The organism is Sphingobacterium thalpophilum, from assembly GCF_038396785.1.
In the GTDB taxonomy this organism is placed as follows: Bacteria; Bacteroidota; Bacteroidia; order Sphingobacteriales; family Sphingobacteriaceae; genus Sphingobacterium; species Sphingobacterium thalpophilum_A.
On sequence record NZ_CP151087.1, the window covers coordinates 5,651,803 to 5,709,473 of the forward strand.

At 40.4% G+C, this 57,671-nt stretch carries 49 protein-coding genes (1 of these 49 running past the window's edge); 30 read left to right on the forward strand and 19 right to left on the reverse strand.

Features of this window, described 5'->3' with window-relative positions; translation table 11 throughout:
* On the forward strand, window positions 1-1,893 hold the 3' portion of the coding sequence (locus AACH28_RS25005; RefSeq protein ID WP_341831837.1) for a glycosyltransferase family 4 protein. The gene continues 321 nt to the left of window position 1, outside the view; the window shows 1,893 of its 2,214 coding nt (coding positions 322-2,214); its start codon lies beyond the left edge, outside the window; its stop codon occupies window positions 1,891-1,893.
* Here the strand turns inward: AACH28_RS25005 and AACH28_RS25010 are convergent.
* A complete protein-coding gene (locus AACH28_RS25010; protein ID WP_341831838.1) occupies window positions 1,865-3,349 on the reverse strand; it encodes a glycoside hydrolase family 130 protein in 1,485 nt (494 codons plus the stop codon). The genes AACH28_RS25005 and AACH28_RS25010 overlap by 29 nt on opposite strands.
* A 128-nt stretch (window positions 3,350-3,477) precedes the next feature.
* On the opposite strand from AACH28_RS25010, the gene AACH28_RS25015 reads away from it, so the two are divergent.
* Window positions 3,478-4,935, forward strand: a complete 1,458-nt coding sequence (locus AACH28_RS25015; protein ID WP_341831839.1) for an aminoacyl-histidine dipeptidase — start codon at window positions 3,478-3,480, stop codon at window positions 4,933-4,935.
* A 212-nt stretch (window positions 4,936-5,147) separates the two neighbouring features.
* Here AACH28_RS25015 and AACH28_RS25020 read toward each other — a convergent pair whose 3' ends face one another.
* Window positions 5,148-6,323 carry an IS4 family transposase gene (locus AACH28_RS25020; protein WP_341831840.1) on the reverse strand — a complete coding sequence of 392 codons (1,176 nt, stop codon included), beginning with the start codon at window positions 6,321-6,323 and terminating at the stop codon, window positions 5,148-5,150.
* Window positions 6,324-6,490: 167 nt separating this feature from the next.
* Between AACH28_RS25020 and AACH28_RS25025 the strand changes: the two genes are divergently transcribed.
* The 5 genes from AACH28_RS25025 (at window position 6,491) to AACH28_RS25045 (ending at window position 11,985) form a co-directional block, all read left to right on the forward strand.
* The gene (locus tag AACH28_RS25025) at window positions 6,491-7,819 is read left to right on the forward strand and encodes a gluconate:H+ symporter (protein WP_341831841.1); all 1,329 of its coding nucleotides are present in this window, start codon (window positions 6,491-6,493) and stop codon (window positions 7,817-7,819) included.
* A 30-nt stretch (window positions 7,820-7,849) separates the two neighbouring features.
* Window positions 7,850-8,314 carry a RidA family protein gene (locus AACH28_RS25030; RefSeq protein ID WP_075993294.1) on the forward strand — a complete coding sequence of 155 codons (465 nt, stop codon included), beginning with the start codon at window positions 7,850-7,852 and terminating at the stop codon, window positions 8,312-8,314.
* 10 nt (window positions 8,315-8,324) lie between these two features.
* Window positions 8,325-9,434 (forward strand): D-TA family PLP-dependent enzyme, encoded by a 1,110-nt coding sequence (locus AACH28_RS25035; protein ID WP_341831842.1) that lies wholly within the window; start codon window positions 8,325-8,327, stop codon window positions 9,432-9,434.
* 1 nt (window position 9,435) lies between these two features.
* Window positions 9,436-10,530, forward strand: a complete 1,095-nt coding sequence (locus tag AACH28_RS25040; RefSeq protein WP_341831843.1) for a membrane dipeptidase — start codon at window positions 9,436-9,438, stop codon at window positions 10,528-10,530.
* Between the two features lie 213 nt (window positions 10,531-10,743).
* On the forward strand, window positions 10,744-11,985 hold the full coding sequence (locus AACH28_RS25045) for an MFS transporter (protein ID WP_341831844.1): 1,242 nt from the start codon (window positions 10,744-10,746) through the stop codon (window positions 11,983-11,985).
* 96 nt (window positions 11,986-12,081) lie between these two features.
* On the opposite strand, the gene AACH28_RS25050 is transcribed toward AACH28_RS25045, so the two are convergent.
* Window positions 12,082-12,426 (reverse strand): hypothetical protein, encoded by a 345-nt coding sequence (locus AACH28_RS25050; RefSeq protein WP_317665661.1) that lies wholly within the window; start codon window positions 12,424-12,426, stop codon window positions 12,082-12,084.
* Between the two features lie 94 nt (window positions 12,427-12,520).
* Entirely contained in the window at window positions 12,521-14,302 is a 1,782-nt protein-coding gene (locus AACH28_RS25055; RefSeq protein WP_341831845.1) for an ABC transporter ATP-binding protein, read from the reverse strand.
* Between the two features lie 181 nt (window positions 14,303-14,483).
* On the opposite strand from AACH28_RS25055, the gene AACH28_RS25060 reads away from it, so the two are divergent.
* The 4 genes from AACH28_RS25060 to yajC are packed head-to-tail and all read left to right on the forward strand — an operon-like array spanning window position 14,484 to window position 17,406.
* Window positions 14,484-15,563: a Glu/Leu/Phe/Val dehydrogenase gene (locus AACH28_RS25060; RefSeq protein WP_294182569.1), complete on the forward strand. Its 1,080-nt coding sequence runs from the start codon at window positions 14,484-14,486 to the stop codon at window positions 15,561-15,563.
* 60 nt (window positions 15,564-15,623) lie between these two features.
* Window positions 15,624-16,571: a transcription antitermination factor NusB gene (gene nusB / locus AACH28_RS25065; protein WP_341831846.1), complete on the forward strand. Its 948-nt coding sequence runs from the start codon at window positions 15,624-15,626 to the stop codon at window positions 16,569-16,571.
* A 29-nt stretch (window positions 16,572-16,600) separates the two neighbouring features.
* The gene (locus AACH28_RS25070) at window positions 16,601-17,062 is read left to right on the forward strand and encodes a DUF1573 domain-containing protein (RefSeq protein ID WP_336835965.1); all 462 of its coding nucleotides are present in this window, start codon (window positions 16,601-16,603) and stop codon (window positions 17,060-17,062) included.
* Window positions 17,063-17,088: 26 nt separating this feature from the next.
* On the forward strand, window positions 17,089-17,406 hold the full coding sequence (gene yajC / locus AACH28_RS25075) for a preprotein translocase subunit YajC (protein WP_293954907.1): 318 nt from the start codon (window positions 17,089-17,091) through the stop codon (window positions 17,404-17,406).
* 111 nt (window positions 17,407-17,517) lie between these two features.
* Here yajC and AACH28_RS25080 read toward each other — a convergent pair whose 3' ends face one another.
* Entirely contained in the window at window positions 17,518-18,153 is a 636-nt protein-coding gene (locus AACH28_RS25080) for a hypothetical protein (RefSeq protein WP_341831847.1), read from the reverse strand.
* 318 nt (window positions 18,154-18,471) lie between these two features.
* Between AACH28_RS25080 and AACH28_RS25085 the strand changes: the two genes are divergently transcribed.
* From AACH28_RS25085 to AACH28_RS25100, 4 genes are read left to right on the forward strand one after another with little or no spacing between them, the layout of a single operon-like run.
* Complete coding sequence (locus tag AACH28_RS25085; RefSeq protein WP_341831848.1) at window positions 18,472-19,449, forward strand: BtrH N-terminal domain-containing protein; 978 nt, start codon at window positions 18,472-18,474, stop codon at window positions 19,447-19,449.
* A gap of 49 nt (window positions 19,450-19,498) precedes the next feature.
* Window positions 19,499-20,449 carry a hypothetical protein gene (locus AACH28_RS25090; RefSeq protein ID WP_075993280.1) on the forward strand — a complete coding sequence of 317 codons (951 nt, stop codon included), beginning with the start codon at window positions 19,499-19,501 and terminating at the stop codon, window positions 20,447-20,449.
* A gap of 10 nt (window positions 20,450-20,459) precedes the next feature.
* Window positions 20,460-21,035 (forward strand): dephospho-CoA kinase, encoded by a 576-nt coding sequence (gene coaE, locus AACH28_RS25095; protein ID WP_172840709.1) that lies wholly within the window; start codon window positions 20,460-20,462, stop codon window positions 21,033-21,035.
* Window position 21,036: 1 nt separating this feature from the next.
* Complete coding sequence (locus AACH28_RS25100) at window positions 21,037-21,993, forward strand: exonuclease (protein WP_341831849.1); 957 nt, start codon at window positions 21,037-21,039, stop codon at window positions 21,991-21,993.
* A gap of 152 nt (window positions 21,994-22,145) precedes the next feature.
* Here the strand turns inward: AACH28_RS25100 and AACH28_RS25105 are convergent, their stop codons facing one another.
* Complete coding sequence (locus AACH28_RS25105; RefSeq protein ID WP_075993279.1) at window positions 22,146-22,553, reverse strand: hypothetical protein; 408 nt, start codon at window positions 22,551-22,553, stop codon at window positions 22,146-22,148.
* Window positions 22,554-22,791: 238 nt separating this feature from the next.
* Between AACH28_RS25105 and dinB the strand changes: the two genes are divergently transcribed.
* The 7 genes from dinB (at window position 22,792) to AACH28_RS25140 (ending at window position 30,739) form a co-directional block, all read left to right on the forward strand.
* Window positions 22,792-23,889 (forward strand): DNA polymerase IV, encoded by a 1,098-nt coding sequence (gene dinB / locus AACH28_RS25110; RefSeq protein ID WP_145327044.1) that lies wholly within the window; start codon window positions 22,792-22,794, stop codon window positions 23,887-23,889.
* A 144-nt stretch (window positions 23,890-24,033) separates the two neighbouring features.
* Window positions 24,034-26,160 carry a DPP IV N-terminal domain-containing protein gene (locus AACH28_RS25115; RefSeq protein ID WP_333625461.1) on the forward strand — a complete coding sequence of 709 codons (2,127 nt, stop codon included), beginning with the start codon at window positions 24,034-24,036 and terminating at the stop codon, window positions 26,158-26,160.
* A 154-nt stretch (window positions 26,161-26,314) separates the two neighbouring features.
* A complete protein-coding gene (locus AACH28_RS25120) occupies window positions 26,315-27,121 on the forward strand; it encodes a beta-carotene 15,15'-monooxygenase (protein ID WP_145327046.1) in 807 nt (268 codons plus the stop codon).
* Between the two features lie 15 nt (window positions 27,122-27,136).
* The gene (locus AACH28_RS25125; RefSeq protein ID WP_153846360.1) at window positions 27,137-28,294 is read left to right on the forward strand and encodes a 1-deoxy-D-xylulose-5-phosphate reductoisomerase; all 1,158 of its coding nucleotides are present in this window, start codon (window positions 27,137-27,139) and stop codon (window positions 28,292-28,294) included.
* A 16-nt stretch (window positions 28,295-28,310) separates the two neighbouring features.
* On the forward strand, window positions 28,311-29,636 hold the full coding sequence (gene rseP / locus AACH28_RS25130; protein ID WP_088162129.1) for an RIP metalloprotease RseP: 1,326 nt from the start codon (window positions 28,311-28,313) through the stop codon (window positions 29,634-29,636).
* A 270-nt stretch (window positions 29,637-29,906) separates the two neighbouring features.
* Window positions 29,907-30,110: a YwbE family protein gene (locus AACH28_RS25135; protein WP_046674525.1), complete on the forward strand. Its 204-nt coding sequence runs from the start codon at window positions 29,907-29,909 to the stop codon at window positions 30,108-30,110.
* Window positions 30,111-30,361: 251 nt separating this feature from the next.
* Complete coding sequence (locus AACH28_RS25140; protein WP_088162127.1) at window positions 30,362-30,739, forward strand: response regulator; 378 nt, start codon at window positions 30,362-30,364, stop codon at window positions 30,737-30,739.
* Between the two features lie 29 nt (window positions 30,740-30,768).
* Here the strand turns inward: AACH28_RS25140 and AACH28_RS25145 are convergent, their stop codons facing one another.
* The 8 genes from AACH28_RS25145 to AACH28_RS25180 form a co-directional block, all read right to left on the reverse strand.
* Window positions 30,769-30,981: a DUF6965 family protein gene (locus tag AACH28_RS25145; protein ID WP_120332699.1), complete on the reverse strand. Its 213-nt coding sequence runs from the start codon at window positions 30,979-30,981 to the stop codon at window positions 30,769-30,771.
* A gap of 25 nt (window positions 30,982-31,006) precedes the next feature.
* Window positions 31,007-32,473, reverse strand: a complete 1,467-nt coding sequence (locus AACH28_RS25150) for an efflux transporter outer membrane subunit (RefSeq protein ID WP_341831850.1) — start codon at window positions 32,471-32,473, stop codon at window positions 31,007-31,009.
* The gene (locus AACH28_RS25155) at window positions 32,473-35,625 is read right to left on the reverse strand and encodes an efflux RND transporter permease subunit (RefSeq protein ID WP_341831851.1); all 3,153 of its coding nucleotides are present in this window, start codon (window positions 35,623-35,625) and stop codon (window positions 32,473-32,475) included. The genes AACH28_RS25150 and AACH28_RS25155 overlap by 1 nt, the downstream gene beginning before the upstream one ends.
* A 77-nt stretch (window positions 35,626-35,702) precedes the next feature.
* Window positions 35,703-36,866, reverse strand: coding sequence for an efflux RND transporter periplasmic adaptor subunit (locus tag AACH28_RS25160; RefSeq protein WP_232475553.1), 1,164 nt, complete (start codon window positions 36,864-36,866; stop codon window positions 35,703-35,705).
* A 245-nt stretch (window positions 36,867-37,111) separates the two neighbouring features.
* Window positions 37,112-37,945, reverse strand: coding sequence for an AMP nucleosidase (locus tag AACH28_RS25165; protein ID WP_198385934.1), 834 nt, complete (start codon window positions 37,943-37,945; stop codon window positions 37,112-37,114).
* Between the two features lie 123 nt (window positions 37,946-38,068).
* On the reverse strand, window positions 38,069-39,319 hold the full coding sequence (clpX, locus tag AACH28_RS25170; RefSeq protein ID WP_286736140.1) for an ATP-dependent Clp protease ATP-binding subunit ClpX: 1,251 nt from the start codon (window positions 39,317-39,319) through the stop codon (window positions 38,069-38,071).
* Window positions 39,320-39,321: 2 nt separating this feature from the next.
* Entirely contained in the window at window positions 39,322-40,023 is a 702-nt protein-coding gene (gene clpP / locus AACH28_RS25175) for an ATP-dependent Clp endopeptidase proteolytic subunit ClpP (protein ID WP_046674530.1), read from the reverse strand.
* A 169-nt stretch (window positions 40,024-40,192) separates the two neighbouring features.
* Window positions 40,193-40,654: a type I restriction enzyme HsdR N-terminal domain-containing protein gene (locus AACH28_RS25180; protein WP_075993269.1), complete on the reverse strand. Its 462-nt coding sequence runs from the start codon at window positions 40,652-40,654 to the stop codon at window positions 40,193-40,195.
* 412 nt (window positions 40,655-41,066) lie between these two features.
* Between AACH28_RS25180 and holA the strand changes: the two genes are divergently transcribed.
* Window positions 41,067-42,074, forward strand: coding sequence for a DNA polymerase III subunit delta (holA, locus tag AACH28_RS25185; protein WP_088162120.1), 1,008 nt, complete (start codon window positions 41,067-41,069; stop codon window positions 42,072-42,074).
* Between the two features lie 68 nt (window positions 42,075-42,142).
* Here the strand turns inward: holA and AACH28_RS25190 are convergent, their stop codons facing one another.
* Complete coding sequence (locus AACH28_RS25190; RefSeq protein ID WP_341831852.1) at window positions 42,143-43,489, reverse strand: IS5 family transposase; 1,347 nt, start codon at window positions 43,487-43,489, stop codon at window positions 42,143-42,145.
* Window positions 43,490-43,714: 225 nt separating this feature from the next.
* Here AACH28_RS25190 and AACH28_RS25195 point away from each other — a divergent pair, with 225 nt between their 5' ends.
* The 5 genes from AACH28_RS25195 to AACH28_RS25215 all read left to right on the forward strand — a co-directional run bounded on the left by AACH28_RS25195 (window position 43,715) and on the right by AACH28_RS25215 (window position 49,907).
* Window positions 43,715-44,332, forward strand: coding sequence for a TetR/AcrR family transcriptional regulator (locus AACH28_RS25195; protein ID WP_075993267.1), 618 nt, complete (start codon window positions 43,715-43,717; stop codon window positions 44,330-44,332).
* A complete protein-coding gene (locus AACH28_RS25200) occupies window positions 44,322-45,632 on the forward strand; it encodes a TolC family protein (protein ID WP_120332703.1) in 1,311 nt (436 codons plus the stop codon). Before AACH28_RS25195 ends, AACH28_RS25200 begins: the two co-directional genes overlap by 11 nt.
* 14 nt (window positions 45,633-45,646) lie before the next feature.
* Window positions 45,647-46,750 carry an HlyD family secretion protein gene (locus AACH28_RS25205; protein WP_088162118.1) on the forward strand — a complete coding sequence of 368 codons (1,104 nt, stop codon included), beginning with the start codon at window positions 45,647-45,649 and terminating at the stop codon, window positions 46,748-46,750.
* Between the two features lie 2 nt (window positions 46,751-46,752).
* Entirely contained in the window at window positions 46,753-48,336 is a 1,584-nt protein-coding gene (locus tag AACH28_RS25210) for an MDR family MFS transporter (protein ID WP_120332704.1), read from the forward strand.
* Between the two features lie 341 nt (window positions 48,337-48,677).
* On the forward strand, window positions 48,678-49,907 hold the full coding sequence (locus AACH28_RS25215) for a sterol desaturase family protein (protein WP_286736141.1): 1,230 nt from the start codon (window positions 48,678-48,680) through the stop codon (window positions 49,905-49,907).
* A 70-nt stretch (window positions 49,908-49,977) separates the two neighbouring features.
* On the opposite strand, the gene AACH28_RS25220 is transcribed toward AACH28_RS25215, so the two are convergent.
* Genes AACH28_RS25220 through AACH28_RS25230 form a run of 3 tightly spaced genes read right to left on the reverse strand, consistent with a single transcriptional unit; the run spans window position 49,978 to window position 53,283 of the window.
* The gene (locus AACH28_RS25220; protein ID WP_286736142.1) at window positions 49,978-51,069 is read right to left on the reverse strand and encodes a glycosyltransferase family 4 protein; all 1,092 of its coding nucleotides are present in this window, start codon (window positions 51,067-51,069) and stop codon (window positions 49,978-49,980) included.
* Window positions 51,070-51,118: 49 nt separating this feature from the next.
* Complete coding sequence (locus AACH28_RS25225; protein WP_341831853.1) at window positions 51,119-52,120, reverse strand: lysylphosphatidylglycerol synthase transmembrane domain-containing protein; 1,002 nt, start codon at window positions 52,118-52,120, stop codon at window positions 51,119-51,121.
* Window positions 52,108-53,283 carry a glycosyltransferase family 1 protein gene (locus AACH28_RS25230; RefSeq protein ID WP_120332706.1) on the reverse strand — a complete coding sequence of 392 codons (1,176 nt, stop codon included), beginning with the start codon at window positions 53,281-53,283 and terminating at the stop codon, window positions 52,108-52,110. The genes AACH28_RS25225 and AACH28_RS25230 overlap by 13 nt, the downstream gene beginning before the upstream one ends.
* Window positions 53,284-53,486: 203 nt before the next feature.
* Here AACH28_RS25230 and AACH28_RS25235 point away from each other — a divergent pair, with 203 nt between their 5' ends.
* Window positions 53,487-54,473: an endonuclease/exonuclease/phosphatase family protein gene (locus AACH28_RS25235; RefSeq protein ID WP_088162113.1), complete on the forward strand. Its 987-nt coding sequence runs from the start codon at window positions 53,487-53,489 to the stop codon at window positions 54,471-54,473.
* 129 nt (window positions 54,474-54,602) lie between these two features.
* Here the strand turns inward: AACH28_RS25235 and AACH28_RS25240 are convergent, their stop codons facing one another.
* Entirely contained in the window at window positions 54,603-56,228 is a 1,626-nt protein-coding gene (locus AACH28_RS25240) for an ABC-F family ATP-binding cassette domain-containing protein (protein WP_088162112.1), read from the reverse strand.
* A 272-nt stretch (window positions 56,229-56,500) separates the two neighbouring features.
* Between AACH28_RS25240 and AACH28_RS25245 the strand changes: the two genes are divergently transcribed.
* Window positions 56,501-57,481: a hypothetical protein gene (locus AACH28_RS25245; RefSeq protein WP_145327053.1), complete on the forward strand. Its 981-nt coding sequence runs from the start codon at window positions 56,501-56,503 to the stop codon at window positions 57,479-57,481.
* Window positions 57,482-57,671: the final 190 nt, after the last annotated feature.

Sequence of the window (57,671 nt, forward strand, 5' to 3'; positions counted from 1 at the left end):
CTGGTAAATTTTCACACCATTCTTGAGAAACCCAATGTTGATGAAAAGGCTATTCTTATTGAAATTGTTAAGCGAGCATCCATTGTGATCGTTATGAGCAATTATGCAATCACTTTACTCAAATCGATTTATCGGGTAAATACCTCTAAAGTGAGATTGATTCAGCACGGGGTTCTAGAGTTTACTTTGGATCATGAGCTTGCAAAACTAAAGAAGGGTCTTTCTGGAAAGAAAGTTTTATTGACTTTCGGTTTTTTGGGGCGAAACAAGGGAATTGAAATGGTGATCGAAGCTCTCCCCGAGGTCGTCAAGGATGAACCGGACCTGTTGTACCTCGTTGTTGGTAAAACGCATCCTAATGTATTGGCGCATTCCGGGGAGGAGTACCGGGAATACCTGGGCAGTCTAGTCGAAGCTTATCAGTTGCAGGAACACGTACAATTTGTGAATTCCTTTGTGAGCCAGGCCGATCTTGTGGATTATCTAAGCGCCTGCGACGTTTATGTTACACCTTATGTTAATGAGGCACAGATCACAAGTGGAACATTATCTTACGCCATCGGTGCCGGAGCTGCGGTGGTTTCCACTCCTTATTGGCATGCCAAGGAATTGCTAGCTGATGGAAGGGGTGTACTCGTAGAATTTAAAAATTCCAGCAAGATGGCCGAGGTGCTCAAAAATTTGTTTTCAAATTTGGACTATCGAACAACATTGCGGGACAATGCCAGCGCATTTGGGAAAGAGATGACCTGGAAAAATATAGGCCTCCGGTACACGCGAATTTTAAATAAAATTATTCCTACCTACGATAGCCTCAAAGAAAATGTCGGATTTAGCAAAGAGGAAATGCCTAAATTCAGCTGGAAGCATATCGACAGACTGACCAATCAGGTCGGTATCGTACAGCATGCAACCTATTCTCTCCCGAACTACAAAGAGGGCTATTGTCTTGACGATAATGCAAGAGCGCTTTTAGTTACTTTATTGGCGCAGCAAGATTTTGCCGACAAAAGGCTTGACCGTCGTATTTCGACCTACCTGAGCTATATCTATTATCATCAGCGCGAAGACGGCCTTTTTCACAATTTTATGAATTTCCAACATAGTTTCCTCGATGAAGTCGGTTCAGAAGATTCCTTTGGACGGACGATATGGGCATTGGGGCTGCTTCTTCGGGAAACAAAACTAACAAGTTATTATCAATTGGGACATGAGCTTTTCTTTCGTGCTGTTCCAAATTTTGGCAAGTTGCGTTCCAACCGGGCGATTGCATACACTGTATTGGGAATTGCGGAATATTTGCATCATCAATCCAATGACGAGCTGATGATAGAGTTGATGCGGACACTTATCGGCAAACTGGTAAAGGAATACGAGGCAAGTTCAGATGAACATTGGCAATGGTTTGAAGGGGTGCTGAGTTATGATAACGCAATTTTACCTTATGCCTTATTGATGGCTTATCCTTTTTTGAACGATGAAACAATAAAACAGTTGGGACTATCGACTTTAAAGTTTCTCGAAAGTATCACTGTCCAAAACGGTGCTCTCTCATTGGTCGGAAACCAAGAATGGGCCAAGCAAGGAAAGCATATCAGCAAGTTTGGTCAGCAGCCACTTGATGTCACGGCAATGGTATTTATGTATCGTGAAGCTTTTCGACTCACGAATAAAAAGGTCTATTTTACCCGTATGATTGCTTCCTTTCGCTGGTTTTTGGGCGAGAATGACCTTCGGCTCGCTTTGTATGACGAGGAAACCAAAGGTTGCTGTGATGGGCTCGAGTCCTATGGCATCAATAGAAACCAAGGGGCGGAGAGCACCCTTTGTTTCTATTTGGCTTATATCGTAGTTTATCGTGCTTTTATTGATAACGATCAGGATTCAAGATAGCGAGCAACAAATCTTCGAGCTTGATGGTTGCATAAGTTGATGCATAATCGGACATCGCATAAGGTAAAATCAGGTGTTCGTTGTGTACAATGGCTCCGCAGGAATAAATGACATTTGGTACATAGCCTTCTCGCTCTTCGTCATTGGGTGTCATCAGTGGGCTGTGTAGACGTCCAATTTCGACATGCGGGTTGTCCAAGTCCAAAAGCGCTGCACCTAGGACATATTCACGCATTGGTCCAACGGCATGGGTTAAAATCAGCCAGCCGTATTGTGTTTCTATCGGCGAACCGCAATTGCCAATCTGAACAAATTCATACGGATATTCCGGCTGCTGAATCCGGATTGCCGTTTCCTGCCATATATTGATTTTATTGGAGTAGGCGATGTAGTTGTTCTCACCATCAATCCGGCAGAGCATGGCATAACGTCCATTTATCTTACGTGGAAATAGTGCCGCCCCCTTATTGGCAATTTCACCATAAATAGGTTTCACTTTGAAGTGGTAAAAATCTTTTGTGGTGAGTAATTTCGGGAGGATGCTGAATCCATCGTACGCAGTGTAAGTTGCATAGTAGGTATTTTCCCCTTTTTCGTTTTTGAACTGAACAAAACGCGCATCTTCAATCCCCCTTTTTTCGGTATCGGCAATTGGAAATATCACGCGTTCTGAAATGGAAGTATCCAGTGAGAAGGTCATTTCATAATGCGAGGAAGCGAGCCAGAGCGCCTGTTGGAGAAAGGTGACATTTTCTAGATTTTCGTCACTATCCTTTCGAACTTCATCGATGTACCGTTTGAGTTCTTCGTAAGTAAATGTTTCCGTTAGTTTTTCCTCCAATTTGGACTTGACTTCCGTTGGCTCGGCATGTAGCTCATTCATCTTCTTTAAGAATGACTCCTTGTGATAACGGTGATTTTTGACTTGCATAGGTTTGTCCAATAAACTGCCGACGTAATCGATATGTATATTGTTGTCGACATCCAATGTGCCGGACCGAAAAACGATCGAAGAGACATGGCCTTCTCCTGTAGCCCTGAAACTCAAAATAACACGTTTTTCACCCCGAAATAATTCTGTTTGATCCGGATGTTCGATAATGGAAGGATTAAACAATGCCGCCGATTCTATGGAATATTCCATCGTGAAATAAGAGCCGATCAGCAGCTTGTCGATATGACTTAGCTTATCTTTTGAAAATGGAATCTTCTCCAATAGGTGGCTAACCCGGTCAAAGTTCCGTTCAAAGATATGGACAATGCTGCGATGTCTTTTCGTATAACTTCGTAAGACCTGTCCAAAAACTTCTTTTCGTTGCGCCTCGTTAAGGGATAAAATGCGTTTAATAACTTTTATCGTGCGATCATCTCCCAACGAAAAAAAACGTGCTAGCACTCTCTTTTTATCAGGTTTAAAATAAATATCCTTTCGTTCAACTTGTACTGGTTTATGCATATTAATTTGTTCATGTTTATACCCTTTATTAGAACGAACAGCGATTGGCTTTTGTTTTTATTCTAAACCAATAATCACCGAATATCTAATAAAAATGGAGTAACTTTGACCAAGGAAAAATTTTAGATATGATTGAAAATAGTTTAGAACCAAAAGCAATTTGGAAAAATTTCTCTGCATTGAATGCGGTCCCGAGAGCTTCTAAAAAAGAAGAGCGCGTGATCGCCTTTATGGTAGACTTTGGTAAATCCTTGGGTTTAGAAACAAGCGTTGATGAGATTGGCAACGTGCTCATCAAAAAATCCGCTACTCCGGGAATGGAGGACCGTAAAACGATTGTATTGCAGTCGCATTTGGATATGGTGCACCAAAAAAATAACGATACTGTTTTTGACTTCGATAATGAAGGTATTAAGATGTATGTTGATGGGGATTGGGTGAAAGCTGAGGGCACCACCTTGGGGGCAGATAATGGTCTTGGTGTTGCGACAATCATGTCGATTTTGGAATCATTCATTATTGAACACCCTGCTATTGAAGCCTTGTTTACCATTGATGAAGAGACAGGCATGACGGGAGCTTTAGGTTTAAAAGGCGGTGTGCTTTCGGGTGAAATCCTGTTGAATCTGGATACAGAGAATGATACTGAAATTGATATTGGTTGTGCTGGGGGCATTGATGTAACGGCAACGCAGTCCTACGTTGCAGAGCCTTGTCCTTTTGATACGTTATCTTTTGAAATTACCGTAAAAGGACTACATGGCGGGCATTCTGGTATGGACATTCATAAAGGTTTTGCCAATGCTAATAAAGTGATGAACCGTTTGCTCTTTGGCGCCAATGCACATTATGGATTGCGTATTGCCTCTTTGTTGGGCGGAAGTCTACGCAATGCCATTCCGAGAGAAAGTGTTGCAAAGGTGGTTATCGCGAAGGATAAAGCAACTGACTTTGTTCAGAATTTGACACAATTGGCTCAGGATATTAAATTGGAGTTTGCAACGACAGAACCAGCTATGGAAATTGTCGTAAAGCAAACTGATGCTGCTTATGCAACAGTAGTTCCAGTAAACGTGCAGGAAAACCTGATCAACAGTGTTTATGCGGCCTTAAATGGTGTGTATCGTGTGAGCGCCGATTTTGAAGACTTGGTAGAAACCTCCAATAATATTGCTAAAGTAGAAGTAGGTGGGGAAAAGGTTTCCATCAAATGTCTAACCAGATCTTCTGTTGAAACGTCTAAATTTGATTTAGCCCAATCTTTAAAAGCCGCATTTGAACTAGGTGGTTTTACTGTCAATTTTTCGGGCAATTATCCAGGATGGGCACCTAATCCGAATTCTGAAATTTTAGAAGTGCTCAAATCAATTTATACGAGACAACATGGTGAAGCTCCAGAAGTCGTCGCTTGCCATGCCGGACTTGAGTGCGGTATCCTGGGAACAAACTATCCCGAAATGGATATGATTTCTTTTGGACCTACAATCTTGGGTGCACACTCGCCTGCAGAGCGTGTCTCCATTTCTTCGGTACAGAAGTTTTGGAGTTTTGTGCTCGAAATTCTCAAAGAGATCCCTAAAAAATAAATTTTCAACAAGGGCCTATTGCTGGTTTTTTTTGACGATAGGTCATGAAAGCAAAAAGAGATAGGGCAAGGAAACAGAAAGGTATGGTGTAAGCCATACCTTTTTTATTTTCATTAATTTTTCAGGCATATGTGTCCTAAATAAATTTTAGGATTCGATTTCTGTGGTACAAGCATAGCTTTTTTCATCATTTCGATATTGACCCCTATTTTTCAATCTGCGAAGATCTTTAGCTGTCCCTTTTTTCCTTTTATAGGCGGCCTGAAAAAGGGATCATCTATCCATTGCCAGATGTTTATTTTCACGAAGATATTCATTCTGATGAATGCGACCAGATTGGACAGGTTCCAGTCATATTTGGCTTTTTTTTGTAAGTATTTTAACAGTAATATGCCAATGAGTGAAGTCCAGATCTGGATCATCACTGCATTTTCAGAAGTCCCTATGAATGTCGATACTTTTAAGCGCTGCTTTAGATGCTTGAAGAAGACTTCGATATGCCAGCGTTGTTTATAGATGTTTGCCACCAAAGAAGCCTTCCACTTCGTATTATTGGTCAAAAAGTGGTACTCATTGCCAGTGGTGCTGTCCCAAAAGTGGACTAGGCGTAGCGGCTTGCCGTTGTATTTATTGCAGGCAGCACCGGATAGCTCAATGAGCTCATCCTTAAGGATCCCCTTTTCCATGAGTGCTTCACTCTGATAGGACTTGATAACCTTGTACTTCATATTAACTTTACTCCTGGTAACGAAATAACACCCCCTGCTGTCCAAATCCCCAAGCCAGCTGTAATCCACGTAGCCACGGTCCACTACCACCACGCTTCCCTTGGAAAAACTGTAACTACCGGCTCGCTGGCTCTCATGTACTTTTCCATCGGTAATCTGCATAAAAACAGGTAGGCAGCCATCATAATCCAAGACAGTGTGCAGCTTTACGGCACCTTTGGTGCTGCGAAACTTTGCCCAGTCAAATACAGATAGACATAAGGGGATGATGCTTGCATCCATCAGATATACTTTACGCTTTAGCTGAACAAGCTCTTTGCGAAAATGGGTGTCCTTTTGCCAAAGCCTATCCAAAACAGAATAGTAAAGATCTTTGAAAAGTTCATGGGTACGGTGTGTGTTGATATAGGATATATTAGACTTACTTGGAGCTCTTACTACACCTAAGTGGTTCAGGTTACCAGTGGTACTGCGTAGGCCGTTACTAATATCACGAACCGAATCTGCCGAGGAAAAATGACAGAAAAGCATACTGACTAGATGCGTCCAGCTGTTGATCCCTTTCTGGTGTTTATCACTTTTGTGCTTTGCAACCAAATCCCTGAATAATTCACGGTCGATAAGAGATAAAATCTGACTAAAAACATTTAAATTTATCATGGCGGTGTGTTATAATTTTGCAATTTAAATATAGCAACTTTGCTATATCCAAACACCGCCACTTTTTAAACGTTTAGGAGGCAAGTGACTTTCAGGATGAAAAAATGATTTAATAGACCAAATTTTATACAAGCTCTCAAATTGAGGGAAAACCTAATAGTGATATAATGACTATACTCCTCATTGTAATCAGCATTTGTTTGCTTATCCTTTGCATAACTTATTTTAAGATCAATGCCTTTCTCGCTTTTTTAGTTGTTTCCTTACTCAGCGGACTTTGTTTGGGTATTCCACCGGCACAGTTGGTGGGTACAGTTGAAAAAGGTGTTGCAGGCGTCATGGGAAGCCTAACTTTAATTATTGTTTTGGGCGCAATGTTGGGGAAAATTGTTGCTGAAAGTGGGGCCGCTGAGATAATTGCTGAGCAAATGGTCCGCCTGATGGGAGAGCGATACCTGCAGTGGGGGCTTATGTTGACGGGTTTTATCGTTGGAATACCGCTATTTTATGGAATCGGATTTGTCTTATTAGTCCCCTTGATATTTTCGATTTCCTACCGCTATAAGTTGCCGACAGTATATATTGGATTACCGATGCTGGCTGCCCTGTCTGTGACACATGGCTTTATTCCGCCGCATCCTTCCCCGGTTGCATTAGTTGCCCTGTTTCGCGCTGATATGGGACTGACACTTATCTATGGTCTTTTGATCGCCATACCCGCTATTATTTTGGGTGGGCCAATTTTTGGAAGAAGCCTCAAAAATATACGGGCAAGTCAGGAATCAATTTTCCGCGAGAAAGATCACTCGGAATCAGCGCAGTATCTGCGCCCCACAGTGGCGGTGAGTTTGGTTGTAGCCTTGCTGCCGGTATTGCTCATTGTCTTATTTACATTGCTTCCTTATTGCTATCATACAAGCAATATAGCGCTGCAGCAGGGAGTTAAATTTATCGGCAACCCCACCGTTGTTATGGTTATTGCGGTCAGTGTAGCAACCTATTTATTAGGATTGAAATTGGGGCGATCGATGGCCAATGTGATGAAAATCTATGAATTTGCAGTGAAAGATATTGCCATGATCCTACTGATTATTGCTGGCTCGGGAATCTTTAAACAGGTGATGGAGGATAGTGGTGTGAGTCTATTATTGGCCAATACCCTGCAGCAGCTGTCGATTTCACCGCTACTATTGGCTTGGTTAATTACAGCTGTTATCAGAGGTTGTGTCGGCTCGGCCACAGTAGCCGCTTTAACGGCGGCTGGTGTGTTGCTACCGATTGTTACAGGGGGTAAAGTGGATCCCAACCTTATGGTGTTGGCGATAGGAGCCGGCAGTTTGATGTTTTCCCATGTTAATGATGCCGGATTTTGGCTATTTAAAGAGTACTTTGGACTTAGCATAAAGGATACCTTATTTTCCTGGTCCATCATGGAGGCGATTGTTTCCATTGTTGGGCTGCTTGCTGTTTTACTATTGCAATTAATTTTATATTAGCTATTATTTTAAACTTTAAAATCGTTAAAGATGTACAACGCAGATGAACAATTCGAAAAATTAGGTTTGACATTACCACCAGCACCGGCACCTAAAGGTGTCTATAAACCATACGTCATTGACGGCAAGTACCTGTATCTTTCTGGTCATGGTCCTGTACAAGATGATGCTGCATTAATTATCGGTCGAATTGGAAGTGATATCAGTCCTGAAGAAGGCAAACTTGCGGCGAGACAAGTTGGTCTAACCATGTTGTCGACCATTAAAACCAACTTGGGCTCATTGAACAAAATCAAGCGTGTGATCAAGGTATTGGGTATGGTCAACTGTACCTCGGATTTTCTTTATCATCCAGGCGTAATTAACGGCTGTAGTGAGCTATTCGCTGCGGTTTGGGGAGAAGAGAATGGTATTGGAACACGTAGTGCAGTTGGATTTGGTTCTTTGCCCGATAATATTCCCGTAGAAATCGAAGCATTATTTGAGTTATACTAATCGGAATTGTATGGAAACTTGGTGCCATATACATGATGTCGATCAGGTCGATTCGCCAGCTTTACTGGTCTACCCTGATCGCATTGTCAAGAACATAGATCGCGCTTTACATATTGTGCATGGGCGGGCTGATCGATTGCGGCCGCATATCAAAACGAACAAGTGTCGGGAAGTATGCCAACTGATGATGATGGATAGGGGGATTACAAAGTTTAAGTGTGCAACCATTGCAGAAGCTGAACTATTGGGTGTTATCGGTGCAAAAGATGTTTTGCTGGCATACCAGCCCGTAGGGCCAAAGATAGATCGTTTTTTGAATCTTGTAACCGCCTTTCCGGAGACACATTTTGCATGTCTTGTGGATCATGTCGATGCAGCACAGGAGATTTCAAAGCGTAGTCTGTCGAAAGGCTTACGCAGCGCTGTTTATCTCGATGTTAATATTGGCATGGGCCGTACAGGAGTATCTTTAGAAGGGATTGAGCGTCTCGTTATGGATATCCATCTTTTGGAAGGTATTCAGTTGGTAGGTGTGCATGGTTATGACGGTCATATTCATGACAAGGATTATAAACTTCGCGAAAAGCAATCCCAACATTCATATGGTATACTCGAAACCGCCTACCTTATGGCGCAGGTGTCCACCTCTAAACCGTTGACTAAAGTTATTGGCGGTTCGCCAAGTTTCCCTTTTCATGCCGAACGCAGCGATGTAGAATGCAGTCCCGGAACGTTTGTGTTTTGGGATTTTGGCTATGCCGAAAATTACGCGGAACAGGATTTTATGCTTGCGGCGGTACTTCTGACGCGTGTCGTCTCGATTGTTGATCACAAGCACCTTTGTTTGGATCTGGGGTATAAATCAGTTGCATGTGAATCGCCGCAACCCCGCGTCAAGTTTTTCGATCCGCGTATTGGCGAAATAAAAATGCAGAGTGAAGAACACTTGGTAGTTGAAGTTTCCAATACTGCACAATTTAATATCGGCGATGCCCTTTATGCCGTGCCAAGGCACATCTGCCCAACAGTAGCTTGTTATGGCGAACTTCAAGTTGTCAATGAACGGCAGGTAGATCAAATTTGGACTGTTTATGCGCGAAATAAAAAAATAAATTATTGATATGTACGAATTTGAAATGCCATTTTTGGTCGATGCACATTTGGATTTGAGTATGAACGCCATAGAATGGAATCGGGATCTTCGATTGTCGATTACCGAACTGAACCGTAGGGAAAAGGGGATGGATGACAAGCCCGATCGGGCTAAGGCAACCGTCACTTTTGACGAATTGCGTCGTGGTCATATTGGTTTGGTTGTTGCTACACAAATCGCCCGTTTCGTAAAACCCGAGAGCTCTTTACCAGGCTGGTACTCACCGGAACAGGCATGGGCACAAACACAGGGGCAGCTTGCATGGTATAAAGCAATGGAAGCCGATGGACAAATGAAAATGATCTGTACAAAAACTGATTTGGACCAGCATTTGGCGCTTTGGTCGGATGGCAGCGATCATGCCGATAAGCCAATCGGATATCTGCTGAGTCTGGAAGGTGCCGATTCCATTGTAGATATCAGCTATCTCGAAACAGCCTATAACTATGGTTTAAGAGCGATTGGGCCAGCACATTACGGACCGGGGCGATATGCCAATGGAACAGACTCGTCGGGTAAGCTTAATGAGCAGGGAATAAGGTTATTGGAAGAAATGGAGCGATTGGGGATGATATTGGACGCGACACATCTGAATGATGATGCTTTTTGGGATGCTGTCCAACGCTATCAGGGTGCGATTTGGGCCAGCCATAATAACTGTCGCAAGTTTGTGGACCATAACAGGCAGTTCAGTGATGAAATGATCAAGGCTCTTGTAAAGAAAAAAGCAGTGATCGGGGTAGCGCTCGATGCTTGGATGATGGTACCGAATTGGGTACGAGGTGTATCCGATCCTAAAACAAGCAATTGCTCCATGGATATCATGGCCAACAATATTGATCATATTTGTCAATTGGCAGGAAATGTCGATCATGTTGGCGTGGGGAGCGACTTAGACGGCGCATTTGGCCGTGAGCAGTGTCCTTATGATCTGGAAACGATTGCTGATATCCAAAAACTATTTGGCATCCTGTCAAAAAGGGGGTATAATAACACCGATCTTGAAAAGATTGCCAGCAAGAACTGGCTTAATTTTATGCGAAATGCATTGCCCGAATCATAAGAATAAAATAGAGCTCTATTTGAGCTTGTATAGAGCAATGACAACCGAAGACAATAGCCTGTTTAAGCGATGGTCACTCGAGGACAACGAGCGCGTTATTTCAGCAATCGTGTCGCTCGCTGTCGTTGTGTGTATCAATAACATAAGGCTTCTACGTGGTCATTGAAACCGATGAAATAAATCAAAACAAACACCTCCAACACGAATTAATCGATGAAACCAGTATTACGCGTCCAATTGTCCCTGATGATGTTTTTAGAATATTTTATCAAAGGGGCCTGGTTTGTTACTTTGGGAACATACCTTATTAAATCGCTCAATGCCTCGGGTATGGAGGTCGCGAATATTTTTGCAACACAATCCCTTGGTGCTGTATTTGCTCCTTTTTTTGTGGGTTTTGTCGCCGACAGATACTTTAATGCCGAGCGGGTACTTTCAGCATTACATCTCATTGGAGCTGGACTACTTTACGGGATGTCGCAGGCACCGGATGCGACACATTTTTATCCCTATGTATTTGTCTATTTTATGGCTTACATGTCTTCGCTATCCTTATCCAATGGAATCGCATTCCGGCATATTGAAGACGCGAAGAAGTATTTTCCGGGGGTACGCGTGTGGGGGACGATCGGTTGGATCTGTTCGGGACTTGTGATCAGTTATTTGTTCCGTTGGGATGCGCCCGAATCGATACAGGCAGGTGCCCTGCATAATACCTTTATTATGGGCGCGGTTTGTTCGTTATTATTGGCGGTCTTCAGTCTAGCATTGCCAAAAACACCACCACAGGTGAAGCTTAGAGATGAAAAGTTTGATTTTGGAAAGGCAATTGGTTTGGATGCATTGAAGCTTTTAAAACAGCGGAGTTTTCTGATTTTTTTTGTAACAGCAATTGTCATCTGTATTCCCATTTCGTTCTATTATCAAAATGCGAACCCATTTTTGGTCAACGCCGGAATACCGAACCCCACAGCAAAAATGGCATTGGGGCAATTTTCCGAAGCCATCTGCTTGTTGTTGATTCCATTTTTCTTTAGACGCTTGGGGTATAAAAAGATGATTTTACTGGGCATTGCGGCCTGGGCACTTCGCTATTTGTTTTTTGCCTACGGCGACGGACAGGAACGGTCATTCTTATTGCTATCCGGAATTTTATTGCATGGCATCTGCTATGATTTTATGTTCGTAGTGGGGCAGATCTATACCGATCGAATTGCTGGTGAAAAATACAAGGCTTCTGCACAGGGGCTTATTACCATCGCGATGTATGGTGTAGGGATGCTGATCGGATTTTGGGTTGCCGGTGCTGTTTCAGATTACCTGAAAACAGCTTATGCTGCTCAATTTTGGGAATATCTTTGGTTTATTCCGGCAGGTATTTCTGGTTTTTGTCTTTTGCTATTTGCCCTGTTTTTTAAAGAGGAGAAAACGATGCCGGATATGAAAGCCAGTTAAAGATGCGCTATGTTCAATTAAAGGCAGAACGTCCGTAAAAAACGATAACATGGAGCATCTATGATGGGAAGGTGCTCCATGTCTTTAAAATGCCTATTAGATCATATTGAACCATTCCTGGTATTTTTCACCAATGAAGGGGAGTGGTTTCCGCTCTCCGGAAAATGCGGACATTAATCCTAGTATAAGAGCAATAAGTAGGAGCAATCCAACAATACTAATGGCGATTCCGCCAATACCCGGAATAAAACGTAACAATCCCAAAGCCATTCCTGTTACTGAAATGCCTATACTTTGTCGGATATGGAATTGCGCTAAAGCAGTCTTTTCCTTGTTGTTCATGATGATGGCTGCAACAAGGCCGATGATGGTTAAGTAAGAAATAATAGCAATTGTTTTTCCGTCATTTGACGTAGCCTTCTGAATAGGGGTTCTCTCCATGATCCTTTATTGTAAAATGTTTGACTTAAATATTTAAGACAAATTTAGGAGAGATATCCCTTCTATCCTTTAGCTGAATTCAGGGATATTTTATTTATCCTTCGACACTTTCCAGTAATTGCTTTTCATGGAGTTCAAAATATTCACCTCTTTTCTCCATCAATTCAGCATGTGTACCCTGTTCTACAATTTCGCCTTGATCCATCACCAATATATGGTCTGCATTCTTGATCGTCGAGATGCGATGGGCAATAAAAATACAGGTCTTGCCTTTCATGATGCGGCTTAGCGAACGGAGAATTGTTTCTTCTGTTTTTGTATCCACGGCGGAAAGACAGTCATCAAAAATCAATACTTTGGGTTCCTTAATTAAAGCGCGTGCGATGGATACCCGTTGTTTTTGTCCACCGGAGAGGGTAACACCACGTTCCCCAACGGCAGTTTCAAATCCATCTTCAAAAGCTATAATATTGTCGTATACAGCGGCATCTTTGGCGGCCTGTTCCACTTGTTCCTGTGTAAAGTGGTCTAAACCAAAGCCTATATTATTGGCAATGGTATCTGAAAATAGGAAAACATCTTGTGGGACAAATCCAACTTGTTGGCGCAAGCTTTTGAAATCAAGGTTTTTAATTTCTAGACTATCATAATGAATACTTCCTTTGTCGATATCATACATCCGAAGGAGTAAGTTGGCCAGCGTTGATTTTCCGGAGCCTGTTTTTCCGATAATAGCAAGTGTTTTGCCGATCGGAATTTGGAACGATATATTTTTAATCGCCTGAATACCTGTTTCGGGATAGGTAAAGGAGATTCCATCAACCCTGATCTCACCCGCGAGTTCTTTGGTAGCTGTTCCGTTAACAATAGGAGATTCCGTTTGAAGGAATTCGTTGATGCGTTTTTGTGAGGCCGCAGCACGTTGTACCAATGAGGTAACCCAAGCCAAAGACATGGCCGGGAAAGTCAACTGGTTGACATAGATGATAAACTCAGCGATGTTTCCGGCAGTTACTGTTCCTTTGGCAACTTCAATTCCACCGATATAAATGGTGATTACCGTACTGAGCCCAATAAGCAATAGAATAAGCGGAAAGAAAACAGCCTGTACTTTGACGAGATCAAGAGCCGTGTTGCGGTAAATGGTACTTTCCTTCTCAAATTCCTGCATTTTATTTTGTTCTCTGGTATAGGTCTTGATGACGCGGATACCTGCAAAAGTTTCCTGCACGAAAGAAGAAAGCTTCGCCAGTTGTTTCTGTATTTTTAAGCTACGCTTGTTAATAATCTTGTTGACAAATAAAATAATAACCGATAGGACCGGTATTGGTGCCAATGCATAAGTAGCCAAGCGTCCATTGACGCTATACATCGCATAGATGACCATGATCGATAAAACTACCGTATTGATCGCATACATGATGGCGGGGCCTAAGTAGTTACGTACCTGATTGACATCTTCGGTGGCTCGGCTCATGAGATCTCCGGTATTGTTCTTCCGAAAGAAACCGAAGTTTAAATCTTGGTAGTGATTATAGATCTCATTTTTGAGGTCGTATTCAATATAACGCGAGGTTAAAATAATCGTCTGACGCATAAAGAATAAAAATATGCCCCTCAAGAGCGACAGTAGGAGGACGACGAAACCAAAAAACAGGAGGCTGGTGCCAAATACCTTGTAGATGAGTTCCTGTCTGTCGAAACCATCAAATAGACGGTATAGATAGATGTTTTCCTGTACCAAATCAAATGCTTCGCGAATTACCTTTGCCGGCAATACCCCGAAATAGTTGGAGATGATAACAAAAATAACCCCTGGAACCAGTTTCCAGCGGTATTTATAAAAGTACTTATTTAAGTAGGCGAGATCCTTCATATTACGAATACAAAAGTAGGACTAATTCATCAAAATGCTTTACGATTTGAGTGAATTTACTGTCATTCGGAAATCAAATGTTAAGTCTTGGATAAAAAAAGTTGTTATGCACAACGAATAATTTTCCTACTTTTGCATCAAGTACCTTAAAAAATTAAAACAAATTAGAGTAGTACATTTTATGTCAACATCTCAAAATTCTATTTTTGAATTGATGAGCCAGTCTGGCCATCAAAACTTATTTTTCTGTAATGATGAATTGGTGGGCTTGAAAGCTATCGTTGCGATCCATGATACAACCTTAGGGCCAGCGATAGGAGGGGTTCGTATGTTACCTTACGAAAGTACAGAAGAAGCTATTGAGGATGCTTTACGTTTATCCAAGGCCATTACGTATAAATCAGCCATCACTGGATTGAATTTAGGCGGTGGTAGTGCTGTTATTATTGGGAATAGCCGTTTGGACAAATCTGAGGTTTTATTGCGCCGTTTGGGCCAGTTTATTGAAGGATTGAATGGAAATTTCATTGCTTCTTTGGATGTAGGTACCACACAACGCGATTTAGAACATATTTATACCGAAACTGACCATGTTGCTGGTTTACCAAAAGCAATTCATGGCAGTGGTGTCGGTGATCCTTCGATCTTTGCAGCTCAGGGTGTTTATTTTGGTATAAAAGCCTGTTTAAAGGAATTGTACGGATCGGAAAATGTTGCTGGTAAAAAAGTTATTGTGCATGGCGTCGGTGGAGTTGGTGAGCGTTTAATTGCAATGTTACGTGAAGAGAATGCGCGTGTATATGTCAGCGATATTACGGAAGAAAAAATGTTGAAAGTAGCGGCCAAGTACAAAGCTGAGCCAATACCTTACGGTGAAGTATTTGATCACGAATTTGACGTATATTCTCCCTGTGCATTAGGTGGTACGGTAAATCCAGAATCCGCGCAGAAAATGCAATGTAAAATTATTGCCGGTTCGGCGAATAATCAATTGAAAGACGAACATGTTACAAGTTCTATCCTTCATGAAAGAGGTATATTATACGCCCCTGACTATTTGATCAACGCCGGTGCATTAATTGGCTGTTATTCGGAAATTCAAAATTATGGCGTAGATCACACTGAATTTGTGATCAAAAATATTTATAATGCGACTAGAGACGTATTGAAAAAATCAAAAGAAGAGAATATTTCTACTTTTGAAGCGGCTAATCGCATCGCGGAGAAGCGTATCCAGGATATTAAAAAAATCAAGAGATAGTCTTCATCCCAAAATCGTTCTTATTTATTATTTTATAAAAAAATCGTTCTTTAAATTACTATGTTAAACAGGAGACACCTGAGGGTAAAAGTAGTGCAAACGCTTTATGCGTACAGTCTTTCAGAAGATAAAGACATCAAAACATTTGAGAAAGCACTATTAAAAAATGTGGATGAAGTTTATGAGATGTATATGTGGACACTGAATCTTTTAGATGAGGTATCTGATTATGTCTTAATAGATGCAGAGGGTAGGGCTAATAAGTTTTTACCAACTGAAAAAGACTTGTCTTTAACGACCAAGTTAAGTACAAACACTTTTATTGAGTCATTGAGACAAAATCCACAATATGGAGAAGGTGTCAAAAAATATAAGATTTCCTGGAGCTTTGATCCGGAGATCGTGCGTACTGTATTTTTGCAGTTAAAGGATTCTGAAGCTTATTTGGAGTACTTGCAACAAGAAGATCGCTCGATCGGTACGGAAAAGGATATCATCAAGCATATCTTTAAAAAGATCATCTTAAAATCGCCGGTTATTGAGCAGGTTTTTGAAGAAAAATTCATCAACTGGCCGGTAGATAAAGAAGTATTGCAAGCTTTGATCGCGAAGACTTTTAAGAATTTTAGTTCTGAAGATCCACGTAAAAATAAACTTGCAGAAATTACGCAAAACTGGAATGATGATAGCGACTATATTATTGCATTGTTGGGTAAAACAATCCGCAATACAAATGAGTATCAAAAGCTTATCTCGGAGAAAACCAAGAATTGGGAATCAGATCGTATTGCTTTAATGGATACATTATTGATGCGTATGGCAATATGTGAGTTGGTTAATTTTCCATCAATTCCTGTGAAAGTAACAATAAATGAGTATATTGAAATTTCTAAGGTATTCAGTACATTGAAAAGTAATACATTTATTAATGGTATCTTAGATAAAATATTGAACGATCTGAATCAAAAGGGACGAATCCAGAAGGCAGGTCGGGGGTTAAAAGATTAAAACCAAACGCGCATAAATAATTTATACGAATGAAAAACTTTGGCAAATATTCAGTTTTAGCGTTGTCGACAGTACTTTTATTTTCTTGCGGAAATGCACAAAAGGGAAAGGAAGAAGGGACCAAGACAGCGACTGAAACAGCAGCTGCAGATAGCCTTTCTAAGGCAGCAGCACAATTGGGAAAAGTAGAATTTGAAGAGTCTGCATTTGATTTCGGTCAGGTAAAGGAAGGCGCACAGGTAAAACATACCTTTGTGTTGAAAAATTCGGGTGATGCACCTGTTATTATCTCGAAAGTGACTGCTTCATGTGGTTGTACACAGCCTGAGTTTTCGAAAAGTCCTATTTTGCCAGGTGGAAAATCTGAGATCCATGTAACTTTCAATAGTGAAGGACAAGTTGGTAAACAGCAGAAGATCATTACGATTCAATCGAATGCTTCCAATGGCTTAACAACGGTTCAGCTCAAAGGCGAAGTATTAGCAAAATAACACATTATTAAACGATATAATAGAAGATGAACACAGTATTATTACAAGCAGCGGGAGGCAATTTGATGAGTTTTTTACCAATGGTTTTGATTATCGTGGTATTTTATTTCTTCATGATCAGACCGCAAATGAAGAAGCAAAAAGATCACAAAAAATATATTGAAGAACTTGGTGTGAACTCTAAAGTTGTTACGACAGCTGGTATTCATGGCCGTATTGTAGAAGTATCAGACACGACTTTCTTAGTAGACGTAGGTTCGGGTGTAAAAATCCGTTTTGATAAATCAGCAATTGCTTTAGATGCTTCTAAAGCTGTTAACAACACGGAGAAGAGCGCTTCTTAAGCTTTTTCCTAAAAGAAATGAAAGCCAGTTTTCGTAGAAAACTGGCTTTTTTATGCTGTTAATAGAAAGCCCAGGCGGAGCGTTCATATAAATTGCTAGCATAACAATGCTCTAGATTACTCCACAATAAATGGAATTCGAAAAACCGCCATCTAAGGTATCCCATATTCCGACATACACATGGAAATCAGTGGTTTTTCGCTTTAACCGGTCAAATTGGACTGAACAAGAACCTTCACTTACGCTTGCGATAGAAGTTCTTAAATGGGATTCATTAAACGGGTCCAATAATACCAGGTTGATTTTATATACGCTATCACTATATTGATCATCTGCTTCCCAGTTCAGGTCGATTACATCATTGTTGATACTGACTTGGCAGTTGGATAATGGGGTTAGCGAACCAGAAAATAGAAGCAGTCGTTCTGGATTAACAAAAGGGTTATTATCAGCGTCTATTTCGATGGCCTCCTTAAAAATATGTCGTTGTGCCAATTGGAATGCACCTACGCGACTTCCTTTTTCCGCTAAAAACTGGTAACCAAATTCGAGAAGCCGCTTATTATGGCCGGCAAACTTACCGGCTACTTGCTGTTTTTTTCTGTTTAAGAGCTCCGCTGCACTTGGTGGGGAGCTGCGTTTTCTTTTTGGGCCGCGCACCACATTTTGATCCTTCAACATGTAGGCACTCACCGATCCAAATTTACCAATAATAGGTCCATTTGGACCGTTTTGTAAAATTGCCATAGCTATTCCTCTTTTAGTTTATAATTCTTGTATTGATCTTATTATCAATTTACTACTATTTTCTTAATTACTTTAGTGGTAACACTATTTTTACAGGGGATTAACACAGGGTTAGTAGGGGATTGACCCCTGTTATACCCCTGTTAACCCCCTGTAATACCCCTGTAAAACCCCTGTAAACCTAAAACGTAATAGTTGTCAAAAACAATCGTTTTTGCGATGTTATTCTCAACTGTTTTTCATTTGTTTTTAGTGTTTAATACACTGCTGACATCGGGCTGTCGATTGAGGGAGTAACTTTATGAAAAAAAAAACGATATGAAAAATCTTAGACCATTTGATGGGCAGCATTGTGAAACAACGGCAACAGGTACATTACTTGCCCATATAGGCATTGAACTTTCCGAGCCGATGCTTTTTGGACTGGGGGAAGGGCTCAGTTTTATTTATTGGAAAATGAAAACCATGGATTTTCCATTTTTAGGCGGAAGAATAAAACCTGATCTCCTGACAAAGCATATCTGCAAAAATCTCGGTCTAAACCTCAGCGTTCATGAAACTTCTTCAAAAGTAAAAGCTTGGCAGGCTGTACGACAGCTCTTGGATGGGGGGCAACCGGTAGGCTTAAAACTCGATGCCTATCACCTGGAATATTTTACAAAACCCTTTCATTTTGCGGGTCATTATGTAGCTATTTATGGTTATGACCATGATAATGCCTATTTAGTGGATACGAGGCAGCAGGGTGGAAGCGTACGTACATCTCTAGCGAGTTTGGCGCTAGCCAGGACAGAGAAGGGGCCTATGGCGTCTAAAAATCTGTATTACACGATAGCAGGTAGTGGCGGGGATTTGGACCTGAAAGAGGTGCTGATTGCTGCAATGGTCAATAATGCAAAGGAATATCTTGCACCGCCCATCAGCAACATCTCATATAAAGGAATTTTGAAAACTGCTGAGGAATTGACCAAATGGTACAAGACGAGTCGTGCGATTGAAAGTGAGTTTAAAATGGCTGCAAATTTGATGGAAAAGGCAGGTACTGGGGGCGCTATGTTTCGAAATCTATATCGTGACTTTATTAAGGAAAGTTATGATCTGCTCGGAATAGAGCAGATCGCTGCGGTTCATCATGAGTTTGTGCAGATTGCATTATTGTGGACATCCTTGTCGGAATTGTTTAGTCAAATTGCGGAGACAGCCAGTTTTGATGATGTGCAGCAGGCATCAGAAATTTTCAGAACTCTTGCCACAAAAGAGAAAAATGCAATGGAAATATTGCTGTCTTTAAGATGAAATGCAGATAAGAACACAGATTTTTACGCAAATTGATTAAGTTTGTATCATGGCGAATGCAGTTCGAATAAATAAGACCCAACGACGTAAGATTAATGTCTTCGTGCGTTGTGTTGGAATTTCGTTGTTAGCTTGGTTATTGTTTTCGATCTCCAATCAATATACTGTTTCCGTCAAGGCGGCGATTGAATATGTCAATCTTCCCGAGAAACGCGCATTCCACCCCCAGCAATCCGATACGGTAAAGGTGAAGCTGGAGATGACAGGATGGCAATTCCTGTTTTCCAAAGCTGCTTTGGAAACTCCAAAGGTTCAGGTGGACCTAAGCTCTTTAAAAACCAAAGACTGGATTGTTTTTTCCAACCAATTGGGCTTTATCAACCGACAGTTTCCACATGAACAACGCGTGGTGTCAGTTAGCCCAGATACCTTGTTTTTTGATTTTTCCAAACAGACCCAGCGTAAGGTGCCTGTAAAACCCCTTGCAAATATCGGATTTAAACGCGGCTACGGTTTTATCGCTGATACCAAAGTTACACCAGCTTATGTGACAATAACTGGACCTTACGAGGATGTTTCGGCGATTGAGTATTGGGAAACGGATACCGTTCGTGGAAAGGAAGTCGAAACCGACGTTCGGACCGTGGCCAACCTGGCACGTAACCAAAAAGCGAATATCAATGTTTATCCGACTTCGGTCGAGGTGCTTATGCCTGTAGGTGAATTGACCGAGAAAATAATCGAGTTGCCCGTAAAAGTAGAGAATGGCCAACGTTATAGTTCGGTCAGGCTTAGTCCGAGCAAAGTTGTCGTCACCGTTTTGATGTCCGTCAAAGATTATAATAACTATACATCGCGTGATTTTGAGGCTGTGGTAGACCTGGCAGACTGGGAGAAGAATGAGGTGCAATATCTGCCTATTTTGCTGACCAAAGTACCTGACTATTGTAAGGTAATCAGTATTGTCCCTCAAAACGTGGACTTTTTTGTACGTAAATAAAAATATTTTCATGAAGATTGGAATAACAGGCGGAATTGGATCAGGTAAGACATTTATCTGTCAGCTTTTTAAAGCCATGGCTGTACCTGTTTATAATGCTGATGAGGAAGCCAAGAAGCTTATGAATACCGATTTGCGGATCAAAGCACGCTTGATTGCGGAGTTCGGCGAAGAGACCTATAAGGGTGGAAAGCTGGATCGGGCTTTTTTGGCTGAACAGATATTCTCCGACAAGGCGAAGCTCGAACTTGTGAACAGCATTGTACACCCCATCGTTATTCAGGCGGCAAAGGACTGGGCGGAACAGCAAAAGTCACGTTATTCACTCAAAGAGGCTGCTTTGCTTTTTGAAAGTGGGTCCTACAAGGATCTTGATTATACCATACTGGTTACTGCGCCTTTACCCATACGCGTTAAACGTGTCATGGAACGTGATGCTGTTACTGAAGAACAGGTCATGGAGCGAATTAATAAGCAACTATCTGACGAAGAAAAATTAAAATTGGCAGACTTCGTCATCATTAATGATGGAACCACTCCGCTACTACCGCAGGTATGGACTTTGCATCAAAAGTTTCTAAAATAATATGATGTCTACACTATTGGCTGACTTCTTAGTCAGAAAGCCAGAAGGCTATTACTGCCGTTATGGTGATTTTTTTATTGATGCCAGCAATCCCGTTATGCACAATGTCGTTTCTCATGCCCATGGCGATCATGCCAGTTCAGGACACGACTATGTGTATGCCACACAGGCGACCTCACTGTTTATGACTTATCGGTATAAACAAAATCGCAAAGATTCTTATCAGGTCAAATTGTTTAATAGTCCCTTTAAAATAGGTGCGGTCGAAATCACATTTTTACCAGCAGGTCATATACTGGGTTCAGCACAGATTCTAATGGAATATCGGGGGGTACGTTACTTGTACACCGGCGATTATAAATTACAAACTGATGATACCTGTGAACCGATCGAAGTGCATCAGGCCGATGTCCTCATTACGGAAAGTACCTTTGCAAATCCCGAGATTATCCATCCCGATCCGGCGGAGGAGATAAAAAAACTTGATGGGCATGCCAGTAATATCTTATTAGGTACTTATGTGTTGGGCAAGGCGCAGCGAATTACTGATTTGATCAACAGGTACTGCCCGGATCGAAAAGTGCTTGTGCATAGTGGAATATTGCCCTACCATCGCCTTTATGATCAACACGGGCTGAAGAAGTTAGACTATGAGCCCTACAACAGAAAAGAAATGAAACAGGGCGAACAGAACAAAGTGTACTTGGTACCGCCGATGACCTTCAATAGTTATTTTAGGGCGACCAAAGTATTACGCGCATTTGCCTCAGGCTGGAAACGTTTACAGGCACAGAATGATATCGAGCTGTATATTTCTGATCATGTGGACTGGAATGACATTCTTCAGTACATTAAAATGGTAAATCCCAAAGAAGTTTGGACACTACACGGCGACGGAAGCATTTTAAAACGTTATTTTAACGAAAAATTGATCGTCCGGGATGTGCTTTCTGCATAAATAGGCCTTTTCGAAAAATCTTCTATCGGAAACGCAAATGCGGCGGACAATAAGCAGCTCATGGAAGGACACCCCTACAATAGTGTACTGATGTAGTTTAACTTATTTAAACGGAACTTCGATAACTCCGCTGGTAAACCTAGCGGAGTTCGCTATTTCATATTGACAATTTTGTCAACGATATAAACCGTGTTTCCTCGCCAGGGAAGCACACCGTGATATTCTTTGTAGCGCAGATCGAAGTATTTTCCACTATTTAGCTCCAACTGACGGAATATTGAATCATCTTCAATAGAAAATTCAAATTGATTGCTGGCGATACCACCCGTTTTGATACTTCCAAATCCCTCCTGGATGAGCTTGCCTTCGTAGGTCTTGAAAATATTGCCCTTTTTTACAGCATAATTAAGATAACCGGATTTTACACCTTCACCGAATACATAGTAATACTTCCAGTAAACATAGGAACCAGCCCCCACAAGGAGGAAAAGGATCAGCAGGAGTAAGAACTTCTTAAATCCGGATTTTTTCGGTTTTTGTTCAGGTAAATTTTCCATCATGTGTGCTAATTAAAACCATTTAATGCAGTGACTAGGACTATGCGCCGAAATGATGATTTTTCTGTCCAACGGATAGTTTCACCTAAAGATAAATAATTAACAGCATAATGACGAATGCATTACACCTAGATTAACGGTTGGCGAGCCTAGTGATTGTCGTTTTGTGCTGTATTGCTAATTCTATTAGTTATTTTTCGGTTTTCTTAGTCTATAATGCTAATTTTTGTAAATTTGGATCATGGATCCCGAACAGGTACATCGTAAGATTATTCATTTGGATATGGATGCATTTTATGCCTCTGTAGATCAGCGTGATTTTCCCGAATATCGGGGAAAAGCGATTGCGGTAGGTGGTTCCCCGGATGGGAGGGGAGTAGTTGCAACGGCCAGTTACGAAGCGCGAAAGTTTGGCGTCAAATCTGCTATGAGCTCCCGAAAGGCTCTTCAGTTGTGCCCCCATATTATCTTTACCTATCCTCGCTTTGATGTTTATCGTCAGGTTTCATACCAAATTCGGGAGATTTTTCTCCGTTATACGGATTTAATCGAGCCACTTTCCCTGGATGAAGCTTTTTTGGATGTGACCATAGACAAACAGGGTATTGGTTCAGCTATTGATATCGCCAAAGCCATTAAAGAGGCTATCAAAGAAGAGTTGAATCTGACCGTCTCTGCTGGTGTTTCCGTCAATAAATTTGTTGCAAAGATTGCTTCGGATATGGACAAGCCCAACGGCTTAACATTTATAGGTCCTTCGAAAATTGTCAAGTTCATGGAGTCATTGCCCGTGGATAAGTTTTTTGGCGTAGGTAAGGTGACTGCAAAAAAAATGCATGAACTGGGGCTTTTTACTGGACTTGATTTAAAAAAACAGCGTGAAGAGGACCTCGTGCGTTGGTTTGGAAAGACTGGGCACTTTTTTTACCGTATCGTACGCGGGATCGACGACCGTCCTGTTGTTCCCAATCGCAGCAGTAAATCGGTCGGCATTGAGGATACGTTTGGCGAGGATGTAGAAGCATTTGAAGAATTAAATACCATTTTGCAACGGCTCTGCAAACAGTTGTGGACACGCATCGGGAAAAAGGAAATCTCTGGAAGAACCTTAACCATAAAAATTAAATATGCCGATTTTGTTCAGTTGACACGGAGTATAACCTTAGAAAATAGTTTTGATTCGGAAGACAAAATTTACGCCACTGCCCATAGTTTGTTGAGCAAGGTTGAGCTGGTGAACAAAGTGAGGTTGTTGGGTGTTTCGATATCAAATTTTGTGGAAGAAGCTGATTTTCCAAAGGAAGGTATACAGCTAACACTTTTCGAGCATCGTCCTTAGCAAGGAATCATCCGGTTTAATTAAGTCTTTGGCAAGCCGTTTGGTCCGCGCAATCTGAATTAAGCTTGTTACAGGCAAAATCGTCGTTATTTGTCACAATTCTTTATCTTAGCCAAAATAATTAATAAACATATCCAAAAATTAATGAATACGGTTTCAAGAGTACTCTTAGGTGCGTCTATCGTTTTTTTAGTGCATGAGGTTGGTTTTGCACAAAAGAAATTGGATTTTGCACAGTCCTGGGGGCAAAAGCCATCGTTGACAGTTCGCACGAATCAGTATCCTGGCTGGGCAGACGGGACAGCTTATCTGGAAAATGATGTAAATGATGGTCGTTTATATCAGGTTAACATTAAATCAGGTCACAGAAGCATTTATACAGTTCCTCCTAAAGAAGGGACGGTTGTCTATGTCGAAAACAATGATATCTTCCTGAAAAGTACAGATGGTGTAGCCAAGAAGCTGACCAACTCTCCTGATGTTGCGGAACAGAATCCGACCTTATCGCCGGATGGTAAATATGTTGCCTTTACCCGCAAAAGCAATTTATATAGCGTGGACGTGACTTCGGGAAAGGAAATGCAATATACAAATGATGGTACCGACGTTATTTACAATGGTTGGTCATCTTGGGTATATTACGAGGAAATTCTTGGGCGTCCAACAAAATACAAAGCCTTTTGGTGGTCTCCAGACAGCCGTAAAATCGCCTTCATGCGTTTCGATGATACCAAGGTTCCTATGTTTCCGATTTATTCGTCCAAAGGCCAGCATGGTTACCTGGAGGAGACAAGATACCCCAAAGCTGGAGACCCAAATCCGGAAGTGAAGGTGGGTATCGTTCATCTCGATGGGGGGAACGTTACCTGGGCTGATTTCAACGAAAAAGATGATCAGTATTTTGGGCAGCCTTATTGGGCCTTTGATAGCAAAAATGTGATGGTGCAGTGGATGAACAGGGATCAGAACAATTTGAAGTTTTATCAAGTGGATCCGAATTCTGGTTCGAAAAAAGAAATCTACGACGAGCGTCAGGCTTCATGGATCAATTTGGATCACGATGAGCGTATCACCTATCTTGCGGACAACAAATATTATATCTTAAAATCGGATAAGACGGGCTGGGCGCATTACTACCTCTATAAATTGGATGGAACATTGGTCAATCCAATTACTTCCGGCGAATGGCAGGTAACCGAATTAAAACGGATTGATGAAAAAAATAAGGTGATCTATTTTACCGCACGTAAAGAAAACTCGGCACGTTTTGATTTGTACCGCGTGGATTATTCGGGTAAAAACTTAAAACGTCTGACTTTCGGTGAATACTCACACGATGTCAATGTATCGCCTGATGGCAAGTATTTTATTACCAAATACTCCAATGTGAGTACACCCGATCGGTTTGCTTTGTTGGATAACCAAGGTAAAGTCGTCCGTCAGTTAGCAGATAGTAAAGCGGCTGATTTTGCTTCGTATACGTATGGTAAAACCGAATACCTACATCTTAAATCAGATGATGGTTTGTTCGATCTTCCATTGACAATTACTTATCCGACAAATTTTGATAAATCAAAAGTTTACCCTGTTGTTTTCAGTATCTATGGTGGTCCTGATGCTGGAACGGTAAAAGATACCTGGAAAGGAACGAATAATCAATATTGGGCTAATGAAGGAATTATTCAAGTCTCTGCAGATCACCGGGCATCTGGTCATTTTGGTAAACAAGGTGTTGCTTATATGCACCGCAATCTTGGTCACTGGGAGATTATTGATTATTCAACGATTGTTAAATGGTTAAAATCGCAACCTTGGGTAGCTAAAAACAAAGTGCTTATCACCGGGCATAGCTACGGAGGTTATATGACTTGTTTAGCGATGACGAAGGCCGCAGATGTATTTGATTTTGGTATTGCCGGTGCACCCGTAACCTCATGGGATCTGTACGATAGCCATTATACGGAAAGATGGATGGATACGCCTCAAGACAATCCTGAAGGCTATAAAGCTGGTTCTGTGTTAACCTATGCAAATAACTATAAAGGCGTTTTGCGTATTATGCATGGCGATATGGATGATAATGTTCATTTACAGAATACAATCCAACTTGTTGATAAATTGACAGATCGAAGTGTTCCTTTTGAGTTGATGATCTATCCGGGAAGCCGTCATGGATTTGACCGTTCGAAAAGTAAATATGATTCTAATGAGCGTGCGCGTTTCTACTACCAATACTTATTGGAGAAGCCGCTTCCCAAAGAATTTAAATAGGGATAGTTCAATATACCCTATAGAATCCCCTGTCCATTCGGATAGGGGATTTTTTTTTATGTTAAATATTATAAAAAAAATGATTTTTATGGGAGTGTAAATTGTTGAAAATTAAAAAATATGGCATCTTTGTAGAAGTTTATTCAAAGAAAAAATGATTCAATTCCTAAAGGAAAGTACTTTTGCTGTTAATGAGGTTTTTAATAAGTCATGGGAGTTGCTGAAAAGACATTATTTTTCAGTGGCAGGGCTTTGTTTTTTACTGTTCGTGACCTCCGGACTCTCTAATTATCTCGCGACCACCATCAGTGATTTCAATGTGGTATTGAGTGGTTTTATGGCATTTTTTTTCATGGTGATGTATTTCGGATTGAATATGACTTTATTTAAGTATATCTTAAGTCTGATTGATGGAAATCATGATAAGAAATTGATCCAATGCATCCCTAGTTCTAAGGAGCTCGCCTATTTTTTTGGCGCAATGTTAAGTATAATGGTGCTCTCCATAGCACTCCTGATGATTTTAGGAGCCATTTCTTTACCATTTCTTTATCTATTTGAAAATGGTGACAATCGGATGGAGTTGATGAGCAACTTTACGATGTTTGTTGTTTTTGTCGCGGCAATATTGACTTTCATCTTGATTATTAGAGTGGCATTTTATCCATTTTTCATTATTGATAAACACGCGGGCACATTGAGGTCATTACGCTTCAGTTTTGCACTGACAAAGGGCAATGTATTCAAACTATTATTGATTTTGGCTGTATTTGCTTTTTTTCAGTTATTGCAGATGTATTTTAATTATTTAGAATATTACATAATTTTTATTATTTTGAACCTCGTGAGTTCTTTCTTGGTGGTACCTTTGGCTAGTATTGTTGTTTCGGTCGCTTACCGATCCATGATGGCGGATTACCATGGGGGAGAGGATCCAAAGATTTTAAATAATATATTTTAATTAATAGCAAAGGTTTTGAGTAAAAAAGGAATTGCCATTTTAGGGGCAACGGGAAGTATAGGTACACAAGCCTTGGATGTGATTAGAGCCTTTCCTACTAAATTTGAAGCAATCGTTCTGACCTGTGGTAGCAATGCCACATTGTTGGTTAAACAGGCCTTGGAGTTTAAGCCCAAAGCGGTTGTTGTAACGGATTACCTTCAGTACAGTTATGTGCAGGATGCTTTAAAAGGACATGATATCGCTGTTCTTTTGGGAGAAGCAGGACTGGTTGAAGTGGTGCAGTACGAAGAAGTAGATGTTGTTTTGAATGCGATCGTTGGATCTGCGGGATTAAAACCCACTGTTAAAGCAATTCAATCGAAAAAAGATATTGCGCTGGCCAATAAGGAGACGCTGGTTGTCGCCGGTGAGCTGATTATGGCTTTAGTGAAAGAATATGGTGTACGCATGCTTCCTGTAGATTCGGAGCATTCGGCGATTTTCCAGTGTTTGGCTGGAGAGGAGCATAATCCAATCGAGAAGATATATATCACAGCTTCCGGAGGACCCTTTCGTGGTAAAAAGAGAGCAGATCTTCTCGCAGTGACTAAGGCTGAAGCCTTGAAACATCCCAATTGGTCGATGGGTGCTAAAATTACAATTGACTCGGCGTCCTTGATGAATAAAGGGCTAGAAGTGATTGAAGCAAAATGGCTCTTTAATCTGTCAATAGATCAGGTCGATGTGATTGTACATCCCCAATCTATTGTACATTCGCTGGTCCAGTTTCAGGATGGATCCATGAAGGCCCAAATGGGGGTTCCTGATATGAAATTGCCGATCCAGTATGCACTGACCTATCCGGCACGTTTTGAAAACAGTTTTGAGCGATTTAATTTCATGGACTATCCAACGCTCAGTTTTGAAAAAGCAGACATGGAAACTTTTCGGAATTTGGCACTTGCCTATGAGAGCCTTCGTGCCGGCGGAAATAGAAGCTGTGTATTAAATGCAGCCAATGAAGTTGTTGTGGATGCCTTCCTGAAAGATCAAGTTGGGTTTTTGGAAATGAGTGATATTATTGAACAGACATTAGGTAAAGTAGAATTCATTGCGACACCGACGCTGGATGATTATCTGGAGACGGATCGTGTCGCAAGATTAATAACAAAGGAAATAATCAAAGATTAAATTTTAAAAAGCATACATGGGTGTTTTAATTATGGTCGGACAAGTGATTTTAGGCTTGTCAATTTTAATTGTTCTACATGAGTTAGGACATTTCTTAGCAGCACGTGCATTTGGTATCAAGGTGGAAAAATTTTATCTGTTCTTTGATGCCTGGGGAGTGAAATTATTTAAATTCAATTATAAAGGATGTGAATATGGTATTGGCTGGTTGCCTTTAGGTGGTTATGTCAAGATTGCGGGTATGATCGACGAATCGATGGATACTGAGCAATTAAAGGGTGAGCCACAACCTTGGGAATTTAGATCAAAACCAGCTTGGCAACGTTTAATCGTTATGCTTGGGGGGATTATTGTCAATATTGTGGTCGGCGTTGTTGTCTTTTGGATGCTGACTTTTAAAATGGGCAATACAGATATCAAAATGGATCAGCTGGTAAACGGTATTGTTCCGGGATCCATTGGTGAATCCATTGGTTTGAAAGCTGGCGATAAAGTGATTTCAATAGACGGGCACCGTATCGAAAATTACTCGGAGTTGATCAGTTCTAAAGTATTGATGGGCGGAGTGGCACTTACAGTTGAGCGCAATGGTGCAACAACAGAAGTAAAAGTTCCAGCCGATTTATTGAACACGCTTTCAGATAAGAAAGGGGAAAAGTTCATCGAGCCACGTGTTAAAACAACAAGTGTTGCTGAAGTATCACCTGGATCGGCAGCAAGTAAAATGGGTTTTGTGAAAGGCGACAGCATTATTGCGGTGAATGAGGTACAGGTTCCTTTCTTCGACGAGTTTAAAGCACAAATAAAAGCGAATATCAATAAAGCTGTAGCGATTAAAGTTTTACGCAAAGGAACTGAAGTTTCATTGCAAGGGAATGTTCCTGCGGATGCCATGCTGGGAATAGGCATTAATCGTGATTATTCCATCAAATCTTTTACAACGCAATATAGCTTGATGGAGGCATTTCCAATCGGCGCTAAAAAAGCATTTACCGTGATTACGGACAACGCCAAAGGATTTGGCAAGATTTTCAAAGGGGAGGTACGTGCCGATAAAGCATTATCTGGTCCTATTGGAATTGCGACCCTGTTCGGCACAGAAGTGGACTGGATCCGTTTTTGGTCCTTAGTAGGGATGTTGTCTATGGCATTGGCATTTATGAACCTATTGCCTATTCCAGCTTTGGATGGCGGTCACGTATTGTTCTTGTTGGTTGAAATGATACAAGGTAAGCCATTGAGCGAAAAATTCCTGGAGAAAGCACAAATGGTCGGTTTCTTTATTTTATTGGCTTTAATGGTCTTTATATTCGGAAACGATATTTTTAAGCTATTTAAATAAATTCAATTGGTCAAACAGCCAATATGCTGATGGCCTACATCCCATAAAAAAAGGCTTAAAGCCAATCATGGTCGGAAGAAATTCCGACCATTTTTTATGGTAAGGAGGTATTGAATAAAATAGCCTGCAGTTCGGTTTATACCATTCATCTACGCTATTGGGTTTCATTTGCTTTCATTGTACCTGTTCCAAAATACGAGACGAAGGTTTTTCTAACAATAAATTGTTTATTTATATTGCATTTAAAAAACAATTTTTCTAAGTTTGACCATGGATGGAAGAAATAGAGCAGATGTAAAGCCAGGCATGTTGGTGAATATAATCTTAAAAAAGGACCAACGTACAGGAAATTTAACAGAAGGCATTGTGAAAGACTTGCTGACATCATCCTCATATCATTCGAGGGGAATTAAAGTCAGGTTGACGGATGGCCAAGTAGGAAGAGTGGCTGAAATTATTGAAGATGATTTTTAAGGTATAGGCTACCGATCTTTATTTCTCTTTACTTAATCTTTTCTAACGGTATTGACACGGAGAGATTTACTACCTATGATGTTCTTATTGTATAAATCAAACTAAAAGCTTGTTGGATTGTTAATAGTGAACATTTTGAAATAAAATTTGTATAATAACATAATTATTGCTAACTTTTTTCTGTATTTTTTATTTTATTACATATTTATATAATATTGTTTTTATAATTATTAAAATGATAGCTTTTTCAAATGGATACCAAAAATAAATGTACGGTTGTCTACGCAGATGATGCGCTGATTCATCATGTGTTGATGCGAGCTATGGCTCAATCTCATTTATTGGATTTGGTTTATTGTGCTTCCAATGGTAGGGATTTAATCGACTACCTCGATGAAAATGAGCACGAACTTCCTGAAATATGTATATTAGATCTGCATATGCCTGTATTAAACGGGATAGAAACGGCAAAAATCATACGGGAGAGGTTTCCCTCTATTCGAATATTTGGGCTGACATCAAGTAGTGATGAAAATGAACGGATGGAATTGCGGGACGCTGGGGCAGAAGAGATCTTTTCGAAAGAACAGATGCCACTATTAATGAAACAACTTGCTCCTAGCATATAGCTATAAATAAAGAAGAGGTCTAACAGATGTTAGGCCTCTTCTTTATTTTCTAAGGCATCCTTGAATTTAAGAAGTCTAATCCAGGATGGACATTTGCTTAGATCTTTTTTCCATAATCCAACATGGATAAAACTTGTGCTCAAGAAACGTTGTACGTCGAAGACCTGCATATCTTGCTGTATTTCTAACGATTCAGGCAAGTCTTTGGATTGAAAATATTGTTGTAATTCTTCTGGAGTCATACCACAAAAATAGCGTTTTAAATCCTTATCTCCAACCTCCTCCGAGTGCCCGGTACAGATCCACAAATGCATCTAAATGCTGTTGCCTTAACTCGACCAGATCGAGGTCACTGTTTAGGGCATTGCTTTGCGCTGTAATAACCTCTAAATATGTGGCGTAGCCACTTTTAAAGAGTAAACCCGCGTTTTTGACGGCAAGATGTGCATTATCGACTCTTTCTTTGGCCAAAGACAATTGCTCCCGTTGCTTGTCGACCGTGACCACTGCATTAGAGACTTCGGCTACGGCTTCCACGACCTTTTGTTGCAATTGGATTTCGGCTTTATCACGATCCAATTTAGCGACCTCATACTGTGTTTTCAAGGTTTTGTTTTTGAAAATAGGTGTGGTCAAATTCCCGGTTATTCCACCGAGCAATGCCCCTGGTATATTGAACCAATTTTTGGGGAGCATACTATTTACGCCTAATACGCCGCCCACGGTCAATGAAGGATAACGCATGGCCTGTTGGATATTGGCATTCGCATTGGCTGCCATCAATTGAAATTCAGATGATCGGATATCTGGTCTATTGCGCACAATTTCGATCGGGGAACCGAGGGAGATGTCTTTGCTTTCCGCGAAGAGATGCTCGTAAGAAGTACCTCTTTTGATGCTGTCGGGTAATTTTCCAGTAAGTGTCTGAAGCGCATTTTCCTGGATGACAATTTCCTTTTCGATTTCGGGAACAAGGGATGCCGCCAATAGGCGCTGTGATTGTGTTTGTTGGATCGCCAAGGCGGTGATCTCACCCGCTTCATATTGGAGCTTGATCATACGCAGTGTACTATCGTTTAACTGAACGTTGCGTTTGGCAACCTCGATCTTGGCATCGAGCATCAAGAGATTGAAGTAACCTTTTGCGACAGCAGTTATGATAGAGGTCTGTATGGCATTTTTTGCCTCCTGTGTATCCAAATACTCGGCTAATAGCTGCTCCTGTTTGCTACCTATTTTCTTCCAGATATCTATTTCCCAGCTAAAATTAATATCGGAACCAAACATAGATTGATAGACAAACATATTTTGCGGTGCCTTTTCACCTTTATGATCATAATATTTGGTCAGGGGACCACTGCCAAAGTCTTTCGATCGCCAGGTGCGGTTTCCATTGGCAATTGTCGCATTTACACTCGGCAGATAATTGGCTTTGTTCTGCGCCAAAACTCGGGTTGAAATCTGCAGATTGAGCAATGCTGTCTTCATCTCAAAATTATTCGCTAAGGCAGAGTCAATCAATAGTTTCAATGTGGGATCGTGAAAGAAGGATTTCCAATGGATCAGTCCCATACTGGAGGTGTCTCCGAAATAATCCAGCGTATCGCCACGAAAGTTTTCGGGAAGTTTGAGTTTGGGCTGCACATAATCTTTGCCGATCTTACAGGCATTCATCAGGCCTAAGAGACCAATGATGATCGATATTCCCGAAAGGTATTTTTTTATGTTTTTCATTATTCTTCCTCTTCTTTAGCTAGTTTATCATGTAGTTTTTCATCCAGGCTTTTGAATACGACAAAGAGTACAGGGATGATAAAGATGCCGAATGCTACACCAAAGAGCATGCCGCCGGCGGCGCTGAAACTGATCGAATGGTTACCGATCGCCGAGGGACCAACCGTCCACATCAAGGGTACCAGGCCAGCAACAAATGCCAAACTGGTCATCAAGATTGGCCGTAACCTAAGTTTTGAGCCGTTAATGGCAGCTTCGACGATACTTTTGCCATTTTTACGCTCCTGCACGGCAAATTCGACGATCAGAATAGCATTTTTGGCCAAAAGACCAATAAGCATGATGAGTCCTACTTGCACATAAATGTTGTTTTGAAGTCCCACAAGGTTGATCACGGAAAATACGCCGATCAGTCCCACAGGTATAGACAGTAATACTGCCCAAGGAAGAATGTAGCTTTCATATTGAGCGGAAAGCAGGAAGTAGACGAATAGGATACTAAGCGCAAAAATCAATATCGTCTGTGAGCCGGATTGACTTTCTTCATAGCTCATGCCCGTCCATTCAAAACCGTAATTACCCGGAAGTTTGTTGTCGGCCAACTTTTGGATAGCCTGCATCGCATCATCTGTACTATAGCCTTCCGCGGGTGTAATATTTACTGCAATTGCATTGTATAGATTGTAACGCGTGATGGTTTCTGGACCCACAGTCTTTTCTAAGGTCAATATGGTGTTAATAGGCACCATTTCGCCTTTACTGTTGCGCACAAAAATTGAATTGAAGGATTCGGGATCTTTGCGGAAGTCGAAATCTGATTGGACATAAACACGGTATTGGCGACCAAACCGATTAAAATCGCTCGCCTGTACACGCGCAAAATAAGATCGGATTGTGGACATGAGATCTTTGATCTCAACTCCTAGAGATTTTGCCTTTACAGCATCGATATTTACTTCATACTGAGGGAAGTTTGATTTAAAACTTGTGTAAGCACTTCGTATTTCCGGTAAGGTATTGAGTTGGTTAATAAAGGTATCTGCAATGGTGTTAAAATCCCGAATGTCACCACCCATTCGATCCTGAAGAACCATTTCAATTCCTGCAAAGTCTCCAAAACCCTGTACGGTAGGCCGGGGGAATACTGTAAACGTTGCTTCATTAATCTGGGATAGATCATTTCTGATGGTATCCATAAACGCATTGATATTTTTGATGTACTCGCGTTTGGCATGTGGTTTTAAGGTGATATAACCAGCGGCAAATGCCGGGCTTGAGCTTCCGTCCAGGGCATTAAAACCAGAAACTGTTGTCATTCCATTGATGTCCTGTCTTTTCTTTAAAATACTATCGGCACGATGAAGAACCTCAGTTGTTCGGCTCAATGAAGCGCCGGGAGGGAGGGCAATGTTGTACGTGATAAATCCATCATCTTCTGTCGGAATAAAACTTTTGGGTGTTTTAATCATAAACACAATGCCAAGTGCTGTAATTAAAATTAAGCCTGCCCAGGCTATTTTCTTATTCTTGATCAGTATTTCTACAATCGAGACATAACGGGCGGTCAGTCGATCAAAAGAGGTATTGAATGCTTTAAAGAAGCGATCTTTAAATTGATTGATTTTGCCGTTTTTTTGATTGGTATGCTGTTGCGGGGCTTTCAGGAGTAGCGCACATAGGGCTGGACTTAACGTCAATGCATTGAGTGCTGAAATCAGAATCGCTGTTGCCAGGGTGTAAGCAAACTGGCGATAAAAGATACCTGCTGGCCCTTCCATAAATCCTACAGGCAAAAATACAGCAGCCATGACCATGGTTATGAACAGGATAGCTCCCGTAATTTCGGACATCGTCGATAATGTAGCGGCTCTGGGTTTCATTACTGTGCTGTGCATTTTTTCGTGGATGGCCTCAACGACGACAATGGCGTCATCCACTACGATTCCAATGGCTAACACCAGGGCAAACATCGTGAGGACATTGAGCGAAAATCCAAAAAGCTGCAGAAAAAAGAAGGTTCCCACCAATGAAACCGGGATTGCAATTGCAGGGATCAAGGTGGATCTAAAATCTTGCAGGAAGATAAAGACAATAATAAATACCAGGATAAAGGCTTCAAAAAGGGTGTGCTCAACCTGGTTGATCGATTCATCGATCTGGTCACGTACAGAGTAGGTCACCTCATAGTGTATGCCTTTTGGAAATGTTTTGGATTGTTCCTCGAGAACCTTTCTGACGGCAATATCAATATCATGGGCGTTGGAACCACTGGTTTGTGTTAAGTTGAGTGTAAGACCGGGATGTCCATTTACCTTATTGTCGCTGCTTAGATTTGTAGCACCGAATTCGACGCGTGCCACATCTTTTAAATAGAGCACGGAACCGTCGGTGTTGGTTTTGATCACAATACTCTGGAATTCCTCCGGAGTGGTGAAACGCCCTTTATGACGGATCACTGTTTCGAAAGCTTCATCTGAGGTTTCTCCAAATTTACCGGGGGCAATCTCAAAGTTTTGATCTTTTATAGCATTGGTGACATCTTGTGGGACGAGGTTATACAGGGCTAGTTTTTCGGGATTCAACCAAAGTCGCATCGCATAATCCCTTGCTCCCAAACGGGAAACCTGGGCTACACCATCAACACGCAGCAAAGGCCGCATCAGGTTAATCTGTGCATAAGCCTGGAGAAAGGTTTCGTCGTAGGCACTATCCTGATGATCAGAGTAGAGATTGATGGTCATAATGACACCCGTTTGCCGTGGCATGACCGTGATTCCGGCCTCATTTACTTCTGCGGGAATGGAACTGATTGCTTTGGAAATCCGTGTCTGTACGTTGACCGAGGCAATATCAGGATTGGTACCTGTCTTAAAATAGACCGACACACTTCCCGATCCTGAATTGGAGGCAGATGACTTGATATAGGTCATATCCTCTACACCATTGATGGCTTCTTCGATAGGTAGTAAAACGCTTTTTGCTACAGTCTCGGCATTAGCTCCCGGATAACTTAGTGAAACAAGCACACTTGGTGGTGCAATTTCTGGAAAACGCGAGACAGGCAGAAGTTTTAGCCCAACTAAGCCCAAGATTACCAGGATAATGGAAACCACCGTGGCTAATACAGGCCTATTTATAAATGTTTTTAGCATATATATGGAATTTTAAACACGCTACATGAAGTGTACAGTATGTCTGACACCTTGTAGCATGTAAAAATGATAGATAATTATTTCTGTAAAATCGGGGTTACTGGTGAACCGTCGGTCAATTTGTCAAATCCACTGGTAATAACGCGATCGTTTTCCTGTAGTCCTGAGTAGACGATATAATTGTTTTTACTTTTGCCTGTCAGTTGGATATTTCGTTTTTGTGCTTTGTTGTTTTGGTCCAGTATATACACGAAGGTTTTATCCTGCAATTCATTGACTGCAATCTGCGGGATTTGAAGAACGTCTTTTTTAACCTCTGCAATTTTAAGTGTACCACTACTTCCGGACCGAAGTATATTGTCGTGATTTTGAAATGTCGCACGCAAGGAGATCGCACCTGTAGTACGGTTGATCTGACCATTGACGGCATCCACTATACCTTTTTTTGCATATTCTTCGCCATCCGCAAGGACGAGCGTAACTTCGGGAAATACAAGCTTCTGATTCTGGTTGTATTTTTTCCCTTCCAAGCTATCTTTTTTTGCCTGTGCTTTGGAAAAATAAAGAAAGTCAGATTCATTCATGGAGAAATAAACATAGACTTCCTGGATATCTGAAAGATAGGTGAGGGGTTCTTTATCACCTTTTGAGACCAGATTCCCGATACGTTTTGGGATCCGACCAATGTAACCGCCTACCGGAGCGGTGATAACCGTAAAATCCTTACTGATCTGAGCGGAACGTACGGCTGCGATGGCCTGATCCAGTGTCGCCTTGGCTACCTGATAATCTGATTTGGCCGAAGCCAACCTGACATCGGAGATAACGTCGTTTTGAACCAGCGGCTTCAATCGGTCGACTTCGAGCTGTGCATTTTTAAGTTTGGCTCTGGCGACCTGCTCTGTAGCAACCATGTTATTGAGATTTTCCTGATAAGTAGAGGGGTCTACTTTGAACAGTTTCTGGCCTTTTTGAACAAAAGAACCTTCATCGATATAAATTTCCTGAAGCAGTCCTTCGACCTGTGGGCGGACCTCAACGTTAACTTTACCTTCTATGGTGCCCAAATAATCCTTGATGGTGGTAGCATCTGATTTAGTGACGGTATAGACGGGCAAGGCCACGTTTTTTTCTTTGGTTTTATTTTCTTTTGAAGAACTTGAAGAACAACTTACCTGTGTGGCTAAGGCTGAACAAATCAATAGGGATACTTTAAAAATAGATAATGTTTTTTTCTTCACAATGCTTGATTAATTTTTACGATATATGTGTTGGGTAATATGAATATTACAATATAAACGCCAAATAGTTTAATTATTGTGAAGATTAACATTTGTTAACATCTCAAATTTTAGTTAATAACTGTTCAATTATTAATCAATAATAATGTTTAATAGTTTTAAGTATTTGATAGTTATTGTTTTATAGAGAGGAGTGCATCATATTTTCCCGCCAAAGGAAAATATGATGTTGCTTGCATTGTACCTTAGAATTTAAGGTGCTTCACGGTCAATCCGTTATTGATAAGCTGTTTTAAAGCATCAATACCTATACCGATATGTTCTTCCACATATTTTGCTGTAACGGTTACATCACTGACCGAAGTTTTTACTCCTTCTGGCACCATCGGTTGATCTGAAACTAGCAGTAAAGCACCTGTTGGAATCTTGTTGGCAAATCCGACGCTGAATATCGTTGCGGTTTCCATATCAACGCACATGGCACGGATTGATTTTAAATATTTTTTGAAAGCTTTGTCATGTTCCCAAACCCGTCTATTGGTGGTGTATACCGTTCCAGTCCAGTAATCGCGTTGGTGATCCCGAATTGTAGTGGATATGGCCTTTTGCATGGCGAAGGCAGGTAATGAAGGTACTTCTGGTGGAAAGTAGTCATTAGATGTTCCCTCGCCGCGGATAGCGGCAATTGGAAGAATCAATTCACCTACAGGAATTTTTTTCTTGATACCCCCGGTCTTACCCAAGAATAGAACGGCTTTTGGTGCAATTGCTGATAATAGATCCATAATGGTTGCGGCCATTGGACTTCCCATTCCGAAATTGATAATGGTGATACCTCCGGCAGTGACGGATTGCATCGGTTTGTCTTCCCCGTAAATAGGAGCATTATCATGCATTTCAGAAAACAGGTGGATATATTTTGAAAAGTTCGTTAAAAGGATATACTCCCCAAACTCTTCCAAAGGCCTTCCCGTATAACGGGGAAGCCAGTTGTTCACGATTTCTTCTTTGGTTTTTAAACCTGGTGTGATCGGACTATTTACGGTATTCTTTGCACTTCTCTTTGTTGTCATAGTCATTAAATTTAATTTCTTGAATCTCTTATCTTCCTGTCAACATTCCGTTATGGCTATGTTATTATTGTAATATAAGATTTTTAATTCTTTTCTAAAAAAAAATCCCGTTCAGCGAACGGGATTTTTTTAAGCGACTTTAAGCTTTTTTAAATCGGACTTTTCGAATTTTTTCTTCGCATAGTCCAAGGTAATTTCTAATGCTTTCTGTCCCGTTTGTTCTTTTGTTGACGGAATCTCAAACATGGCATCCAGCATAATGGCTTCGCATATGCTGCGGAGGCCACGGGCTCCAAGTTTAAATTCGTCAGCTTTATCAACAATAAACGTATATACGTCAGGATCAAATTTTAGTTCGATACTTTCGTATTCAAACAACTTCTTATATTGTTTTACCAATGCATTTTTTGGTTCAGTCAAAATGCTCAGTAAAGTTTCCTTATCCAATGGATTTAAGTAAGTCAATACAGGAAGACGGCCAATTAACTCTGGAATTAAACCAAAGTTCTTTAAGTCTTGAGGTGTAATATACTTGTATAGATTGTTCAAGTCAATTTCCTCTTCGTCTTCGTTCATTTTATAACCTACTGTTTGCGTGCGCAGACGGTTTGCAATTTTCTTTTGAATACCGTCGAATGCACCACCACAGATAAATAGAATATTACTTGTATTGACTGCGATCATTTTTTGATCCGGGTGTTTACGGCCGCCTTGCGGTGGAACGTTTACAACCGTACCTTCTAAAATCTTCAATAAAGCTTGCTGCACACCTTCACCCGATACATCTCTTGTAATAGACGGATTGTCGCTTTTACGTGCGATTTTATCAATCTCATCGATATAGATAATACCGCGTTCTGCAGAGGCTACATCATAATCTGCTGCTTGCAATAAACGTGTTAATATACTTTCTACGTCTTCCCCTACATACCCTGCTTCTGTCAATACAGTTGCATCCACAATACAGAAGGGGACGTTGAGTATCTTGGCAACAGTTTTTGCAAGCAAGGTTTTACCTGTACCTGTTTCACCAACGATAATCAAATTGGATTTTTCGATTTCAATCTCGTCTTTATCCACTTTCTGATTTAAACGTTTATAGTGATTATAAACTGCTACTGAAATTACTTTTTTCGCATCATCCTGACCGATTACATATTGATCCAGGTGAGTTTTAATCTCCAAAGGACGGATCAACTTTAAAGCAGTCTGTAAAGTTTTACTTTTTCGTTGTTTTAATTCTTCTGCCAAGATTTCGCCTGCCTGCTGGATACATCTGTCACAGATGTGTGCTCCGTTGCCTGCAATAAGCATCTGGGCTTCATTTTTGCTTATGCCACAAAACGAACAGTGAATGTCTCTATCGTTATTCTTTGCCATTGTTATTTAATAATCTCCTTCTTAGGAAGTAAAATCTCGTCAATCATACCGAATTCTTTGGCTTCATTGGCTCTCATCCAGTAATCGCGATCTGAAGATTTTTCTACCCATTCGTAAGTTTGTCCAGAGTGATCTGAAATAATGGTGTATAATTCTTCTTTCAATTTCATCATCTCACGTAAGTTGATTTCCATATCGGCAGCAACTCCTTGTGCACCACCGGAAGGTTGGTGAATCATGACGCGTGAGTGACGTAAGGCTGCACGTTTGCCTTTTGCACCAGCAACTAAAAGAACAGCTCCCATAGACGCAGCAATACCTGTACAGATCGTCGCTACATCTGGTGTGATATATTGCATGGTATCATAAATTCCTAGTCCAGCGTATACGCTTCCACCTGGTGAATTGATGTAGATTTGGATATCACGTTGTGCATCGGTAGATTGTAGGAACAAGAGCTGTGCCTGAATAATGTTGGCTACCTGATCATCAATACCGCTGCCTAAAAATATGATACGGTCCATCATCAAACGCGAAAACACATCCATTTGAGCAACGTTCAATTGACGTTCTTCAACGATGTAAGGTGTAAGGTTTGTTGGAATGCTTGTCTCTGTACGAGCAATGAAGCTATCAACATGTTGGCTTCCAATACGGTGATGCTTTACTGCATATTTTCTGAATTCGTTTTTATCTATATTCATCTTTTTATTTTTTCTATTCTGTAGGACTAATATAAAACTATATTTTAAAAATCAAATAAATTGAAAAGATGTTTTACATCTACTTTACATTTTTTCGGTGATCCCCTTTCAAGACTTGGGGGACACTGTATCTCCGGATTAATTCTTTATCTATTTCATGCATAGCTCCTTAGTCAATTTCGTTGTAGTTGGGGAGGTCTTCCAAAAATTCGTAAGACGCGTTGATAAAATCAATTTTACAATAGTAATGATTCATGCCATTGCTCACTAATAGGTATGGTATACGATGAACCGTATTATAATTTGCAATTTGCTCAAATACCTGTTGGGTGATTTTTATATGTGGCGCTTTAAACTCGGCTAACACGACCTTATGCCCGCTACTGTTGTAAATCAATAAATCACTTCGTTTCTGAAGGTTATTTAATTTCAATCCGCCTTCAATATGCATCAGTGATTTGGGGTAATTTTTCATGAGCGACAAATAATTGATCCAATGTTGTCTAACCCATTCCTCCGGTGTTAATACCAAGTCCTTTTTTCTGAGCTCATCAAAGATGTAAATCGCATTGTTCTTCTTGGATATTTTAGCTTTAAATGGCGGTAAGTTCAGTGGAGTCGGTGAAAACATACACAAATATACTAAAATATTAGCAAAAGAAATAAATTCGTCAAGTCCGAAGGATGGTGTTTTTTTGACTAGTCTGATTTTTTAGGCCGGGGGAAACCCGAGGTCTGTATTTATGATGCGATTACTTAGCGAGATGGTGAAAGTTATGTTGCTAAATGTTCATGGCATTAAATCAATAGTTTAATGTAATCGCGATACATGAGTCAATTATAAAAGCGTAATTTTACGGAGTTACTCGGTTGAATTGCCATTAAAATCGTAATTTTGCTTCGCATAAAAAGCCCATGGTCGAACTCGAAAGACATTTTGATATGTGGTGACATGGGGGTATTTTAGCCTTCGCAGATGGCTTGGATACCGAAAACAAATCTGGGCAACTGATCTATTGCGGACGAATAAATAGACTATATATATGAACATAAATCCGATCTTATCCGATATTAAGAACAGGTCTTTTAAACCAGTGTATTTATTGCAAGGGGAGGAGAGTTATTTCATTGATACCATTGCCGACGCTTTGGAAGCAACCGTATTGAATGATGCGCAGAAAGGCTTTGATCAATCGATTTTTTACGGAAAAGATATCGATATCTCTACGATTGTCAATGCAGCAAAGAGGTATCCTATGCTAAGTGACTATCAGGTGATTATTATCAAGGAGGCACAGGAGCTAAAATGGAAATCGGATACGGAAGAACTGTTGACTAAATACCTGGAACATCTTACACCGACAACCATTCTTGTGTTTTGTTTTAAACATGGGAAATTTGACAAACGCAAAAAGATCTATAAGGTCTTTGAAAAAAAAGGACTAGTTGTTGATGCTGCCAAACTATACGACGATAAGGTGGGCCCTTGGATTGGAGCTTATGTGAAAGATGCCGGCTGGCGCATTCATCCGCAAGCGACGATGATGATTGCGGACTATCTCGGTAATGATCTGTCCAAAGTGTCCAATGAACTTGACAAGCTCATGCTTAATGTTCCAAAGAGTCAAGAGATCAGCATGGAAGATGTTGAACGAAATATTGGTATCTCCAAAGATTATAATGTTTTTGAATTAAATACTGCATTGGCTAAACGTAATGCCCTAAAAGCTTATCAGATCGTTGATTATTTTGTGGCCAACCCCAAAAATAATCCGCTGGTAATGGTCATTGGACAAATTGCCACCTACTTCACGAAGATTCTCAAATACCATTATCTGATCGACAAATCGGTCGCAGCAAAAGAATTGGGGGTACATCCTTTCTTTTTGAAAGAATACGAGCTTGCTGCAAGAAATTACAACCGGCGGAAAACTTTCGATGTGCTCAATGTATTGAAGGAGACTGATTTAAAATCTAAAGGTGTCAATGTGCCGAGCAATTTCAATAGTGAAGAGATTTTAAAAGAAATGATCTATCGGATACTTAACTAATCCCATCCAACAGCAAGAACACCAGAAATGGTGTTTTTTTTTACACAAATTTAATAATTAGTCGTTCCTTAACAAAACCCACTTTTTAATTTATTTTTAAAAACAGGATTAGAAAACAGCATAATTTGTATCTTATAAAATAAGAAAATAATTTTCTGTTTCAGTAGTTCCATCATTTTCTTCATGTTCCAAGCGGTTGCAGCTAGTAATGCATTGATTTGTGGTCCCGTTTCTCCCATGAAGTAATTTTTTGCCAGCCTAAAATCGGTTTTTAAATGTCCGATGATAGGTTCTATTGCCGCTCTGGTTCTAAATTTTTTGCGCTTTGTCTGCTTTTGATAAGCAGTGTCTTTTTTTCTTGGAGTGCTTGGGATGGAGATTTTCACGCCCTTTATTTCTGATTTTCCTCTGCCACCTCTATCGTAAAGGAGTTCTTTTGGGAGCTTTTGACCACCGGTTTCCATCTGTTCCAAAAGTGGTTCTATGGTGTGACCATCGTAAGGAGTTTGCAAAAATGCTTTAATCCCGAGAATGATTTTCTTGCCTTTGTTGGCGGTGGTTATCAAACCTACCTTATTCCCAAATTCATACTGGCTATGCGCTTTTCCTTTGGCAATACATCGGGTAAAAGGCTTGTGAATGCTGTAAATTTTATCGGCATCGTTTCTTTTTTGTGTGACAACCTTGGTGTACAATGTCATTAAATCTTTATAAAATTCTTGCTGTTCTGCATTAAAATTCCGTTGCAATTCACGAATCAGTCTCATGGCGATGGTTTTGAGCTGTCTTTGAGATTTCCTTGCCGCTTTTGCCCGCTTGGGATGTTTTCCGTTGTAGGTGTTGCGCACCATTTGTTTGCTGACTTTTGTGTAGCGTTGTCTTTGTTTTATGCCTTCATTTCCGGCTATTTTGTTGCAATAATCGATCACTTTTTTGCACAATTTTGCATCGGTAGGAAAAGAGGTATTATTCTCCTGAACGGTAGTATCGGACAAAACAAAATTTGAGGTGTTCGTCTTGGCATCGTGCATTCTTACGCTGTAGGCAAAGATTTTTTCGATGCCTTTTTCGCCAATTCTTTTTCGGAAATGAACAAAATTACTCGGGTCACAAGGAAATTCGTGTTCAAAGAAAACCCTGCCACAAAAATGCTGCATATAAGGATTCATGATCCAGGCTTTTTCCAACGTCTCATCGCCCAAATTATACAAATGTTTCAGTAGCAAACAACCCACCATAAACCGAATCGGATGGCTCGGATTGCCCACTTTGGAATACAAGGGCGAAAATTCTTTCTCAAAATAATTCCAATCTATTTTTTCTGAAAGTAGAACAAGTTCATGCTCGTGGTCAATAAAATCCACCAACATTGGGCGGAATAATTCTGGCTTCTTTTCTGGATTTTTCCCCAACATATTTGCAAGGTTTTAAAGCTTTAAGATACAAATTCTTGCAATAAAAAACAAGCTATTTTAAACCCAAAATACTAATAATCAGTAAATTATAGGTGGTTTAAGGAGAGACTAATTAAACACTTGTTTAAATTAAACGTTTGTTTAACTTTGTCGCGCATTTAGCGAGAACGTATTTTATAATCGCTATGAATATGCGATTGTATCTTTAAAAGATCGAGGTTTAAAATGGAATTTAACGAGAAACAGATTGATATTCTGCTTGCAGCAGAGCGTCTTTTTGCAACAAAAGGATTTGATGGGACTTCCGTTCGTGATATCGCCAATGAGGCGAATGTGAATGTTGCGATGATCAACTATTATTTTGGATCAAAGGACAAGCTACTGGATACGTTTTTTGAATGGCGTGTTCCTGATTTTATGATCAATGTGGATGAGTTGGCGCTTGTCGATAATGCGTTGGATAAAATTGACGCTATGGTGGATAAATCGTTTAAGTCCATGAACTCGCATCGTAAACTGTATCATATCATCACCATTGAAAGTTCGTTAAAACAACGCATGCTGATCTCGGAGGCTTTTCGCAAACTCAAGCTGCACAATCTTGAAGTGATATCGTCTGTTATCAATGCGGGGGTAGAACAGGGTGTATTCAAAGCGGGTTATGATCCCATCTTGATCCACTCCATGATGATGGGCGTATTTATGAATTTTCAGATGAATCATTGTTTTTTACAGGATCAGTTGCATATCGATAACGATGAGGACTATGCAAATTATATAGAAACAACTTTAACAGAATTTATACAGAAAACAATTAAAGCTTTATTGACATATGAAAAATAAGTTGGCCAATTTGAGTGCTTTATTGCTTTTAAGTCCTATGGGTCTGTTGGCGCAAGACAACAAACACATGACTTTGGAAGAGATAATTCACTTGGCCGCAAATCAAAGCGTGGAAGCAAAGTCTACCGATACGAAGATATTGGGGAGACAGCTCGAAGTCGAAACTGCCAAATCGAAACAGCTTCCTGATGCAAAATTGAGTGGACAATACATGGCTATGACTACTCCAAATGTGAATTTAAAGTTGGCTTTAGGTGAAGGGGGCTCTGCTCCGGATATTGCTGCAAACCAATTGTGGTTAGGACAGGCTTCGGTGAGCATGCCAATCTATACAGGTGGACGTATTAAAGGGGGAATTAATATTGCAAAAGATGTATTAAAAGCCGAGGAATACAACGCTGTAGCAAGTAAAGAACAACTGGCTATACGTGCAGTAAATCTTTATTTAAGTCTTTATAAGGCTCAGCAAACCAACTTGTTGATTGCTGAGAATATCAAGCAGTCTGAGCAGCGTGTTTCGGATTTTAAAGCGATGCTTGACAATGGTTTGATCGCGCGTAACGACCTGTTAAAAGCAGAACTGCAGCTTTCAAATTATCAGGTTTCGCTTCAGGAAGCACAGAAAAATATCAAGGTGCTGAATTATCAATTGGCTAATTTTTTGAAAATTGATGAGGATACGCAGTTGGATCAGATCAATCTGGCTGAGGTGAACGGTGTTGATTTGGGTTTAAAAGCATCTTATGACGCTGCGAAAACCTCGCGTTCTGATGTGAAATCTTTGGAGTCACAACGGTTGGTTGCAGAGGACCAGTTGAAGGTAACAAAAGCATCTACATTGCCACAGGTTTCTGCAACGGCAGGTTACAATGCTTTTGGTTTGCAAAAAGTGGTTACCGTAACAAATGCGGCCATGGTAGGTGTAGGTGTATCCTACGACATCGGTTCACTTTATAAAAACAAAAGAGAAGTGAATGTTGCGAAAAATCATATCCGGGAAATTGATGAGCACATTGAATTATTAAACGATAAGGTGAAAGTGCAGGTTCAACAGGCCAATGAAAACTATATGCTGGCACAAAAGCAGGATGTGGTTTACCATCAGGCGGTGGATCAGGCAGTTGAAAATTATCGTATTACAAAAGATAAGTACGATAATGGTATCGCGGATACGGACGATTTGTTAACGGCCGACGTACAGCAGCTTCAAAGCAAGATCAATCTTGCGATCAGCAAAGCAAATACCATTGAAAAATATTACGACCTGCTGTTAGCAAATGGGTCTTTAAACATTAAATAGCAATTAATCTAGACATGGAAAATACAGTAGAAAACGCACCTGAAAAGAAAGGTACAAATAAAAAATTCACAATTATTTTGGCTGCATTGGTCATCTTCGGAGGAGCCTATGGTGCTTATAAATATATGCACGGTCAGGCGCATGAAACGACAGACGATGCGCAGGTAGAGAAAAATATGAGTCCGATCATTCCACGTGTTGGTGGGTTTATCTCGAAAGTGTACGTAAAAGATAATGATTTGGTTAAAAAAGGGGATACGTTGTTCACCATTGAGAGCCAAGATTATCAGGTTCGTGTGGATGAAGCGCTAGCAGCCTTGGCAGCAGCTCAAAGTAGCTTTGATGTTTCGAAGGCAGATGTATCTGCATCTTCGGCGAATGTAGCCATCTCGGATGCAACGATCCAATCTAATTTGGGCAGCATCGATGCAGCACGTATTCGTGCTAAGCAAGCGAATAATGATTATATCCGCTACCAAAACTTATACAACAATCAGTCAATTACGAAACAACAGTATGAGCAGGCATTAACAGCGAAATTGGAAGCTGACAAGCAGGTTGAAATTTTGCAACAACAACGTAACGCCAGTGCTTCACAACGTAATGCAGTCGTGAGTAAGACTACAGTAGCTTCAAAGCAAACTTCTGTTGCTGAGGCAAATATAAAAAGAGCGAATGCGCAACTTGAAGCGGCTAAATTGAACCTTTCTTATACTGCAGTACTTGCTTCTGTGGATGGCCAGGTATCGAATATCAAGGTACAACCAGGGCAGATGGTCAATCCAGGTCAATCTTTGTTCTACATTGTAGATAATATTGAAACTTGGGTCGTTGCTAACTTTAAGGAGACGCAATTGGAAAAAATAAAACCTGGACAAAAAGTCGGTATTAAAGTGGATGCTTATCCTGCTATTGAGTTTGAAGGCGAGGTAAACTCTTTCTCTCCAGCCACTGGTTCACGTTTCTCTTTATTGCCTCCAGATAATGCAACGGGTAACTTTGTAAAGACTGTTCAGCGTTTACCCGTAAAGATCAAATTGACAAAAGACAATAAAGCAGAAAATGTGGCTTTGCTCAGACCGGGCATGAATGCTGACGTAGATGTGCATGTTAAATAACTATGGAAAATTTAAATCAACAAGATAGTCTGGTTGAATATGGTTTTCGTCGCGTTGTAATCACGATTACAGCGGTGCTTTGTGCGCTGTTGGAAATTGTGGATACAACGATTGTCAATGTGGCCCTGAACGATATGAAAGGTTCATTGGGGGCGACGCTGACGGATGTCGCATGGGTTATCACAGCTTACGCAATTGCCAATGTAATTGTGATTCCGATGACCAGCTGGTTGTCCCAACAGTTTGGGCGTAGAAATTACTTTGCGGCTTCTATTATCATATTCACAGTATCTTCATTTTTGTGCGGTAATGCAACCAATATGTGGGAGCTTGTTGCATTTCGCTTTATACAAGGGATGGGTGGGGGAGCCTTACTGGTTACAGCCCAGACTATTATCACGGAAAGTTATCCCAAAGAAAAACGTAGTATGGCCCAAGCTATCTACGGGATGGGCGTCATTGTTGGTCCTACATTAGGGCCGCCGTTGGGTGGGTACATCATCGATAACTTCTCTTGGCCTTATATCTTTTATATCAATGTGCCGCTTGGCATTATTGCGACCTTGTTGACCTTATCTTTTGTACGCAGTCCTAAATACAGTCAAAAGCAGTCTGCTAGGGAAGTGGATTGGTTCGGTATGATATTTTTGATCATGTTTATTGGTTCACTTCAGTTTGTATTGGAACATGGACAACAGGATGACTGGTTTGACGATCCTTTGATTTTAGGCTTATCGATTTTGTCTGTCTTTGGATTACTGTTTTTTATATGGCGGGAATTGGTGTACGATAAACCGATTGTTAACCTGCGTGTATTGAAGGATAAGAATTTACAGGTGGGTGTGGTGATGAGCTTTATTCTTGGTTTTGGCTTGTTCGGATCGACCTTTATTATTCCCATCTATACGCAGTCGATATTGGGATGGACCGCAACAGATGCTGGTTTGCTCTTGTTACCGAGTTCGATTATGACCGGTATCATGATGCCTTTTATCGGTAAGATGATCCAAAATGGTGTTCCTCAGAAGTATATGGTTGCTTTAGGGCTATGTATCTTTTTTGGCTTTTGTTTTTGGATGTATAGCCTCATGACAAACGATACAGGTTCGGAGCATATGTTTTGGCCATTGATTCTCCGCGGAGTTGGCCTAGGATTGTTGTTTGTGCCTGTTATGACACTGTCTTTATCAACGTTACATGGTAAGTCAATCGGTGAAGGAGCTGCTTTTACTGGGATGATGCGTCAATTGGGTGGTTCATTTGGAATTGCTTTGATTACGACATTTATCGCCCGTGATAGCCAAAAACACCGTGTTGATCTGGTGGCTAATTTAGATCCAAGTAAGTTTGATGTGCAACAACGGGTGCAGCAATTGCAGATGAGTTTTCAGGCGAAAGGTTTTTCACCTAATGAGGCTTTGGCCAAAGCGCATCAAATATTGGACTTGAGTGTGATGAAACAAGCAACAGTGCTATCTTACATGGATGTGTTCCTGTACCTCGGGGTTGTCTTTCTGATTTGTGTCCCTTTTGTATTGATGATCAAACAGGGGAAAACACAGATCGATATGTCCAGTGTACATTAATATTGGATTCGTCTGCTGCGCTGTTATTATAGTGCACCATCAGTGAAGAATAATTTATCGTTCAATCAGAAGTCCTCAAAAGTGTTTAACTTTTTGAGGACTTTTTTTGTGCACGTTCTTTTGTGGTAGAAAATCACGTTGAGTTGGCGTTTCTTTTTGAGTTGGCTTTTGTTATTGTCGGGACGTTAGAAAGCATACATTTTTGTCCATTGAAAAACCTGATTTAAAATTGATTGTTTAATAATAAAGAGCTTGGAAGAATTGATCTTTTGGCATCAGAAAAGACGGTTCTTGTTGAATTGCGATTAAGGTAGATTTTTTGTCTTCAAAATAGCGACTGCATGTATACAGAAAAACTTAATTTTTTGGCGTTTATCATTCCCTTATTTTTAATCTTGATGGTGTTGGAATATTGGTATAGCCTCAAAAAACAGAAACGTTTTTATTCTTTTGATGAATCGATCTCAAATCTCAATGTTGGTATCGTCGAGCGTATGTGTGATATGTTTTCTGTTAGTTTGTTTTACTTTTTTTTCGTTTGGGTGTATCAAAACTTTGCGATATTTCACATTGAAGCGAATGTTTGGACCTGGGTTATACTTTTTCTATTTACAGATTTTCTCTGGTATTGGTATCATCGGTATAGCCATGAAATAAACTTGTTGTGGGCAGCTCATGTTGTACATCACCAAAGTGAAGATTATAACTTTACCGTAGCAGCCCGGATCACCATATTTCAAGCCGTTTTCCGTTCGTTATTTTGGGCTTTTATTCCCCTTTTGGGATTCCCTCCATTTATGATGACCGCTATTTTGTTGATTCATGGCGTATATCCATTTTTCTCCCATACGCAGACCGTAGGAAATTTGGGGATTTTGGAGCGTGTATTTGTAACGCCATCTCACCACCGGGTGCATCATAGCAGCAATGAAATCTATTTGGATAAAAATTATGGAGATATCCTGATTATTTGGGACAAGCTATTCGGAACATTTATCCCGGAACAAAAAGAAGAACCTTGTGTCTATGGACTCACAAAGCCCATTCATCGCTACACTTTTCTATGGCAGCATTTTCATTATTTATTTGAAATTGGTCTATCATTTAAGCGGGCCGAAGGATTTAAAAACAAAATGCGGACTATATTTGGTAGGCCTGACGATATACAGCCTGAAATTCGAGAAGAACTGGAAGAGCGCATATTTGCAGGAGCTAGGCCACAAGTTCATGCACAGGTATTAAGCCGCTATATCTTTTTTCAGTCCATGCTGACGATGCTCCTGCTTTTCTTTTTTTTGCTTTATGGTAATTATCAGCAACTCATACAACTCCTTATTGGCGGAGGATTTATTCTCTGTAGCGTCATTTGTATTGGGGGACTTCTAGAACATGAAGACTGGGTTTTTCCACTTGAGATGCTTCGGCTATTCTTATTACTACTGTATATCAGTCTAACTTTTTATTCAGCATTGGGGCTTGTTTTGGTAGGATGTTTCGCTTTGATTCAATTGATTTTTTATAAAACGTTAGCAGGTCACTATAAAAAAGTTTTGCGTCTTGAAAGATGTTGAAAAGTGCTTTCTGGAGAGCCATTCCCTCTAAATGATAGATGCGGTCAAATCTATGAAGTGTTACTGTCAATTATTGGTCTGCTGCTGTAACTAAGTCCGCAAATGATTGACAATAGGATCTGGCCATAATATCCCAGCTATATTGTTTTAGGGTATTTTGTTTAAATTGTAGGCTCAGGCTTTTATAATGGACTGGATTTGCTAAAATGGCTTGAAGTTGTTCGATCCATGCATTTTGGTTTTTGCTTGCCAGGAGCAGGCCATTGCAATTATGTGTTACGGCGCTTGTAATTCCTTCTAATTCGGCGGCCACAACAATGGTGCCTGCTGTAGAAGCCTCCAAACAGACGAGCCCAAAGCCTTCCATATCTCCGGGCACTTCAATATTGGGCATCAAGAAGGCCTGTGCGTTGGTCAAGAGGCTTTGCAGTTGTTCGAATGGGACTTTTCCAAGATGTTCAATTTTTTCGGGGTACGCTTTCAGTAATTTTCTGATCTCCCCCTGATCGGTCGGAAATCCGAGGAATAAGGTGATTAAATGATTTATCTTTTTGGGTATAAGCTCCAATAGGCGTTCTTTCCATGTAGGTTCGTGATCGAATGGACCTACCATCAGTAATTTGAAATCACCCTGGATAGCGGGAATGACATGTTTCATCAACCACGAGAAGCCCTTCCGTTTAACAGGGCGTCCCAAAGTGATAAAATAGGGCTTGCTTTGGCAGGCTGATTCATTGTTTGCAGTGGAGTGGTGTATCGGATCTACACCGTTGGGTATAACAATAATTTTGGATGGATCGATACCACGTAACTGGGCGGCGTCGGCGGTAGCTTGGCTAACCGCAATAAGCTGATCAAATGTATTAAACCGCGGTATGATCTTACGTTGAAAATAGCGAAAGGGAAATACAATATCCAGTCCGTGAAGCGTGGCAACTCGTTTTAAATGGGAATATCCTTTGTGAAAAGAGGCTAAAGACGCAATTAAACCATCATTAAAGTGAATAAGCTTGATGCCGGGGTTATCGTTAATTTTGGCTAGAATTCGGCGATTCAGCTGGAAGAAGAAAGCTAAAAGAGGTTCCCGGTTGTCATAGACTAAGGTGTGTACCTTCAAGTAAAGAGCCGCAGTATTGATCAGTTCAAAGCTTTGTTTTTCCATACCGCCAAAACTTGGGGGATATTTGTGGCTGACAAATAGTATTTCTATTTCAGATGGATACATGTACTGGTTTCCTTTTGATGCATAGATAAAATATAAAACCCAACGCTACCCAGGTGAGCTGTCGGCCGCGACGTAATAATGAAGCACTGAGCCAAATACTACCCCCAGTAATACCGATCATATGGAGTAGGAGCTTATTGGCGATTTCTTCAATACCCAGTTGCCCTGGAATAAAAGCACCGATGCTTTTCAGCACAATGACACTCATATCTACTATTAAACCATGTATTGGTTGTACTGCAACACCCAAAAATTTTAGAATATAATAGAATTCAAGGCTGCCAATAATCCAATGTAGTGCAAAAAGTAAGTAAGAATACCAAAAAACCTTATTTTGATGCCGATAAAAGTCTTTTACGTTCCAAAGTAGTGACTGAAAATGCGCTATTGCTTTTCCAAAAAGTGTTGCTGTTGAAGCCTTGGTTTGCGAGGGACTTTTTGCAACCATTAACCAATAAAATATCAGGATCATCAAAACGAACAAAAATAGACAGATAATATATATTACCGGGCCTGCGTAGCGTATAATTTCATTTTTTAAGGGAGAAAATACCAACCAAAGCATCGCAATCAAAAAGAGTGTCAATTGAGACAGTACGGCGGTAATACGGGATATTGCAACTGAATTCAATCCTTCTTTTAAGGGAATGTCATAACGGGTTATCAATTGTGCCTTTAATAAATCACCACCTATAATGCTTGTAGGGTTGAATAGTCCAACGGTTTCCCCGATTTGACGGATGGCAAAGAGTTCGATCAGATTGACCTTCTTTTTTGCGGAGCCCAAGCATATCCACCAAGCTAATGTGCCAACAAAATAGGCCGCGAAAGTCGTAAACAAAATAATTATAAAGCGATAACCAACGGAGGAGAGCTCTTTTTTCAAGGCATTTAAGTCGCTTTTCGCTAAAAAGACAGTGATGGACGCCAGAATCAAAAATAGAAAAATACCTTTGATGAGTTGGCTTGGGTTTGTTAGTTTGCCCATGCCAAATCGACTTCCTGTGTTTTGTCAATCAATAGTTCAATGTCATTAAAATAGCACCCAGATAGTCTATTCCAATCCAGTTGTCCGACATAGGATAGACCTTCATTGATGAGATTCTTTTTTAGGCTCATGTCAGAGAGAATTTTTTTGAGGTAGTAAACATATCCAGCTGCATTTTCAGGTTGACACTTAAATCCATTTTTCCCGTGCTGAATCAAGGAAGCCGAACCCCCACCATCGGCGATAACACAAGGAAGTCCGGATGCCAATGCTTCGACAACGACATTTCCGTACGTTTCTGAGACCGACGGAAAAACAAAGGCATCTGCCGAAGCATATAGAATTGCAAGCTCATCATGGCTTTTCTTTCCTAAGAAAATGGCATTAGGCATCTCTTGCATTGCAATTATTTTGGCTGTTCCTTCACCGACAACAATGAAATTATAGTCAAGATTCTGAGCTTGTATCTGTTGATAGATTTCAATAAGCGTTTTAATATTTTTTTCCCAGACGATACGACTGACAAAGAGGATTGTTGGTTTGTTATTCTTTGTGATAGTCTGCAGCTGAGATAGATTCTTTTTATTGGGGTTAAACAAGGCTGTGTCTATTCCTCTTTGCCACAGTTTTAATCCTTCTTGTTGTAAGCCGATCTGCTGTAATTCGTTTAGAATAGATTTGGTGGGTACATAGACAATATCACATTTGTTATAAAAGTTATTCATTGCTTTTTTCATCCATTGTTCAGTTGGCTTGACTAAGGGGAGTATGTTTTTGAAATAATAGGCAATGTATGAAATGAAGTGTGTATGATATATCGTAAGGACAGGAATACCTTTTCGTTTGGCATAATTTAATGCAAAAAAGCCTAAAAGCGAAGGCGTTGCAATATGGATCATGTCGGGAGCAAATTTATCTAAGGCGAGCTCAAGTTTCTTTTTAATAAGCTGAGGAATAGCGAGACAATAATCGTCGTTGACCGGTATTTTGAACGTGGGTACCTTGTAAGAATGAAAATTGCGAAATTGCGTAGGGCCGCCACCATAAATAAAAAAATAGTTGAATTTCTGCTGGTCTATACGGTTTATTAGCTGAAACATTGTCCGTGATGCACCGTCAAAATCCTCGACGAGTATCTCTGTAAAGAAGGCTACCTTTCTCATGTTATTCTTATTAGGGGTTGTATAAAAATAGCTGAAAGCTGTAACTCCTATGCTATGCAGGTATTAACCTTTTGTCATTATAGTGTTTATAAATTATTAGTTTTTAATAATTTGTGCATAATTATTAAAAATAGAATTAATTGAATATGATAATAGAGCTAATGTTGGCGCAGTAGCTTTGGAGTGAACGAAATATTCAATCCATGCTATTAGATCTATTGTTCGAAAAAAAAATTAGACCTAAGGGTTTTCGAAAGATTGTCATCTTATTTATTTGTGCGTCTGCGGGTGTTATGCTGGGTTTTAAGTTGAAGCCAAAACAACAGCCAAAGCTCAGTAATGCTGTGTATGCAGCTATGCCGGAAGCGACTTACGGAAAGCTAAATTTGTTAACGTACAATATAGCTGGCCTTCCTGAATTGATTTCCAGTGCTGTAACCGAGCGGTCTTCCAGTATTACGTCGATCGGCAATCGGATCAATGGGTTTGATATTGTCAATGTGCAGGAAGATTTTAACTACAACAAGTTCCTCTACAGCGAAAATAAGCATAGCTACCGAACGGCAAATATGGGTGGGGTACCTTTTGGGGACGGACTGAGCACACTTTCAAAATATCCTATTGTTGAGTTTGAGCGGGTAGGCTGGACTGATTGCAATGGCGCAGATTGTCTGACGCCTAAAGGCTTTTCTTATGCTCGAATTCAATTGGCCAAAGAAGTATTTATTGATGTTTATAATGTACATGCGACTGCTCAGGATGATCCGAATGCAACGATTGCCCGGCAGAAGAATATAAATCAGCTAAAGGCCTATATTAAAAAGTATTCGGCTGACAGACCACTTTTGATTATGGGCGACTTTAATGCACATTATGCTTACGAGCTGGATAACATCGGTTCTTTTCAGAAGGACTTAGGTTTGGTAGATGCATGGGTAAGTTTACGCAACAAAGGTAATATTCCTGGGCATCAAGTGAATTTTGAAGCGAAAACAGCATTGGAGTTGACAGAGGATTGCGAAGGTATTGATAAAATTTACTATCGCAATAACCATCATTTGCTATTTGAGGCAAAGAATTATCAGGTTCAAAAAAAGCTTTTTCAAAACGAAAAGGGACAGGATTTATCCGACCATTGTGCGGTGTCCTTACAATTAGGTTGGCGTGTTGTCAAACCTTCGGTTCAGTAAAGTAAAACTTTCTCAATTCTTTCATATCAATCGCGATTAGCACTGAACCCCTCAGTGCTTTTTTATTGTGCATCAAAAAAGCCCCATAAAATGAATTATGGAGCCTTTATTAAATTGGGATAAATTATCTTATTTATACATTTCTTCACGTTGTGCTTTCACCACATCGCTATTAATGTATTCATCGTAAGTCATCAATTTGTCGATGATACCTTTCGGCGTCAATTCGATGATTCTATTTGCAACAGTTTCAGTCAATTCGTGGTCACGGGATGTGAACAACATTGATCCTTTAAAATCAGACATTCCATTGTTCAATGCAGTGATAGATTCCAAATCCAAGTGGTTGGTTGGTTCATCAAAGATTAGGAAGTTGGCACCTTGAAGCATCATGCGAGAAAACATACAACGCATTTTTTCTCCCCCTGAAAGTACAGATACTTTCTTCATAACTTCTTCTCCAGAGAACAACATTTTCCCTAAAAATCCGCGTATAAATTGTTCGTCTGCCTCTGGGTTAGTTGTATAGTCTCTCAACCAATCGACCAAATTATCACTTTTTCCTTCGAAGAATGCGGCATTTTCAATCGGCATATCGGCAGGAGTGATGGTCACGCCCCATTTGAATTCGCCACTGAAATCGGTGTCTCTACCAGTTATAATATCATAAAATGCTGTCGTAACCAATGAATTTGGACCTAGAACAGCGATTTTATCGCCTTTATTAATCATAAAGGTAATATCTTTGAAGAATACCTCACCATTGACCGTTTTGCTTAATCCTTCGACTTGCAGCGTTTGATCTCCTGGTTCACGATTCATGGTATTGAACATGATGGCCGGATATTTACGGTTGGACGGTTTAATCTCGTCAATATTAATTTTATCCAATGCTTTCTTACGAGAAGTAGCTTGTTTGGATTTGGAAGCGTTGGCAGAGAAGCGACGGATAAATTCCTGAAGTTCTTTCACTTTATCTTCCATTTTCTTGTTTTGATCAGAACGTTGCTTTAACGCTAATTGAGAAGATTCGTACCAGAACGAGTAGTTACCCGTATAGATTGTCATCTTACCAAAATCAATATCCACCGTATGCGTACATACAGCATCCAAGAAGTGACGGTCGTGGGATACAACTAAGACGATTGCCTCGTAACTCGCTAAAAAATCCTCTAACCATGCGATGGTATTAATATCCAAATCATTGGTAGGCTCATCGAGAATCAAAATATCTGGTTTGCCAAATAATGCTTGCGCTAAGAGTACGCGGACTTTTTGGTTACCGTCAATTTCAGAAACTAACTTATAATGTAGTTCTTCTTTAATGCCCAAACTGCTCAATAAAGTTGCGGCATTAGATTCGGCATTCCATCCATCCATTTCAGCAAAAAGACTTTCCAGTTCGCCAGCACGTTCGCCGTCGGCATCAGAGAAATCCTCTTTCATGTAAATGGCATCTTTCTCTTTCATGATTTTGTAAAGCTCTTGGTTACCCATCATGACAGTTTCAAGAACAGTAAACTCATCGAAAGCATAGTGATCCTGACTTAAAACAGACATGCGTTCGCCTGGCGTGAATGCCACTGAACCTGTCGAAGGATCAACTTCCCCTGAGATAATTTTTAAGAAAGTAGATTTACCTGCTCCATTAGCGCCAATAATACCGTAACAGTTTCCAGGTGTGAATTTTAGATTGACATCTTCGAATAGTACACGTTTACCAAAACGAAGGGAGAGATTTGACACATTAATCATGCTGCAAAGATACGTTTTAATATTGTATTTTTAACTATTTACGGTGATCAGTTTCAGGAGAAATTGAAGAGAGTAATGTTGGGGAAATCCACTGTTTTTAGCTTCTTTGGCAAACCTGTATGCGCTGAAATTTCAATGGATGGAGAGGATCTTTGAAATGAAGCGTGAAATCCAGCAATGTGTGCAAATAATGAATTAATAAATTATAAATATTGTGCTGGTGATTTAAATTGGCTTCTTTTTTGTGGACAAGAGCTGAAATGAAATCAATTATGAAAAGAAATAGAATAACGGGTGTCGTTATACTTGCAGTTGCTTTTTTATTTAATATCCAAGGAGCCTCGGCTCAATTTGGAGGGCTATTGGATAAGGCAAGCAAAGCCGTTGCTTCCAAGGGAAGCAAGGTACTTGGGCTGGATAAACTTTTAAAAGAGCCCGAAGCGATTAGTACAAGTTTTGAAGATGTAAATAGGAAGGGGGAGCAAATGCCCGATTTTCAAAATACGGCTGTTTATAAACCTTTACAAAATTTGCAAAAGAATGGCAATGATGGTTACTTATTGGAGGCTGGACATTTTGAAATGACCAATAAGAGCTATTGCTTGAAAGCGGGTACTTTTGCGCCTTCGAAAGGTGATGGATATATGTATGCACCTACATTGGGCAAGAAGAGAGACGTGGTCATTGCAATTTTGAAAAGCGCTGAAAAGCACCCTGAAGTTGCGCAATCAGACATACAGATGCTATTGTGGACGATCATTGCGAAGACAAAATTTATTGATTATTCGGGCCCGGTGAAAGAGACAGCCTTAAAATTGCTTACAGCTGAACAAATTTTACATTTGGAAGGTGGTGCACTCGGCGTTTTGCCATTTGACGTTGTCCAAAAGGCAAAAGACCAGATGCCACCGGCAGTACAGACAATCTTTGAAGCAGAAAATAATATTCGGCAGCTCGTTTCCTCAGGAAACTATTCGTACGCTGATTTTGAACAATATGCGATCTTAGCTGGTATGGCTGAGCCTCGTACGGACGTGCCAAGTGGTATTTGGACGCTTCATCCTGATGGTTATTATGTTCGTTATTATCCAAGTGGTTATGCGGTTACCAAAGTTCAGGTGTATGTCCCTCAAGAACTGATTACAAAGTTGAATGGTAAGAAGCTTGTATACGATGCAACAGATGATATTGCCTGTCCGGCAAATACGGGGTCGCAACGATTAGCACAAACGAATGAACCGATTCGTGATTAATATGTTGATTCATTGAAAGTTTGATGGGAAGTGAAGGGGATGTGGAAGGAAATTTAATGAATAAGGGAGATCTACTGATCTCCCTTATTCATTAAATTTCCTCTTTTGCCTCCTGTATAATATATAAACAATGACAATGATAGCGATGATTGCTAAAATAATGTAATGGGAACCTGAATGTTGGGTTTTA

Coding starts and splice junctions, on each gene's coding strand:
- coaE (WP_172840709.1), top strand. CDS start 20,460: ATGAAGATTGGAATAACAGGCGGAATTGGATCAGGTAAGACATTTATC.
- AACH28_RS25150 (WP_341831850.1), bottom strand. CDS start 32,473: ATGAAAAACATAAAAAAATACCTTTCGGGAATATCGATCATCATTGGT.
- AACH28_RS25015 (WP_341831839.1), top strand. CDS start 3,478: ATGATTGAAAATAGTTTAGAACCAAAAGCAATTTGGAAAAATTTCTCT.
- AACH28_RS25080 (WP_341831847.1), bottom strand. CDS start 18,153: ATGGCAATTTTACAAAACGGTCCAAATGGACCTATTATTGGTAAATTT.
- AACH28_RS25235 (WP_088162113.1), top strand. CDS start 53,487: ATGCTATTAGATCTATTGTTCGAAAAAAAAATTAGACCTAAGGGTTTT.
- AACH28_RS25230 (WP_120332706.1), bottom strand. CDS start 53,283: ATGAGAAAGGTAGCCTTCTTTACAGAGATACTCGTCGAGGATTTTGAC.
- AACH28_RS25200 (WP_120332703.1), top strand. CDS start 44,322: ATGAAAAATAAGTTGGCCAATTTGAGTGCTTTATTGCTTTTAAGTCCT.
- nusB (WP_341831846.1), top strand. CDS start 15,624: ATGTTAAACAGGAGACACCTGAGGGTAAAAGTAGTGCAAACGCTTTAT.
- AACH28_RS25070 (WP_336835965.1), top strand. CDS start 16,601: ATGAAAAACTTTGGCAAATATTCAGTTTTAGCGTTGTCGACAGTACTT.
- AACH28_RS25180 (WP_075993269.1), bottom strand. CDS start 40,654: ATGTTTTCACCGACTCCACTGAACTTACCGCCATTTAAAGCTAAAATA.
- rseP (WP_088162129.1), top strand. CDS start 28,311: ATGGGTGTTTTAATTATGGTCGGACAAGTGATTTTAGGCTTGTCAATT.
- AACH28_RS25100 (WP_341831849.1), top strand. CDS start 21,037: ATGATGTCTACACTATTGGCTGACTTCTTAGTCAGAAAGCCAGAAGGC.
- AACH28_RS25210 (WP_120332704.1), top strand. CDS start 46,753: ATGGAAAATTTAAATCAACAAGATAGTCTGGTTGAATATGGTTTTCGT.
- AACH28_RS25120 (WP_145327046.1), top strand. CDS start 26,315: ATGATTCAATTCCTAAAGGAAAGTACTTTTGCTGTTAATGAGGTTTTT.
- yajC (WP_293954907.1), top strand. CDS start 17,089: ATGAACACAGTATTATTACAAGCAGCGGGAGGCAATTTGATGAGTTTT.
- AACH28_RS25040 (WP_341831843.1), top strand. CDS start 9,436: ATGTACGAATTTGAAATGCCATTTTTGGTCGATGCACATTTGGATTTG.
- AACH28_RS25025 (WP_341831841.1), top strand. CDS start 6,491: ATGACTATACTCCTCATTGTAATCAGCATTTGTTTGCTTATCCTTTGC.
- AACH28_RS25105 (WP_075993279.1), bottom strand. CDS start 22,553: ATGATGGAAAATTTACCTGAACAAAAACCGAAAAAATCCGGATTTAAG.
- AACH28_RS25195 (WP_075993267.1), top strand. CDS start 43,715: ATGGAATTTAACGAGAAACAGATTGATATTCTGCTTGCAGCAGAGCGT.
- AACH28_RS25030 (WP_075993294.1), top strand. CDS start 7,850: ATGTACAACGCAGATGAACAATTCGAAAAATTAGGTTTGACATTACCA.
- AACH28_RS25145 (WP_120332699.1), bottom strand. CDS start 30,981: ATGACTCCAGAAGAATTACAACAATATTTTCAATCCAAAGACTTGCCT.
- AACH28_RS25205 (WP_088162118.1), top strand. CDS start 45,647: ATGGAAAATACAGTAGAAAACGCACCTGAAAAGAAAGGTACAAATAAA.
- AACH28_RS25165 (WP_198385934.1), bottom strand. CDS start 37,945: ATGACTATGACAACAAAGAGAAGTGCAAAGAATACCGTAAATAGTCCG.
- AACH28_RS25115 (WP_333625461.1), top strand. CDS start 24,034: ATGAATACGGTTTCAAGAGTACTCTTAGGTGCGTCTATCGTTTTTTTA.
- AACH28_RS25050 (WP_317665661.1), bottom strand. CDS start 12,426: ATGGAGAGAACCCCTATTCAGAAGGCTACGTCAAATGACGGAAAAACA.
- AACH28_RS25190 (WP_341831852.1), bottom strand. CDS start 43,489: ATGTTGGGGAAAAATCCAGAAAAGAAGCCAGAATTATTCCGCCCAATG.
- clpX (WP_286736140.1), bottom strand. CDS start 39,319: ATGGCAAAGAATAACGATAGAGACATTCACTGTTCGTTTTGTGGCATA.
- AACH28_RS25055 (WP_341831845.1), bottom strand. CDS start 14,302: ATGAAGGATCTCGCCTACTTAAATAAGTACTTTTATAAATACCGCTGG.
- AACH28_RS25035 (WP_341831842.1), top strand. CDS start 8,325: ATGGAAACTTGGTGCCATATACATGATGTCGATCAGGTCGATTCGCCA.
- AACH28_RS25060 (WP_294182569.1), top strand. CDS start 14,484: ATGTCAACATCTCAAAATTCTATTTTTGAATTGATGAGCCAGTCTGGC.
- AACH28_RS25240 (WP_088162112.1), bottom strand. CDS start 56,228: ATGATTAATGTGTCAAATCTCTCCCTTCGTTTTGGTAAACGTGTACTA.
- AACH28_RS25215 (WP_286736141.1), top strand. CDS start 48,678: ATGTATACAGAAAAACTTAATTTTTTGGCGTTTATCATTCCCTTATTT.
- AACH28_RS25090 (WP_075993280.1), top strand. CDS start 19,499: ATGGCGAATGCAGTTCGAATAAATAAGACCCAACGACGTAAGATTAAT.
- AACH28_RS25010 (WP_341831838.1), bottom strand. CDS start 3,349: ATGCATAAACCAGTACAAGTTGAACGAAAGGATATTTATTTTAAACCT.
- clpP (WP_046674530.1), bottom strand. CDS start 40,023: ATGAATATAGATAAAAACGAATTCAGAAAATATGCAGTAAAGCATCAC.
- AACH28_RS25045 (WP_341831844.1), top strand. CDS start 10,744: ATGAAACCAGTATTACGCGTCCAATTGTCCCTGATGATGTTTTTAGAA.
- AACH28_RS25220 (WP_286736142.1), bottom strand. CDS start 51,069: ATGGAAAAACAAAGCTTTGAACTGATCAATACTGCGGCTCTTTACTTG.
- AACH28_RS25135 (WP_046674525.1), top strand. CDS start 29,907: ATGGATGGAAGAAATAGAGCAGATGTAAAGCCAGGCATGTTGGTGAAT.
- AACH28_RS25085 (WP_341831848.1), top strand. CDS start 18,472: ATGAAAAATCTTAGACCATTTGATGGGCAGCATTGTGAAACAACGGCA.
- AACH28_RS25155 (WP_341831851.1), bottom strand. CDS start 35,625: ATGCTAAAAACATTTATAAATAGGCCTGTATTAGCCACGGTGGTTTCC.
- AACH28_RS25225 (WP_341831853.1), bottom strand. CDS start 52,120: ATGGGCAAACTAACAAACCCAAGCCAACTCATCAAAGGTATTTTTCTA.
- AACH28_RS25140 (WP_088162127.1), top strand. CDS start 30,362: ATGGATACCAAAAATAAATGTACGGTTGTCTACGCAGATGATGCGCTG.
- AACH28_RS25020 (WP_341831840.1), bottom strand. CDS start 6,323: ATGATAAATTTAAATGTTTTTAGTCAGATTTTATCTCTTATCGACCGT.
- holA (WP_088162120.1), top strand. CDS start 41,067: ATGAACATAAATCCGATCTTATCCGATATTAAGAACAGGTCTTTTAAA.
- AACH28_RS25245 (WP_145327053.1), top strand. CDS start 56,501: ATGAAAAGAAATAGAATAACGGGTGTCGTTATACTTGCAGTTGCTTTT.
- dinB (WP_145327044.1), top strand. CDS start 22,792: ATGGATCCCGAACAGGTACATCGTAAGATTATTCATTTGGATATGGAT.